50 protein-coding genes, 7 tRNA genes and 6 pseudogenes (2 of these 63 only partly in view) are annotated in these 57,671 nt (G+C 24.5%); 26 read left to right on the forward strand and 37 right to left on the reverse strand.

Annotation, left to right across the window (positions count from 1 at the left end; genetic code table 11):
• Both BUSG_RS02745 and BUSG_RS02750 read right to left on the reverse strand, forming a co-directional pair.
• A protein-coding gene (locus tag BUSG_RS02745; RefSeq protein WP_011054031.1) for a phosphopentomutase crosses the window boundary here: on the reverse strand, positions 1-666 show its 5' portion. Its footprint begins 564 nt before the window's first position; only the first 666 of its 1,230 coding nucleotides appear in the window; it begins with the start codon at positions 664-666; its stop codon lies off the left edge, out of view.
• 29 nt (positions 667-695) lie between these two features.
• Positions 696-2,285, reverse strand: a complete 1,590-nt coding sequence (locus tag BUSG_RS02750; protein ID WP_011054032.1) for a peptide chain release factor 3 — start codon at positions 2,283-2,285, stop codon at positions 696-698.
• Between the two features lie 238 nt (positions 2,286-2,523).
• Between BUSG_RS02750 and ansA the strand changes: the two are divergent.
• Positions 2,524-3,538, forward strand: a pseudogene (gene ansA, locus BUSG_RS02755) (asparaginase).
• Positions 3,539-3,587: 49 nt separating this feature from the next.
• On the opposite strand, the gene BUSG_RS02760 reads toward ansA, so the two are convergent.
• The gene (locus BUSG_RS02760; protein ID WP_011054033.1) at positions 3,588-4,166 is read right to left on the reverse strand and encodes an NfuA family Fe-S biogenesis protein; all 579 of its coding nucleotides are present in this window, start codon (positions 4,164-4,166) and stop codon (positions 3,588-3,590) included.
• A gap of 132 nt (positions 4,167-4,298) precedes the next feature.
• On the opposite strand from BUSG_RS02760, the gene BUSG_RS03205 reads away from it, so the two are divergent.
• Complete coding sequence (locus BUSG_RS03205) at positions 4,299-4,709, forward strand: alpha/beta fold hydrolase (protein WP_050702899.1); 411 nt, start codon at positions 4,299-4,301, stop codon at positions 4,707-4,709.
• A complete protein-coding gene (locus tag BUSG_RS03210) occupies positions 4,669-5,067 on the forward strand; it encodes a hypothetical protein (protein WP_050702900.1) in 399 nt (132 codons plus the stop codon). Before BUSG_RS03205 ends, BUSG_RS03210 begins: the two co-directional genes overlap by 41 nt.
• Positions 5,068-5,118: 51 nt before the next feature.
• Here BUSG_RS03210 and ssb read toward each other — a convergent pair whose 3' ends face one another.
• On the reverse strand, positions 5,119-5,607 hold the full coding sequence (ssb, locus tag BUSG_RS02770; RefSeq protein ID WP_044006063.1) for a single-stranded DNA-binding protein: 489 nt from the start codon (positions 5,605-5,607) through the stop codon (positions 5,119-5,121).
• Positions 5,608-6,470: 863 nt separating this feature from the next.
• Between ssb and dnaB the strand changes: the two genes are divergently transcribed.
• The 5 genes from dnaB (at position 6,471) to hemW (ending at position 11,297) form a co-directional block, all read left to right on the forward strand.
• Positions 6,471-7,868, forward strand: coding sequence for a replicative DNA helicase (gene dnaB / locus BUSG_RS02775; protein ID WP_011054035.1), 1,398 nt, complete (start codon positions 6,471-6,473; stop codon positions 7,866-7,868).
• A gap of 162 nt (positions 7,869-8,030) precedes the next feature.
• The gene (gene gshB, locus BUSG_RS02780; protein WP_011054036.1) at positions 8,031-8,993 is read left to right on the forward strand and encodes a glutathione synthase; all 963 of its coding nucleotides are present in this window, start codon (positions 8,031-8,033) and stop codon (positions 8,991-8,993) included.
• 10 nt (positions 8,994-9,003) lie between these two features.
• The gene (ruvX, locus tag BUSG_RS02785; RefSeq protein ID WP_044006098.1) at positions 9,004-9,417 is read left to right on the forward strand and encodes a Holliday junction resolvase RuvX; all 414 of its coding nucleotides are present in this window, start codon (positions 9,004-9,006) and stop codon (positions 9,415-9,417) included.
• Between the two features lie 31 nt (positions 9,418-9,448).
• Entirely contained in the window at positions 9,449-10,138 is a 690-nt protein-coding gene (locus tag BUSG_RS02790; protein ID WP_011054038.1) for a YggS family pyridoxal phosphate-dependent enzyme, read from the forward strand.
• Between the two features lie 28 nt (positions 10,139-10,166).
• On the forward strand, positions 10,167-11,297 hold the full coding sequence (hemW, locus tag BUSG_RS02795) for a radical SAM family heme chaperone HemW (RefSeq protein WP_011054039.1): 1,131 nt from the start codon (positions 10,167-10,169) through the stop codon (positions 11,295-11,297).
• Between the two features lie 6 nt (positions 11,298-11,303).
• On the opposite strand, the gene trmB is transcribed toward hemW, so the two are convergent.
• Positions 11,304-12,023, reverse strand: coding sequence for a tRNA (guanosine(46)-N7)-methyltransferase TrmB (gene trmB, locus BUSG_RS02800; protein WP_011054040.1), 720 nt, complete (start codon positions 12,021-12,023; stop codon positions 11,304-11,306).
• Between the two features lie 108 nt (positions 12,024-12,131).
• Here trmB and mutY point away from each other — a divergent pair, with 108 nt between their 5' ends.
• From mutY to murI, 3 genes are all read left to right on the forward strand, one after another.
• Entirely contained in the window at positions 12,132-13,175 is a 1,044-nt protein-coding gene (gene mutY, locus BUSG_RS02805; protein ID WP_011054041.1) for an A/G-specific adenine glycosylase, read from the forward strand.
• A gap of 25 nt (positions 13,176-13,200) precedes the next feature.
• Entirely contained in the window at positions 13,201-13,437 is a 237-nt protein-coding gene (locus BUSG_RS02810) for an oxidative damage protection protein (protein WP_011054042.1), read from the forward strand.
• A gap of 66 nt (positions 13,438-13,503) precedes the next feature.
• Positions 13,504-14,274: a glutamate racemase gene (gene murI, locus BUSG_RS02815; RefSeq protein ID WP_011054043.1), complete on the forward strand. Its 771-nt coding sequence runs from the start codon at positions 13,504-13,506 to the stop codon at positions 14,272-14,274.
• Here the strand turns inward: murI and sbcB are convergent.
• Positions 14,261-15,709, reverse strand: a complete 1,449-nt coding sequence (gene sbcB, locus BUSG_RS02820) for an exodeoxyribonuclease I (RefSeq protein ID WP_011054044.1) — start codon at positions 15,707-15,709, stop codon at positions 14,261-14,263. The genes murI and sbcB overlap by 14 nt on opposite strands.
• Before the next feature lie 94 nt (positions 15,710-15,803).
• Here sbcB and BUSG_RS02825 point away from each other — a divergent pair, with 94 nt between their 5' ends.
• Positions 15,804-16,112, forward strand: a complete 309-nt coding sequence (locus BUSG_RS02825; protein ID WP_044006065.1) for a DUF496 family protein — start codon at positions 15,804-15,806, stop codon at positions 16,110-16,112.
• Between the two features lie 14 nt (positions 16,113-16,126).
• Here the strand turns inward: BUSG_RS02825 and BUSG_RS02830 are convergent.
• Positions 16,127-16,199: transfer RNA gene (locus BUSG_RS02830), tRNA-Asn, on the reverse strand.
• A 133-nt stretch (positions 16,200-16,332) separates the two neighbouring features.
• On the opposite strand from BUSG_RS02830, the gene BUSG_RS02835 reads away from it, so the two are divergent.
• Together BUSG_RS02835 and pyrE are read left to right on the forward strand one after the other, a co-directional pair.
• Positions 16,333-16,405 (forward strand) — tRNA-Ile (locus BUSG_RS02835).
• A gap of 59 nt (positions 16,406-16,464) precedes the next feature.
• Positions 16,465-17,120 (forward strand): annotated as a pseudogene (gene pyrE / locus BUSG_RS02840) (orotate phosphoribosyltransferase).
• A 19-nt stretch (positions 17,121-17,139) separates the two neighbouring features.
• On the opposite strand, the gene dut reads toward pyrE, so the two are convergent.
• The 14 genes and pseudogenes from dut to pgi form a co-directional block, all read right to left on the reverse strand.
• Positions 17,140-17,619 (reverse strand): dUTP diphosphatase, encoded by a 480-nt coding sequence (gene dut / locus BUSG_RS02845; RefSeq protein WP_011054046.1) that lies wholly within the window; start codon positions 17,617-17,619, stop codon positions 17,140-17,142.
• A gap of 29 nt (positions 17,620-17,648) precedes the next feature.
• A pseudogene (cysQ, locus tag BUSG_RS02850) lies at positions 17,649-18,407 on the reverse strand (3'(2'),5'-bisphosphate nucleotidase CysQ).
• Between the two features lie 41 nt (positions 18,408-18,448).
• Complete coding sequence (gene rplI / locus BUSG_RS02855) at positions 18,449-18,901, reverse strand: 50S ribosomal protein L9 (RefSeq protein ID WP_011054047.1); 453 nt, start codon at positions 18,899-18,901, stop codon at positions 18,449-18,451.
• 56 nt (positions 18,902-18,957) lie between these two features.
• Positions 18,958-19,185, reverse strand: coding sequence for a 30S ribosomal protein S18 (rpsR, locus tag BUSG_RS02860; protein WP_011054048.1), 228 nt, complete (start codon positions 19,183-19,185; stop codon positions 18,958-18,960).
• 63 nt (positions 19,186-19,248) lie between these two features.
• Positions 19,249-19,590 carry a 30S ribosomal protein S6 gene (rpsF, locus tag BUSG_RS02865; protein WP_011054049.1) on the reverse strand — a complete coding sequence of 114 codons (342 nt, stop codon included), beginning with the start codon at positions 19,588-19,590 and terminating at the stop codon, positions 19,249-19,251.
• Between the two features lie 172 nt (positions 19,591-19,762).
• Positions 19,763-21,943, reverse strand: coding sequence for a ribonuclease R (rnr, locus tag BUSG_RS02870; protein WP_011054050.1), 2,181 nt, complete (start codon positions 21,941-21,943; stop codon positions 19,763-19,765).
• Positions 21,944-22,090: 147 nt separating this feature from the next.
• A complete protein-coding gene (locus BUSG_RS02875) occupies positions 22,091-23,383 on the reverse strand; it encodes an adenylosuccinate synthase (protein ID WP_011054051.1) in 1,293 nt (430 codons plus the stop codon).
• Positions 23,384-23,423: 40 nt separating this feature from the next.
• Entirely contained in the window at positions 23,424-24,347 is a 924-nt protein-coding gene (gene hflC / locus BUSG_RS02880) for a protease modulator HflC (RefSeq protein ID WP_011054052.1), read from the reverse strand.
• 5 nt (positions 24,348-24,352) lie between these two features.
• Complete coding sequence (gene hflK / locus BUSG_RS02885) at positions 24,353-25,588, reverse strand: FtsH protease activity modulator HflK (RefSeq protein WP_011054053.1); 1,236 nt, start codon at positions 25,586-25,588, stop codon at positions 24,353-24,355.
• 207 nt (positions 25,589-25,795) lie between these two features.
• A pseudogene (gene miaA, locus BUSG_RS02895) lies at positions 25,796-26,724 on the reverse strand (tRNA (adenosine(37)-N6)-dimethylallyltransferase MiaA).
• Positions 26,725-26,762: 38 nt separating this feature from the next.
• On the reverse strand, positions 26,763-28,511 hold the full coding sequence (gene mutL / locus BUSG_RS02900; protein WP_011054054.1) for a DNA mismatch repair endonuclease MutL: 1,749 nt from the start codon (positions 28,509-28,511) through the stop codon (positions 26,763-26,765).
• A gap of 46 nt (positions 28,512-28,557) precedes the next feature.
• Positions 28,558-29,724, reverse strand: a complete 1,167-nt coding sequence (locus BUSG_RS02905; protein WP_011054055.1) for a mannitol-1-phosphate 5-dehydrogenase — start codon at positions 29,722-29,724, stop codon at positions 28,558-28,560.
• Between the two features lie 19 nt (positions 29,725-29,743).
• Positions 29,744-31,693, reverse strand: a complete 1,950-nt coding sequence (locus BUSG_RS02910; protein ID WP_011054056.1) for a PTS mannitol transporter subunit IICBA — start codon at positions 31,691-31,693, stop codon at positions 29,744-29,746.
• A 163-nt stretch (positions 31,694-31,856) separates the two neighbouring features.
• The gene (pgi, locus tag BUSG_RS02915) at positions 31,857-33,524 is read right to left on the reverse strand and encodes a glucose-6-phosphate isomerase (protein WP_011054057.1); all 1,668 of its coding nucleotides are present in this window, start codon (positions 33,522-33,524) and stop codon (positions 31,857-31,859) included.
• Between the two features lie 130 nt (positions 33,525-33,654).
• On the opposite strand from pgi, the gene orn reads away from it, so the two are divergent.
• The 3 genes from orn to BUSG_RS02930 all read left to right on the forward strand — a co-directional run bounded on the left by orn (position 33,655) and on the right by BUSG_RS02930 (position 35,364).
• Entirely contained in the window at positions 33,655-34,209 is a 555-nt protein-coding gene (gene orn / locus BUSG_RS02920; RefSeq protein WP_011054058.1) for an oligoribonuclease, read from the forward strand.
• Between the two features lie 129 nt (positions 34,210-34,338).
• Positions 34,339-34,414 (forward strand) — tRNA-Gly (locus tag BUSG_RS02925).
• A 248-nt stretch (positions 34,415-34,662) separates the two neighbouring features.
• Entirely contained in the window at positions 34,663-35,364 is a 702-nt protein-coding gene (locus tag BUSG_RS02930) for an N-acetylmuramoyl-L-alanine amidase (protein WP_011054059.1), read from the forward strand.
• Between the two features lie 89 nt (positions 35,365-35,453).
• Here the strand turns inward: BUSG_RS02930 and rpmE are convergent, their stop codons facing one another.
• The gene (gene rpmE / locus BUSG_RS02935; RefSeq protein ID WP_011054060.1) at positions 35,454-35,672 is read right to left on the reverse strand and encodes a 50S ribosomal protein L31; all 219 of its coding nucleotides are present in this window, start codon (positions 35,670-35,672) and stop codon (positions 35,454-35,456) included.
• 560 nt (positions 35,673-36,232) lie between these two features.
• On the opposite strand from rpmE, the gene hslV reads away from it, so the two are divergent.
• From hslV to BUSG_RS02955, 4 genes are all read left to right on the forward strand, one after another.
• Positions 36,233-36,763: an ATP-dependent protease subunit HslV gene (gene hslV / locus BUSG_RS02940; RefSeq protein WP_011054061.1), complete on the forward strand. Its 531-nt coding sequence runs from the start codon at positions 36,233-36,235 to the stop codon at positions 36,761-36,763.
• An 11-nt stretch (positions 36,764-36,774) separates the two neighbouring features.
• Positions 36,775-38,106 carry an HslU--HslV peptidase ATPase subunit gene (gene hslU / locus BUSG_RS02945; RefSeq protein ID WP_011054062.1) on the forward strand — a complete coding sequence of 444 codons (1,332 nt, stop codon included), beginning with the start codon at positions 36,775-36,777 and terminating at the stop codon, positions 38,104-38,106.
• Positions 38,107-38,316: 210 nt separating this feature from the next.
• A complete protein-coding gene (locus BUSG_RS02950; RefSeq protein WP_044006067.1) occupies positions 38,317-38,802 on the forward strand; it encodes an Hsp20 family protein in 486 nt (161 codons plus the stop codon).
• 102 nt (positions 38,803-38,904) lie between these two features.
• Entirely contained in the window at positions 38,905-39,678 is a 774-nt protein-coding gene (locus BUSG_RS02955; protein ID WP_011054064.1) for a ferredoxin--NADP(+) reductase, read from the forward strand.
• A 4-nt stretch (positions 39,679-39,682) separates the two neighbouring features.
• Here the strand turns inward: BUSG_RS02955 and epmA are convergent.
• Positions 39,683-40,656, reverse strand: a pseudogene (epmA, locus tag BUSG_RS02960) (elongation factor P--(R)-beta-lysine ligase).
• A 99-nt stretch (positions 40,657-40,755) separates the two neighbouring features.
• On the opposite strand from epmA, the gene coaD reads away from it, so the two are divergent.
• Positions 40,756-41,253, forward strand: coding sequence for a pantetheine-phosphate adenylyltransferase (gene coaD / locus BUSG_RS02965; protein WP_011054065.1), 498 nt, complete (start codon positions 40,756-40,758; stop codon positions 41,251-41,253).
• A gap of 75 nt (positions 41,254-41,328) precedes the next feature.
• On the opposite strand, the gene BUSG_RS02970 is transcribed toward coaD, so the two are convergent.
• Together BUSG_RS02970 and BUSG_RS02975 are read right to left on the reverse strand one after the other, a co-directional pair.
• Entirely contained in the window at positions 41,329-42,180 is an 852-nt protein-coding gene (locus tag BUSG_RS02970) for a hypothetical protein (RefSeq protein WP_050702902.1), read from the reverse strand.
• 236 nt (positions 42,181-42,416) lie between these two features.
• Positions 42,417-42,755: a hypothetical protein gene (locus tag BUSG_RS02975; protein ID WP_011054066.1), complete on the reverse strand. Its 339-nt coding sequence runs from the start codon at positions 42,753-42,755 to the stop codon at positions 42,417-42,419.
• 238 nt (positions 42,756-42,993) lie between these two features.
• Here BUSG_RS02975 and BUSG_RS02980 point away from each other — a divergent pair, with 238 nt between their 5' ends.
• On the forward strand, positions 42,994-43,743 hold the full coding sequence (locus BUSG_RS02980) for a class I SAM-dependent methyltransferase (protein WP_011054067.1): 750 nt from the start codon (positions 42,994-42,996) through the stop codon (positions 43,741-43,743).
• Positions 43,744-43,793: 50 nt separating this feature from the next.
• Here BUSG_RS02980 and BUSG_RS02985 read toward each other — a convergent pair whose 3' ends face one another.
• The 3 genes from BUSG_RS02985 to dapF form a co-directional block, all read right to left on the reverse strand.
• Positions 43,794-45,275, reverse strand: coding sequence for an inorganic phosphate transporter (locus tag BUSG_RS02985; RefSeq protein ID WP_011054068.1), 1,482 nt, complete (start codon positions 45,273-45,275; stop codon positions 43,794-43,796).
• An 88-nt stretch (positions 45,276-45,363) separates the two neighbouring features.
• Entirely contained in the window at positions 45,364-46,605 is a 1,242-nt protein-coding gene (locus tag BUSG_RS02990; RefSeq protein WP_011054069.1) for an MFS transporter, read from the reverse strand.
• Entirely contained in the window at positions 46,586-47,410 is an 825-nt protein-coding gene (gene dapF, locus BUSG_RS02995) for a diaminopimelate epimerase (RefSeq protein ID WP_209440382.1), read from the reverse strand. The genes BUSG_RS02990 and dapF overlap by 20 nt, the downstream gene beginning before the upstream one ends.
• 149 nt (positions 47,411-47,559) lie before the next feature.
• Between dapF and cyaY the strand changes: the two genes are divergently transcribed.
• From cyaY to BUSG_RS03010, 3 genes and pseudogenes are all read left to right on the forward strand, one after another.
• Positions 47,560-47,925 carry an iron donor protein CyaY gene (gene cyaY / locus BUSG_RS03000; protein ID WP_011054071.1) on the forward strand — a complete coding sequence of 122 codons (366 nt, stop codon included), beginning with the start codon at positions 47,560-47,562 and terminating at the stop codon, positions 47,923-47,925.
• Positions 47,926-47,996: 71 nt separating this feature from the next.
• Positions 47,997-48,905, forward strand: a pseudogene (gene hemC, locus BUSG_RS03005) (hydroxymethylbilane synthase); the annotation flags it as partial.
• A gap of 411 nt (positions 48,906-49,316) precedes the next feature.
• Positions 49,317-49,691, forward strand: coding sequence for a uroporphyrinogen-III synthase (locus tag BUSG_RS03010; RefSeq protein WP_108926811.1), 375 nt, complete (start codon positions 49,317-49,319; stop codon positions 49,689-49,691).
• 4 nt (positions 49,692-49,695) lie between these two features.
• Here the strand turns inward: BUSG_RS03010 and BUSG_RS03015 are convergent.
• The 9 genes from BUSG_RS03015 to BUSG_RS03055 form a co-directional block, all read right to left on the reverse strand.
• Positions 49,696-49,772 (reverse strand) — tRNA-Pro (locus tag BUSG_RS03015).
• A 33-nt stretch (positions 49,773-49,805) separates the two neighbouring features.
• Positions 49,806-49,878 (reverse strand) — tRNA-His (locus BUSG_RS03020).
• A gap of 39 nt (positions 49,879-49,917) precedes the next feature.
• Positions 49,918-49,992, reverse strand: a tRNA-Arg gene (locus tag BUSG_RS03025).
• A gap of 100 nt (positions 49,993-50,092) precedes the next feature.
• Positions 50,093-51,352 carry a transcription termination factor Rho gene (rho, locus tag BUSG_RS03030; protein WP_011054072.1) on the reverse strand — a complete coding sequence of 420 codons (1,260 nt, stop codon included), beginning with the start codon at positions 51,350-51,352 and terminating at the stop codon, positions 50,093-50,095.
• Between the two features lie 145 nt (positions 51,353-51,497).
• On the reverse strand, positions 51,498-51,824 hold the full coding sequence (trxA, locus tag BUSG_RS03035) for a thioredoxin TrxA (RefSeq protein ID WP_011054073.1): 327 nt from the start codon (positions 51,822-51,824) through the stop codon (positions 51,498-51,500).
• A 158-nt stretch (positions 51,825-51,982) separates the two neighbouring features.
• Positions 51,983-53,959, reverse strand: coding sequence for a DNA helicase Rep (gene rep / locus BUSG_RS03040; protein ID WP_011054074.1), 1,977 nt, complete (start codon positions 53,957-53,959; stop codon positions 51,983-51,985).
• An 82-nt stretch (positions 53,960-54,041) separates the two neighbouring features.
• Positions 54,042-55,517 carry a ketol-acid reductoisomerase gene (ilvC, locus tag BUSG_RS03045; RefSeq protein ID WP_011054075.1) on the reverse strand — a complete coding sequence of 492 codons (1,476 nt, stop codon included), beginning with the start codon at positions 55,515-55,517 and terminating at the stop codon, positions 54,042-54,044.
• Between the two features lie 68 nt (positions 55,518-55,585).
• A complete protein-coding gene (gene ilvD, locus BUSG_RS03050; protein WP_011054076.1) occupies positions 55,586-57,439 on the reverse strand; it encodes a dihydroxy-acid dehydratase in 1,854 nt (617 codons plus the stop codon).
• 198 nt (positions 57,440-57,637) lie between these two features.
• Positions 57,638-57,671, reverse strand: a tRNA-Trp gene (locus BUSG_RS03055); it runs 43 nt beyond the window's last position.

A 57,671-nucleotide genomic window follows, 5' to 3' on the forward strand; every position in this document is an offset into this window, starting at 1 on the left:
ATTAGTTCCAATAAAAGGTCTAGCTATAACACGCGCTACTTGATATTTATTTTGATCAAGTATTTCACGAATATTTTCACAAATTTTGTATAAATTTGATAAACCGAATTTAATTTCATGGCATGCGATTTGAAATACAGAATCACATGAGGTATAAAAAATAGGTTTGCCTGTTTTAATATGTTCTTCACCTAAAATTTTTATTATTTCTGTACCTGATGCATGACAATTTCCAAGAATACCAGGTAATTTTAATTTTGTTATTATCTTATTAATTAATGATGAAGGAAAGGAATTATCTTTCTCTTTAAAGTAATACCAATCCTTTAAAAAAGGGGCTCCAGCAATTTCCCAATGTCCAGAAGTAGTATCTTTTCCAGAAGAAAGTTCGCTAGCGTAACCATAACTAGCAATAATATTAGCATCTTCTTTTTGATTGAACCCTAATAAATATTTTCCTGTAGAAGATTGATATGATTTGACTATTCCTAATTTAATCAAATTAGGAATATATAAAGAACCTCTTCGTTGTACATTTGCTTCATTGAAAAAGCATTTTTCTGCTATATGTCCTAAGGTATCTGCACCGGAATCATTAAATTTACAAGCATCAACACTTGAACCTATTCCTAAAGAATCTAAAATCATCAAAAAAACACGTTTCATTATAAATACCTAAAATTAATAAAATATATTTATTGTTCTCTTGTTTTTTCAAAAAAAATATTATTATAAATATTTTTTATTACAGCTAAATTAGCTTTATTTGGCGCTAAATATATTAGTTGATTAGAAATATCTAACGCTAAATAAGATTTATTTTTATTTATAAAATCAGAAATAATTTTTTTATTTTTCGATCTAATCCAACGTGCAAGAGAGATATTTACTCTTTCATAAATTGCATCTATTTTGTATTCAATCTTTAAACGTTCAATAACAACATCAAATTGCAGTATTCCAATAGCACCTAAAATTAAACTATTATTAATCATAGGACGAAAAACTTGTATTGCACCTTCTTCTGACAATTGTGATAAACCCTTTTTTAATTTCTTTTGTTGTAATGGATTTTTTAAAAAAATACGACGAAATACTTCTGGAGCAAAGCTTGGAATCCCAACAAATTTGATTTCTTCTCCTTCTGTAAAGGTATCGCCAATTTTTATTGTTCCATGATTATGTATTCCTATTACATCTCCAGGATATGCATGTTCTATAGAAAATCTATCTCCAGCTAAAAAAGAAAATGCATCAGAAACAATAATATCTTTTTTCATGCGTACATGTCTTAATTTTATACCTTTTTTATATTTTCCAGAAACAATTCTCATAAAAGCTATACGATCACGATGTTTTAAATCCATATTAGCCTGAATTTTAAATACAAAACCTGTAAATTTTTTTTCTTCAGGTTCTACTTTTCGTGTTTTAGTAACACGATAAATAGGAGAAGGAGCCCATTTTATTAAACTTTCTAGTATATGATCAATACCGAAATTGTTTAACGCACTACCAAAAAGAACAGGGGTAATATCACCTTTTAAAAATTTTTTTTTACTAAATTTTGGATACACATAGGCAGCTAATTTTAATTCTTCATGCAATTGTGTATATAGATCTGCACCAAGATACTCTTTTAAGGAATGTTCATTTAAAAAAGAAGAAAAAGAGTTAAAATTAATTTTTTTAACGATATTTTTTTGATATAAGTTAACTATTTTATCATGGATATGACAAATACCTTTAAAGTTTTTTCCACAACTGATAGGCCAAGTTATTGGAATGCAGTCTAAACTTAATTCTTTTTCTATTTCATCTAGAATCTCTATTGCTTCACGACTATCACGATCTAATTTATTAATAAAAGTAATTACAGGAGTATTATGTAAACGACTAACATTAATTAATTTTTTTGTTCTATCTTCTATTCCTTTAGCAGCATCGATAATTAATAAACAACAATCAACTGCAGTAAGAATTCGATATGTATCTTCTGAAAAATCTTCATGACCGGGGGTATCTAGCAAATTCATTAAAGTATTCTTATATGTAAATTGCATAACTGAGGTAGTAATAGAAATTCCACGCTTTTTTTCAATGTTCATCCAGTCTGATTTAGCATATTTTCCGTTTCCTCTGGCTTTAATAGTTCCAGAAGTACGAATTACTTTTCCAAGTAATAACATTTTTTCTGTCACAGTTGTTTTACCGGCGTCAGGATGAGAAATAATAGCAAAGGTACGCCTTTTACTTAACTCCAATTGATGATTAATATTAAACATATATACTCATTTAAATTATTTTTCATTATTAAAATTTTAATCAAAATTTTAAGTAGTAAAAATAAAAATTATTTGTTAAAAACAAATATTCAAATATTTTTTTAAAAGTCCACATTAGTAATCTTGATTTATTTAAAAAAAATAGTAATATTACACTAAATGTAATAAAAATGAATTAAATTGTATGTAATAATACAAATATTTATATATTGCATGGTAAAAAAAAAGAGTTTCTGCAATGAAAAAAAAATTTATATATATTGCATACACAGGTGGTACTATTGGGATGCAAAAATCAAAATATGGATATATTCCTATTTCTGGATATCTTCAAAAACAATTAATTAACATGCCAGAATTTCATAGTTCAGAGATTCCAAATTTTACTATTAAAGAATACAATCCGTTAATTGACTCATCTAATATGACTCCAATAGAATGGCAAAAAATTGCAGACGATATTAAAAATAATTATCATAAGTATGATGGATTTATTATTCTGCACGGAACAGATACCATGGCATATACTGCATCAGCTTTGTCGTTTATATTAGAAAATTTAGAAAAACCAGTGATAATAACAGGATCTCAAATTCCGCTATCAGAAATCCGATCAGATGGACGACAAAATTTATTAAACGCATTGTTAATGGCTGCAAATTATCCTATTAACGAAGTTACTCTGTTTTTTAATCATAGATTATATAGAGGAAATAGAACAACTAAATCACATGCTGATGGATTTGACGCTTTTTCTTCACCTAATTTAGGACCTTTGTTAGAAGTAGGAATCAATATTCAATCTTTTTACAAAGAGAAATTTAAAAAAAAAGTAAAAAAACTCAAGGTATATAAAATAAAACCACAACCTATCAGCATACTTACAATATATCCAGGCATATCTAAAGAAGTAATACAAAACTTTTTATCCAATCCAGTAAAAGCGTTGATTTTATGTACCTATGGAATAGGAAACGCTCCGCAGAATACAGATTTTTTAAAAGAGTTAGATATTGCCAAAAAAAAAAAATATTATCGTAATAAATTTAACACAATGTGCATCTGGATGCGTTAATATGAATAATTATGCAACTGGTAATTCACTCATAAAAGTTGGTGTTATTAGCGGATATGATTTAACAATAGAAGCGGCATTAACTAAGTTGCATTTTCTATTAAGTCAAAATCTTTCGATTGAAAAAATTCGTATTCAAATGCAAAACAACTTACGGGGCGAATTAACTTTAAATTAAGTAATTTTCATATGTTTTTTAAAAAATATTAGATATTGATTTAAAAAATTCAATAAAAAGAATGATTACCATGAAGATGGTCAGTCTGATCAATTACTTTTTTTATTTCGGGGAAAAAAGATAATATCTTTTTCTCAACTATTTCTTTTAAAGTAGTTCCAATCATTGAACATCCATTACATCCTCCAGTAAATTTTATTAAAGCTGTATTATTTTGAGAAATCTGAATTAAATGAACTTTCCCTCCATGCATTGATAATTGGGGATTGATATTATTGTTTAAAAAGTTTTCTATCCTTTCTTTTAAAGAAGATGCAGTATTTTTTGAATAATTTTGCTTAGCATAAGGCGCTTTAAAAGTTAATTGTGAACCTACATTATCAACTATAAGATCAATCTCAGAATTTTTTAAAAAAGAAATGATAGATCGATCAACATAAACAAAAAAATGATTATAATTTAATTTAATATCATGATTTTCTACGTCATCTTCAGTACAGTATGCTACGCCGCATTCTGCATTTTGTGTACCTGGATTTATAATAAATACACGTATTTGAGTACCGATAGGTTCTTTTGATAAAAGTGATATAAAATGATTTTGAGCCTTATCAGAAATATTAATCATAAATGTTAATTTAGTAAAATTTTAATTATGATTAATTTTACTAATTTATTATAATAAATACAAGAATATTCTGTTCATAATAGAATGATCTTATATGAAAACAATAAAAAAATTTTTATTTAGGAAAAATAAATGAAAAATTTTTACTGGAAAACAATAGGCCATGGAAAAATTAATCTTATTGTGTTAAATGGGTGGGGATTCAATTCAAAAATTTGGTTTATTATTATTAATCAACTTAATAATATATTTAAATTTTATTTAATTGATTTACCTGGAATAGGAATTAACAAACATTTACTACCAGTTAAAATCGATGAAATAAGTGAAATTTTATATTATTATATGCCTAAAAATTCTATTTGGTTAGGATGGTCTATGGGTGGATTAATTACTAATCGATTTGCTTCATTATATCCACAAAACATCTTAGGAGTAATAAATGTTACTTCTTCTCCATGTTTTATAAAAAAAAAAATGGCCCGGAGTAGAAGAAAAAACAATGCATCGTTTTTACAAAAATTTAAAAAAAAATTATTATGATACAATAAATAATTTTTTATCTTTACAAGTATCAGGATCAAAAGAAAATTTACAAGATCTAAAAAAATTAAAAAAAATAATATCTTATGAAGATAAACCAGATAAAAAAATGTTAAAAAATGGATTAGAAATACTTCTTTCAACGGATTTACGGTTAGAAAAAAATATTCTTAAAATTCCTTTATTACGTATATATGGTGCTTTAGATAGTTTAGTTCCAAAAAAAATATCTAAAATACTTGATAAAAAATGGCCTGAAAGCATTTCTATTATTATAGAAAAAGCAGCTCATATACCTTTTATTTCACATAAAGAACAATTTTGTCATATTTTACTAAAATTTATAAAAAATCTTTGATTTAAAAAAATATATAGCCCCTAAAAAATTGGGGCCATGGATTTTATTTTTCTAAAAAGGAATTTCATCATCAAAATCTATTTCTGAAGAATCAATTTTTTCTATTTTTTTAGGAGAATTATTTATTTCTATTTTTTTTGTTTTTACAATATTATTATTTTCATTTAATGTGACATTATGAGAATTTGAATTACGATTTCCTAACATTTGCATCGTACCGCCAATGTTAACTATAACTTCTGTTGTATAACGTTCAAGACCATTTTGGTCTTGCCATTTTCTAGTTTGAAGAGATCCTTCAATATAAACTTGAGAACCTTTTCTTAAATATTCTCCAGCAATTTCGGCTAATTTTCCAAATAATACTATTCTATGCCATTCTGTTTTCTCTTTGTTTTCACCAGTATTTTTATCTTTCCAATTTTCTGAAGTTGCAAGTGTCATATTTACTACTGCGTTACCGTTCGGCATGTAACGAACTTCAGGATCTTGACCCAAATGACCAATTAATATTACTTTATTTACACCTCTACTTGCCATAATCAAAACTCCATTTTCTAACTTTAAAAAAATTAAGTACATTTTTAAATAGAATTTTTAATTATTTGTAATACAAATACATCATGAATACCTAATTTAATATAACCAAAATTATAAAAAACGATATATTAAAATAATTAAGATATTAGAAATAATAAAAATTTTTTAATAGTTGTTTTTATAAAAATTTTTTTTAAAAAATAAAAATTTATATCTTTTTTTAATTAAAAAAAACTATTAAAAAAATTATAAACTATAATTTTATATATTTTTAAAAATTAAATAATATTTTTTATATTAATGTATTATTTTAAATAATTACAAGTTTTTGAAAAATTTAAAAAACGTAATTAATTTTTTTAAGTTTTAAAAAAAAATTCTTTTTAAATAAATTCCAACATCATAGATTTTATCTTAAATAAAACATTGTTATAGTAATTTTGTTTCTGAGAATATAAAAAAAATTGAATTATATTTTCATAAATTTTTATAAATAATCTCAAAAAAGTAAAACTGATTTGATAAAAAATAAATAAAATTAAATTTTTTATTATATATATTCTTATTAAAATCTATCAAAATAAAGTGAAAAATTAATTTTAACATTATTTAGTATATCAAAAAATATTCCCTTAAAAATATATTCCCTTAATAAAATAAGAATATACTTTTCAGAAAAATTAATAAAATATCTTATTATATATTTTTTTGACATGATCAATCGAATACTTAAAGATAAAAATAAAAAATTTTTTTTAGATAATCGATTTCTTAAAATAAGATAAAAAACTAAATTGGATTAGTGAATAAATAGTCTACTATTTAAAATACTATAATATAATTTTACAATGATTCACTAAATAATGGTATATCCAATATATATGGCAAAAAATAAATCATATTTACATCAAATTAATAGATTAAAAATTCCACCACATTCATTAGAAGCAGAACAATCAGTATTAGGTGGATTAATGTTAGATAATGAACAATGGGATTCTGTTTCAGAACACGTAGTAGCTGATGATTTTTTTAGTAAACCACATCGTTTAATATTTCAAGAGATGCAACAATTATTAGATTTAGGACATCCTATTGATTTAATTACATTATCAGAATCGTTAGAACAAAAGGGAAAATTAGAAAGTGTAGGTAGATTTTCTTATTTAGCAGAATTATCAAAAAACACTCCTAGCACAGCAAATATTATAGCATATGCTGATATAATACGCGAAAGAGCAATAGTAAGGGAAATGATATTAGTAGCCAACAAAATAGCAAATGCTGGATATGATACTCAAGGGAGAAAAAGCGAAGAATTATTAGATTATGCAGAATCTAGTGTATTTAAAATTGCCGAAAAACGTTTTAAAAAAGATTCAGGTCCCAAAAATATTGAACAAATTCTCGATGAAACTGTTACTAGTATTGAAAAATTATTTTTATCTCCTAATGATGGAGTAACAGGAATAAATACAGGATATCAAGATTTAAATAAAAAAACATCAGGTTTGCAGCCTTCAGAGCTTATTATTATTGCAGCAAGACCTTCAATGGGTAAAACAACTTTTGCAATGAACTTATGTGAAAATGCTGCTATGCTATATGATAAACCAGTATTAATTTTTAGTTTAGAAATGCCTGGAGAGCAAATCATGATGCGTATGTTAGCATCTTTATCCAGAGTTAATCAGGCACGTATTCGAACAGGACAATTAAATGATGAAGATTGGTCTCGCATGTCTGGTACTATCAATGTTTTACTTAAAAAAAAGAATATTTATATAGATGATTCTTCAGCTCTTACTCCTAGTGAAGTTCGTTCTAGAGCACGTCGTATTTATCGTGAAAATAAGGGATTAACTTTAATAATGGTTGATTATTTACAACTAATGAGAGTTCCATCTCTTTCTGATAACAGAACTCTTGAAATTGCTGAAATTTCAAGAACTTTAAAAGCATTGGCAAAAGAATTACAAGTACCAGTTATAGCATTATCACAATTGAATCGTTCTTTAGAACAAAGATCAGATAAAAGACCAGTAAATTCAGATTTACGCGAATCTGGTTCTCTAGAACAAGATGCAGATTTAATAATGTTTATATATCGCGACGAAATATATCACGAAAACAGTGATTTTAAAGGTGTGGCAGAGATTATAATAGGGAAACAAAGAAATGGACCAATTGGGACAATATGCTTAACATTTAACGGACACTGGTCTAGATTTGATAATTATTGTGGTCCTAAATATGATTGAATAATACAATAATTTTAGATTAAGATACCAATCTTATTCAAATTAATTTTTATTTTTAAAATTTAACAACTAATTTTAATTAAGAAAATTGTAATTTTAAAAAAATGCGTTTTGTATTATATTTACAACACATAATTTAATTTAGTATTGAGTTATAAACATATGAGAAAAAAAAAGAATTTAAAAATCGGAATAGTAATGGATTCTATTACATTAATTAACATCAAAAAAGACTCAAGTTTTGCTATATTATTAGAAGCTCAAAAAAGACAACATGAAATTTATTATATGGAAATGAATGATCTCTATTTAAGGAAAGGTCAATCGTATGCAACAACAAAATCAATAGAAATTCAAAAAAATCAAAATAATTATTTTAAATTTATTCAAAAAAAAGATATTTCATTAAATGAGTTAGATGCTATTTTAATGCGAAAAGATCCTCCATTTAATACTGAATTTATTTACGCAACATATATTCTCGAACGTGCAGAAGAAAAAGGTGTATTAGTAATTAACAAACCCAAAAGTTTAAGAGACTGCAACGAAAAAATATTTATATCATGGTTTTCTAGATTTACTACAGACACGTTAGTTACAAGAAAATTATCTAAAATACATAATTTTTGGAAAGAAAAAAACGACATAATATTAAAACCCTTAGATGCAATGGGTGGGAAAGGTGTCTTTCGTATTAAGAAAGATGACCCTAATTTTTCTGTTATTGTAGAAACACTTACAAATTACGAAAAGAAATATTGTATGATTCAAACTTATTTACCAGAAGTACAATTCGGTGACAAAAGAATTTTAATTGTAAATGGAAAACCTATACCTTGGTCTTTAACACGTATTCCTAAACATGGAGAAACAAGAGCAAATTTGGCTGTTGGAGGAGAAGGAAGGGTACAGAAACTAAACGATAAAGATTGGGAAATAGCTAATTATTTGGCTCCAATTTTAAAAAAAAGAGGATTAATTCTTGTTGGATTAGATGTAATAGGTGATAAATTAACAGAAATAAATGTTACAAGTCCAACATGTATTTGTGAAATTGAAGAAAAGAAAAATATTTCTATTACAGGTATTTTAATCGATTATATTGAAGATAAAATATATAAATAGAGATCAAAAAATGATAGTAATAGCTTTTGATTTTGGTTTAAAGAATATTGGAGTAGCAGTCGGAGAAAATATCCTTAAAAAAGGCAGAGCTTTAAATAAATTATCTGCAAAAAACGGATCTCCAGATTGGAATAATATAAAAAATTTATTAAAAATATGGCAACCCAAATTTTTGGTTGTAGGACTACCATTAAATATAGATGGTACTAGGCAAGATATAACGAAAAAAGCAGAAAAATTTGCTTTTTTATTAAAATATAAATTTAATATTTTTGTTTATTTACATGATGAACGTTTAAGTACTAAAGAAGCTAAATCATTAATATTTAAGAAAAATGGTTTTAAAGTATTAAAAAAAGAAAAAATACATTCTGTTGCTGCTGTAATTATATTAGAAAGTTGGTTTAATCAAAATTTATATTAATTCTTTAATACATTCAAATTAATGATAAAACATGAACAATATTAATATCAATATTAAAATTATTAAAAAAAAAATTCAATATTTTTTAAAGAAAAATAACTATCCTTTAAAAAAAATAAAAATAATCGCAGTGAGCAAAAACCAAGGAATTGATAAAATAAAATTAGCAATATCATCTGGAATACACGAATTTGGAGAAAATTACGTTCAAGAAGGAATTGATAAAATTCAAAAATTAAAAAAATATCAAAATATTATTTGGCATTTTATTGGAAAAGTTCAATCAAATAAAACAAAAATTATTGCAGAAAATTTCGATTGGTGTCAAACTATAGACCGCGAAAAAATCGCAATTCTACTTAATAAATATAGAGAAAAAAAATCATTTCCAATGAATGTCTTAATGCAAATAAACATCTCTAATGAAGTAACTAAAAATGGCATATGCATAAAAAATTATAAAAAATTAGCAAAAACTATTTCTTTAATGCCTAATTTAAATTTTCGAGGAATTATGATGATGCCTGAAGTAGAAAAAAAAATGATAAAACAAAATGATAATTATAAAAATGGAAACTTTATTTTTAATGAATTAAAAAAAGAATACCAGTCAATTGATACTTTATCATTAGGTACAAGTTTTGATATAGAAAATGCTTTACTTTTTCACAGTAATATGATTAGAATTGGACGTTTTATTTTTAAAAATCAAGTTAGATAATATGTTAAATATTTATTAAAATACTACTATGTTTAAACTTCCACCTATTAGCTTATATATCCATATTCCTTGGTGTATAAAAAAATGTGGATATTGTGATTTTTATTCGTACGTTAACAAAAGTTTTATTCCAGAAAAAGAATATATCGATCATTTATTAAAAGATTTAGAAAAAGATTTAAGCTTGATAAAAGAAAGAGAAATAAACAGTATTTTTATCGGTGGTGGAACACCTAGTTTACTTAAAAGTAGTTCAATAAAAAAAATGATGAGGGAAATAAAAAAAAGAATAAATATTTCTAATACAGCAGAGATTACCATAGAAGCAAATCCAACAACATTAGAATACAAACGTTTTTTTAATTATAAAAAATCAGGTATCAATCGTTTTTCTATAGGTGTTCAAACGTTTAACTCAGATTTATTAAAAAAAATAGAACGTACATATAATAAAAGAGAAGCAATTCTAGCAGTAGAAGAAATAAAAAAAATCAATAAAAATTTTAATCTAGATATTATGTATGGACTACCTAATCAATCTTTAAAAGATGTATTGTTGGATTTACAATACGCTGTTAAATATAATCCAACACATATATCATGGTATCAATTAACTTTAGAACCTAATACTCCTTTTTATGTAAAAAAATTAAATTTACCCAACGAGAACAATATTTTTAAAATGTTAGTAGAAGGAGAGAAATTTTTAAAACAATCAGGATATAAAAAATATGAGATATCTTCATATGCAAAATTAAACTATGAATGTCAACATAATCTTAATTACTGGAATTTTGGAGATTATATAGGAATAGGTTGTAGTGCTCATGGTAAAATAACTCAAATTAATGGAGATATTATTAGAACTATAAAAAATAAGAATATAAACGATTTTATGAATGGTAAATATTTGAAACACAAAAATTTTGTGTTAAAAAAAGATAAACCTTTTGAATACTTTATGAATATCTTTAGACTTTACAAACCTGTCTTAAAAAGACAATTTGAAGAAAGAACAAATATTAATCAAAATTATATAAAAGAAAAAATAAAAAAAGCAATAGAAAAAGGATACCTAAAAAATAAAATTGATTTTTGGGATACAACAAAAAAAGGAAAAATGTTTCTTAATTCATTATTAAAGATTTTTTTAGATTAAAAAATTCTATTTTTTTAATTTAAATATTAAATCGAATATTTTATTGCCTGATAATTTTGCTTTTTTTTCAAAGTTAGTTACTAAACGATATTTAAAATGTTCAAAACACATTCTTTTTTTTGATAAATTTATATAATTATCAATGTTTTGTATTAAGTTTAATATAAAAAAATTATATTCTTTTGAATCAGTAACAATATGTAAAATACCATCATTATTTAATTTTTTTAAAATTTTTATTAGAAAAAAATCTTGTATCATTCTTCTTTTATGATGTCTTTTTTTATTCCATGGATCTGGAAAAAAAATTTGTACTTTTGATAAAGTATGATCTAAAATCATCTGATCAATTACTTCAATTGCATCATGATAAATAATTTTTAAATTATTAATTCCAGAATAATGAGCTAAACGTAAACAAGATCCTATTCCTGATTTATAAACTTCTATTCCTAAAAAGTTTTTGTTTGGAAAATTAGCAGCAGTTTTAACTAAAGACTCACCTGATCCAAAACCAATTTCCAAAATAACAGGAGCACTATTTTTAAAAACAGATGTAAAATCTAACGGTTCTAATTTAAAATCAATACCAATTGACAACCAATATTTTTCAATTGCCTGTAATTGAGATTTAGTAATTCGACCTTTTCGACAAACAAAACTACGATTTTTACGTAAAAAAGTACCATTGCAATTATATTGAGGTGTGATAATATTATTTTTCATATTTAATCATACTTTTTTTAATCAAGTAAAAAATATTGAAGTCAATTACATTAAGATAATTTATATCTCATATTTTTTAAAATTTTTAAAATTAAAAAATTCTATAAAATGACAATATATGTTTTTTCGCAATTAATTCTTAATTGGTATCATATAAATGGAAGAAAAAATCTTCCATGGAAAAAAGATAAAACTTTATATAAAGTTTGGATATCAGAAATAATGTTACAGCAAACAACTGTAAAAACAGCAATTCCTTATTTTAAAAATTTTATATCAAGATTTCCAAATATACAATCTTTAAATCAAAGTAAATTAGACGATATTTTATGTTTATGGAGTGGACTTGGATATTATAAAAGAGCAGAAAATATTTATAAAACAGTGAAAATTATTAAAGAAGAATTCCAAGAAAAATTTCCAACAGGATTTTCAGACCTAATTAAATTACCAGGAATTGGAAGATCTACAGCAGGTGCTATTTTATCGTTATCATTAGATTATTTTTTTCCTATTTTAGAAGGAAATGTAAAAAGAATTTTAATGAGATATTACGGTATAATTGGATATGTAACAGAAAAAAAAATAGAACAAAAATTATGGTATTTAATCGAATTAATTACTCCAATTCATAATACTGGTAGCTTTAATCAGGGTATAATGGATATAGGTGCATTAATTTGTACTCCTAAAAATCCAAAATGTAATTTATGCCCATTAATACAAAAATGCATAGCTTACAAAGAAAAAAATTGGATTAAATATCCATTAAAAAAAAAGAAAAAGATAATACTAGAAAAAAAATCTTGGTTTGTTGTTATCAAATATCAAAATCAATTTTGGATTGAAAAAAATACAGAAAAAAAAATTTGGAAAAATTTATTTTGTTTTCCAAATTTTGATACTAAAATTAAAACCATAGAATGGTTAAAAAAAAATAAAATCAATATAGATAAAAAACATAAAAAAATTCAATCTTTTTATCATAAATTTAGTCATTTTACACTTCATATTATTCCAATTCTAGTAAATTTATCTTTTTTTAAAAATTTTCAGAATAGTAAAAAAACAGGAATTTGGTATGATTTGAAAAACACACACGACATAGGTCTTCCTAAACCAGTTCAAAAAATACTAGAAATATTTAAATAGTTTTTAATAAAAAAGGTTAAAAAAAATGAATCGTATAATTTTTTGTACATTTTTACAAAAAAAATCTGAAGGTCAAGATTATCCTCCTTATCCAGGAAAATTAGGAGAAAAAATATATAATCAAATATCTAAAATTGCTTGGAAGGAATGGAAATTACAGCAAACTAAATTAATTAATGAAGAAAAACTAAATATGTTTAATCAAAATGATAGAAAAAAAATAGAAAAATATATGAAATTATTTCTATTTAATAACGAATAGACACATTTTTCTATATAAATTTAAATTATTAATATAATTTCTTAAAATTATTAGCGTATTAAAAAAGTGCTTATAATCGATTCTGGTATAGGTGGGCTATCTATATTAGATAATATTAAAAAAAAATTTCCCCATATAAATTATATTTATATGCTAGATAACGAAGCTTTTCCTTATGGAAAAAAAAAAGAAAAATTTCTTATAGAAAGAAGCATAAAAATAATTAATGCAATAAAGAAAATTTATCCTATTAAGATGGTAATAATAGCTTGTAATACAGCAAGTACAATATCTTTACCTACTTTAAAAAAAACTTTTAGTATTCCTATTATTGGAGTGTTACCTGTATTTAAACCTGCTATTAAAATAACAAAAAATAAAATTATCGGTTTAATAGCAACTCGATCAACTATTAATAGTTTATATATAAAAAAAACAATATATAAATATTCTCTTGAAAATACTATAAAAATAATAGCTACAAATGAACTAGCGGTAATAGCTGAAAAAAAAGTTAGAAAACTATCTATTTCAAATATAAAATTAAAAAAAATCTTTCAATCGTGGATCATTCTTTCAATAAAACCTGATACTATCATCCTTGGATGTACTCATTTTTCTTTTCTAAAAAAAGAGATTCAGCAGATATTTCATAAACCTATTAATTTTATAGACCCAGGAGATACCATTGTTAATAAAATTGAAAAATATTTTTATCAAAAAAAAATAAAAAAAAATATTTTATTATGTTCGAAATATAATAAACAAATAAAACAACTAGTATTTTTTTTAAAAAAATATAAATTTAAAAAAATTCAAGAAATTAACTTAAATTAATATTTTTATAAAACACTTTTTTATATTTTTTAAAAACATACTTTAATAAATCAGATAATAAATTATTTTTTTTTACATCATAAGAATAAATTTTTAAAAGACTTTCAATTTTATCTATATATCCTGTTAAAAAAAAAGAATTTAAAGTTTTTAAACAATAATTAATCCATTCCTTTTTTTCATCATTTTTTAGTATATTAAAAAAATTACGTGCTTTATAACGAAAAAATAACTCTTTTAAACGAGGATCTTTAAAATCTAACTTCATCTTTTTTAAATCACTCGATTTAGTTAGACTTATTTTTTTTATTAAATTTTTATCATGAAAATTAAAAAAAGAATCATATATTTGTAGATCTACATTTAAAGAATTTTTATTTTCATTTTTTTTTAATAAAACATTTTTAACTAAATCTATTAAAAAATAATTTTTTTTCACTAGATTTATTTTCTTATAGTAAAAATACTTTTTAAAGTTTAATCGATTAGTATCTTCTTTTCTAATCACTTTTATTGGTGCCAAAATAGGACAGCGATTCAAATATACTAATACTATTCCTAGATCAAATAAATCTTTAATTGAAATATTACTAATAGATACTGTCTTGCAAAAAACAATTAGTTTGTCAATATCTTTAAATAAATCAATTGAAATTAATATGTTTTTATTATGTAGGTCCCATGACAAAGGTAATATACAACTCATATTCTGACGTAAAGCTCCAAAATAACTAGAAACATATATAATTGGGGTAAATTTTTCTATATCAATTAACCTACATAATTCATTTTTTTTTCTGTATTTGAAAAAAAAATCAAATAATTTTGGTTGTTTTCTTTTTATTAGTTTGGCTAATTCAATAGTAGCATATACATCTGATGTAGCATCATGAGCATTATAATGTGATATATTATTTTTTTGAGTTAAATCTGAAAGTTTAAAAACAGGTAGTCCAAATTCATTTTTAGGCCATTGTATACCACTTGGTCTTAAAGCATAACATGCTCTTACAACGTTTAATAAATCCCAACGAGAATTATTATTTTTCCAACTCCATTCATAAGGATCTAAAAAATTGCGATAAAATATATTTCTTGTAATTTCATCATCAAAATTAATATTATTATAACCTATAATACAAGTATTTGGTTTTAACAGAACATCATGTATTTTTTTAGAAAATTTGTATTCATTAAAACCATGTTTTTCTGTATATTCAGGAGTAATTCCTGTAATTAAAATTGAAGAAGGATCAGGTAAGTAATCATCTGATGGAAAACAATAAAAACACTTTGGTTCTTCCATAATATTAAAATTTTTATCTGTTCTAATTGAAGAAAATTGAGCTGGTTTATCTAGAGATGTATGTATTCCAAAAGTTTCATAATCATAAAATAAAAAGTTTACTTCATTTTTTTTTAAAATATTTTTCATATTGTTTTTCATTTTTAGTTTTAATGAATAAAAACTGTTAAACTCTAAAATATTATTAAAAATATTCACTATAACTGAAAAAGGTTTTTTAAATATAATGAATACAAAAAAAACATTTAAAAGCGCATTAGAGTTTGTACATAAATTCAGAAGAAAAAATAAAATAAAGAGAGAGATATCCGACATTGAAAAAAAAATTAGAGATAATCAAAAAAGAATATTATTACTTGATAATCTTAATCAATATATTACACCAGACATGAACTATGAAGAAATTAAAAAAATAATTTTTATGATGAAAAATGATTATGAAGATAGAATAGATGATTATATTGTAAAAAATGCTGAGCTTTCAAAGGAAAAAAGAAGTTTATCAAAAGAGTTAAAATTAATTGTTGATTGAAAAAAAAGTTTTTTCTCCCCTGACTGGGCTCGAACCAGTGACATACGGATTAACAGTCCGCCGTTCTACCAACTGAACTACAGAGGAATATAAATATATATATCAAAAAATTACACATATGTCAAATAGATATAAAACAAAAAAAAATTAAATTTAAAAAAATAAAAAGAAGTGTAGATTATTAGAAGAAATTGATTTATAGTATAATATAAAATTTTATGGCCCTTTAGCTCAGTGGTCAGAGCAGGCGACTCATAATCGCTTGGTCGCTGGTTCAAATCCAGCAAGGGCCATTAAAATAAAATTTTTAATATTAATTAAAACTTTTCACTAAAAATAAGGATCAAACTTTATGAAGTGGAAAAAAGAATTCATTAAATTTCTTTTAAAAAAAAAGTCTTCAATTTTGGAAATTTTATACTAAAATCTGGAAAAACAAGTCCCTATTTCTTCAACTCAGGTCTATTATCTAAGGGAGAAGATATTGCTAAGATTGGTTGTTTTTACGCACAAGCTATAATTAATTTAAATATTAAATTTGATATCTTATTTGGTACTGCTTATAAAGGTATCCCAATTGTAGTCGCCACCTCTATAGCATTAAAAAATCAATATAATTTAGACGTTCCATATTCTTTTAACAGAAAAGAAGAAAAAAAATATGGAGAAAAAGGATCCTTTGTAGGAGCAAATATAAAAAATAAAAAAATTATTATTTTAGACGACGTGATTACGTCAGGAATTTCAATCAATCATGCAGCTAAAATAATAAAACAAGAAAAAGCTGAAATATCTTCAATTTTTGTTTTATTAGATAGAAAAGAAAAACAAGAAAATTACTTAGATATAATAATTAACTCACAAGATAAAAAAAAATGTAAAATCAATTCAATTATTACAATTGATGACTTTATATCTTATCTTTTAGAAGAAAAAAAATTAAAAAAATATGCATATAAATTAATCGAATATCGTAAAAAATTAGCAATAATAAGAAGTAATAGGTAAAATATTACATTTTTATTTATTATTGAACACCTGAATGACCAAATCCTTTTCCAAAACGTACGGTTTCTTCAAAATCATCAACAATAGAAAATGTAGGTCTGATAATTGGAACAAATATCATCTGAGCAATTCTATCATAGGGATTAATAAAAAAAATATTTTTACTACGATTCCAAAGCGATATCATTAATTCACCTTGATAATCTGAATCAATTAAACCAATCAAATTACCTAAGATAATCCCATTTTTATGACCTAATCCAGAACGAGGTAAAACTAAAGCTGTAATATAAGGATTATCAATATGTATTGCTATTCCAGTTGGAACTAAAATAACTTCTTTAGAAGGTAAAGATATTTTTTTCTTTATACTTGCTCTAAGATCTAAACCGGAAGATCCAGGAGTTGCATATTGGGGTAAAAAAAAACTACTATTTTTTTTTATATTAGAATCTAGAATTCTGATTTTAATATTATTATTAATCAAATGTTTTTGCATAAATATTTTATTAATGAATTATAAATTTTCTAATTAGAGGCTAAAAAACCTGGATTTATTAAAGATGAAATATTATGATAAGAAGATAAAGAATAATTTAATTCTCCTCCATTCCATGTTTGTACCTTGCCACCTACTGCAATAACAATAGCATGACCTGCTTGCAGTATCCCAGATGCATGTACTTCCAAATCGTGGATAAATTTGTGCTTTTCCTTCTGCAACATAACAAAATTTTAATGAAGAACCTAATTTTTTTATTTTATAATTGCTATTATTTGTGTAATTTAAAAAATTATCTAATTCTTTTTCAGGATGTGAACGACTTGTGACTAATAATGGTGTTTTTGATGATGCAACAAATATTTTTTTATATCCTTCTTTTTTGTTTTCTTTCCAAGCCTCTTTATTAAAAGAATAATACAAAACATTGAAAAAAGGAGCATATATCAAACTTAAAACAGGTATACCTTTTTTAATTAAACTAACATTTACTGTAAATTCACCATTTTTTTTAAAAATTCTTTAGTTCCATCTAATGGGTCAATTAACCAATAAGTATGCCAATTCTTATAATCTTTAAAATTATGTAATCCTTCTTCAGATAAAATTGGAATTTTTGAACAAATTGAAAACAATCCTTTTTTAAGAATATGGTTTGCTTCATAATCAACATTAGTTATAGGAGTATTATCTGATTTATATTAAATGTTTACTGATTTTTTAGAAAAAAAATTCATTATAGCAGAACCTGCAATTTGTGCTAGTTCACAAATTTTTTTTAACATTTAACACCATTTATGTATATTAAATTTATTTTAAAAAATATTTATTTTTTTGAAATAATATTAACTATAAAATATTCACATACTTCATTATGTGGTTGAAATATGACTTTGTGTTCTCCTACTTGACGTAATACTCCGTTTGGTAATTTAATTTCTTTTTTATTAACTTTGATACCCAATAAATTCATTTCTTTTATAATATTCCTAATTCCTATCGAACCAAATATTTTACCCTCTTTACCAACTTTAGATGGAATAGTTATAGATTTTATTGTCTTTATTTTTTCGGCTCGAGATTGAGCAATAAGTAATTTACTAATGTTTTCTTTTTCTAACTCAACACGCTGAGCTTCAAAAGATTCAATATTTTTTTTACTAGCTAAAATTGCCTTACCTTTTGGAATTAAAAAATTTCTTGCATAGCCAGATTTAACATGAACAATTGCACCAGAATCACCTAGTTTTTTTATTTTTGATAAAAGAATTACTTCCATTGTTGATTGTTCTCTCTTTTTTTTCTACTTTGTTTAATAATTAAATAAAATTTATCTTAATGGTGTTGATCAGTATATGGAAGTAAAGCAAGATAGCGTGCTTTTTTAATAGCCCTAGATAATTGACGCTGAAATTTAGCTCTGGTGCCAGTGATACGACTAGGAACAATTTTACCATTTTCTGTAATATAATTTTTTAACATTGCAATATCTTTATAATCTATTTCTTGAATGCCTTCTGCAGTAAAACGACAGAATTTTCGACGACGAAAGTAACGTGCCATTATTTAAGTATCCTTTAAAATAAATATTTTATTTTTTAATAAAGTTTATGTCTTTACAACTACTTATTTTTTATCTTTTTTTTCTTCTTTTAACTTTATTACTGGAGAAGGTTCATTGATTGCTTTTTTTACAGATATAATGATATTTCTAATAACTGCATTATTAAAACGAAAATCTGTCTCTAAAAGACTGATAGTTTTAGGAAAAGTTTCTATATTCAAAAGAATATAATGTGCTTTATGTAATTTATTAATAGGATAAGCTAGCTGTCGTCTACCCCAATCTTCTAAACGATGTATAATACCAGAATTATGATGAATGATTTTTTTATATTTTTCGATTATTACAGAAACTTTTTCACTATAGTCTGGATGAATCATAAAAATTATTTCATAATGACGCATGTAAAATGCTCCTTGTGGATTTTTTTAGCTTTCTTATTGTTTATAGCTATTTTCCAAGAAAGCAAGGAACGTTTGTAAAAAGATTATAGCTAATTATATATATGGTATTTTAATTTAAAAAAAAAATCAATAAAATTTCATTTTTAAAAAAATATTCTTTCTAAATTAAAAATCAACGAGACATATATAGGGATAATTCTATCTTACGCTCATTTAAATTAACAGAAATAACCTTTACTTTTAAGGTATCACCAAGACAATAAGTATTTTTACTTGACTTACCAATAAGTTTTAATCCAATAGAATCAAAATAATAGTAATCATCAATTAAAGTTGCTATATGCACTAATCCATCAATGAAAAATTGATTTAAACGCACAAAAAAACCAAACGAAGTAACATTAGAAATAACTCCTGTTAATACGTCTCCTATTTTTTTTTGCATAAAATCGCATTTTAACCAATCTAATACATCTCTAGTAGCTTCATCTGCACGTCTTTCTGTCATTGAACAATGAAGACCTATTTTTGTTACTTCATTAAGATTATATAAATGATATTTAGATAGATTTTTTTCTTTTAATAGTAAGTTTTTAATAACTCTGTGAACTAAAAGATCAGGATAGCGCCTAATAGGAGAAGTAAAGTGAACATAGCTTGATAAAGATAAACCAAAGTGGCCACGATTATCTGGAGAGTATACAGCTTGTTTCATAGAACGCAATAATATAGTTTGAATCATTTCATAATCAGGGCGAGTAGAAATTTTTTTTAATAATTCTGAATAATCCGTAGATTCTGGTATTTCTCCTCCTAACAAAGACAATCCTAATTTTTTTAAAACTGATCGAAAATTAATAATACTATCTTTATCAGGACGATCATGATTGCGAAACAAAACTGGAGACTTATGCTTTTTAACAAATTCAGCTGAAGCTATATTCGCTAATATCATACATGATTCAATAAATTTATGCGCATCATTTCGAATGTTTTGGGAAATATTTTTAATTCGATAATTAGAATCTAATATAAATTTAGCTTCTATATTTTCAAAATAAATACCTCTTTTAGAAACATTGTATTTCTTTAAAATTTTTTGTAAAGACGATAAATTTTGAATGTATTTTAATAATTTTTTATATTTAAAACAAAGTTCAATATCGCCATTCCAAATTTTAAATATTTCATTATATGTAAAACGTCCATGAGAACATATGACTGCTTCATAATGTTTATATGTGATTAATTCTCCTTTATTTGATAAATTCATTTCGCATATTAAAGATAAACGTTCTGCATTTGGATTTAAAGAGCACACATCTATAGATATTTTTTCTGGTAACATAGGTATAACTAAAGAGGGAAAATAAATAGATGTACCTCTTTTTGAAGCAGCTTTGTCTAAAGCAGTATCAGGCTGGATATAGTAACTTACATCAGAAATTGCTACCCATAGTTTCCATCCTTTTTCTCCATTAGTTTTTTTTTTACAAAAAATAGCATCGTCAAAATCACGAGCATCTTCTTCATCAATTGTAAAAAATGGGAGATGTCTTAAATCTATACGATTTTTAAAATCTTTTTCATTGATTTTACTCTTTATTCCACATAATTGGTATTCAACTTCTTTTGACCATAAATAGGGGATACAATGAGTACGTAATGCTATTTTTATAGCTAAATTTGTTCCCATTTCTTTTCCAAGAACTTCTACTATAGTTCCTTGTATCTTACTTTTTTTCGTGGCATTTTCTCGTAATTTTACTACCACAATTGTTCCTATAGAAATATTTTCATTAGAAATAAGTGAATCTAAAATAAATATTTTAAAATTAAATCGAGTATCGTTTGGGATAACAAATTTTTTTTTATTATCGACGCAATATCGACCTACAATCAAAACATCATTTGGTCGCAATATTTTTAATACTTTTGCCGAATTTCTTCCTTTTCTATCAGATTTGACAATATGTGCTAAAATAACATCACCATGAATACATAATTTCATTTGTTCTATTGAAAGCCAGAGATCATCTTTAAATGTTTCTGTTCTAAGAAAACCATAGCCATCTCTGTGACCTATAACTTTACCTGTAACTATTTTTAAATTTTCTGGAGTAATATAACAACGATTTCGAGTGTATATAATTTGACCATCTCGTTCCATTGCTCTTAATCTCCGACGTAGTGCTTTTTTTTGTTCTTGACTATTGATACTAAATTTTTTTTCTAATTTTTTTTGACTTATTAGGTCTTTATCAGTTTTTAACAAAAATAAAATTTGTTCTCGACGTGGGATAAAATTTCTATATTTCTTAGTCTCTTTTTTTTGGTAGGAATCTACTACCATATTTACTTCTCCAATTATATTATTCTATAATATATGTTTTATTAAAAATAATTTATCATCAATTAATAATCGTCAAATTTATTTAAAAATCTTATTTTTTTAGCATATTTTATAAAAAATTTAAAAATGATGATTAAAAATCATAATTTAAAAAAATAGACTTTTTAACAAAATAGTATCAGAACGATCTGGACCGGTAGAAATTATATCAATAGGAACTTGTGCTATTTCTTCAATACGATTTATATAATTACAAGCTGCTTTAGGTAAATCTTCTATTTTCTTTATACCTGATGTTTTTTTCATCCATCCTGGATGAACTTCATATACTGGAGTGACATCTTCTAAATTAAAAATAGGAAAATCTTTATAAATTTTTTTAGTATTGACATCTTTATAAGATGTACAAATTTTTATTTCTTTTAAATCATCTAAAACATCTAACTTTGTTATGCATAATGCAGATAAAGAATTAATTTTAACGGAATAGCGTAAAGCTACACCATCAAGCCATCCAGTACGTCTTTTTCGACCAGTTGTAGATCCGAATTCTTGTCCTTTTTTAGAAAGATAACTATCTATATCATCAAACAATTCAGTTGGAAATGGTCCTTTTCCAACTCTTGTTGTATATGCTTTAGTTATTCCTAATATATAACCTAAATTTTTAGGCCCAACTCCTGTACCAGTAATTATACCACCTGTAGTACTATTAGAAGACGTAACATATGGATATGTACCGTGATCAATATCTAAAAGAGTACCTTGAGCACCTTCAAAAATAATTCTTTTTTTATCTTCAATTGCTTTATGTAAAATAGCAGAAGTATCTTTAATCATATTGTAGATTAGATCTTTTACTTTTAATAAATCTTTTAAGATCTCTTTATAAGAGATTGGATTTTGTTTGTAAAATGATACCAATTGATGATTATAATAATCAACTATTACTTTTAATTTTGTAGATAATTTTTGTGTGTTTTTTAAATCTCCTACTCGTAAAGCGCGACGTGCTACTTTATCTTCATATGCAGGACCAATACCACGACCCGTCGTACCAATTGCATTGATTCCTAATTGTTTTTCACGAGCTAAGTCTATTGCAATATGATAGGGTAATATTAAAGGAGCTGATTCAGAAATAAAAAGACGTTCATTAATAAAATGGTTGTTTTTCTCTAGCATTCTTATTTCTTTAACTAACTCAAATGGAGAAATTACTACTCCATTTGAAATAATTCCAATGACATTAGGATATAGTAATCCTGATGGAATTAAATGAAGAATAATTTTTTTTCCATTAACTACTAAGGTATGACCAGCGTTATGTCCTCCATGATATCTTACTACATAAGAACTATTTGAAGACAAAAAATCAACTATTTTTCCTTTACCTTCATCACCCCATTGAGTACCTAATATTACAATGTTTGTATTCATATTTTTAATACCTATTTTATCAATTTTTTGAAATGTACTTTTAATTTTTGATTTCTGTATTCATATATTTAAAAAACTCGTTATCTGAATTAATTAACATTATGTTATTACTGTTTTTAAAACTGTTTTCGTAAGCATGTAAGCTACGAATAAAAAAATAAAAAGAAGATTCTTGACCAAAATTTTCTAAAAATAATTTAGCCACTTCAGCTTCTCCTTGACCTTTTATCATTAAAGCTTTTTTTTGTGCTTCTGCCAAAATAAGAGAAACTCTATAATCTGCTGTTGCGCGTAATTTTTCTGCTTTTTCTTGTCCTTGAGACCGTTGACTTCTAGCTACTGATTCCCTTTCTGCTCTCATCCTATTATATATAGCATCAGATACTTCTAGAGGTAAATTAATTTGTTTAATACGCACATCTACCACTTCAATTCCTAAAGCATTCATACTATTTACATTGATTAGTGATGTGCTGTCTAAATTGATTGTTCCCTTATTCAAAGAGTAAAGAACGTCTGTTGTTAATCTACCTCTTGAATCTGTAACAATTTCTTTTACATTAAGACGTCCTATTTCAGAACGTAATCGATCGCTAAACTTTCTTTTTAATAAAACTTCAGCTTGAAAAAAATCCCCTCCTCCAGTAGCTAGGTAATAACGACTAAAATCACTAATACGCCATTTAATATAGGAGTCAACAATAAGATCTTTTTTTTCTTTTGTAACAAAACGATCTGCTTGATTATCCATAGTATGAATACGTGAATCTAAAATTTTAACATTTTCAAAAAAAGGTATTTTAAAATGTAGTCCAGGTGTATAAACTAAAGTTTTCTGTTTATTATTTCTTAAAACTTTTCCAAACTGAAGTATAATTCCACGTTCTCCTTCTTTAACAATAAAAAAAGAAGATGAGAAAATAAGAAGAAAAAAACTTAGTATACAAATAACTATTTTATTCATATTTTTCATTCTCTTTCTATATTTTTAATATTAGTACGTATAGATTCTATACGACGTTTTTTAAAAAAATCACTAGGAGGTAACGAAGAAACATCATTTATTTCTTTATTTTTTTGAAAAGAACAAGAATGGTTTTTACTTAAATTAATTGGATTATTAAAAAGATCCTGTTTATTAAATTTATCTTGATGAAAAAAATTATTTAAAGAGAGAAATAGTTTTGAATGATTTTTTTTATCAATAAAAATTTTCTTAGTCTTACTTAATAATTTTTCCATTGATTCTATGTAAAGACGTTTTAAAGTCATTTCTTTATTCTTTCTATATTCAGGAAGAATTTTTAAAAAACGAACTACTTCTCCTTGAGCTTCTAATATTCTTCGTGAAGAATACGCTTTAGCTTCTTCTAAAATTCTCTGCGCTTTTCCATGTGCTTTTGGCTGAACCTCATTTGAATAAGCTTCAGCTTCACGTATATATTGTTCACGATTCTCACGCGCTGCAATAGCATCGTCAAAAGCTTCTTTAACTTCTTCTGGAGGTCTAGCGGTCTGAAAATTTACATCTAATATAGTTATTCCTAATTTGTAAGGTTTAATTGTTTCTTCAATTTCTTTTTGAGTATCACTTCGAATTAAAGTACGTCCTTCAGTTAATACACGATCCATATTTGAATGTCCAATAACTCCACGCAATGCACTATCAGTAGCTTGACGTAAACTATCATCTGGATAAGCAACAGAAAAAAGATAATCAGCAGGATCAGTAATTTTATATTGTACGTTCATTTCTACACGTACTACATTTTCGTCTGAAGTTAACATGACACCTGATGTTGCCAATTCTCGTACAGTTTCAACATTGACAGCTTTTACTTCATTAATAAAAACTGGTCTCCAATTTAATCCTGGTGCAACTAAATGACTGAATTTTCCAAAAGTAGTAACTACTCCACGTTCAGCTTCTTTAATAGTATAAAAACCACTGAAACACCAAACAAAAAAAGACACAAAAGCTATTATTAAAAATGGGTTAATTTTATTTTTTGATAAATTTTGAGAATTATTTGTTTTATTAAATATATTATTAATGTTATATAAAAATTTCTTAAAGTCTAATGTAATTATTTTTTCATGATTTTTTCGATCATCTTTATTTTTTGAACCATTTTTTTCTTGACTATTTTTTTTCCCCCACGGATCAAGCTCTGGTTCACTATTATTAAATTTATTCCAGGCCATTTTATGCCTCATTTTATTAGTTTTAATACTTATTAATTTTTAAAAAAATATAAATAGAAATAATATATCCTATATTGTACAGTATGAAAACTGTATTTTTTTTATAAATTTTTGAAAAAAATTGAATAAAATTAGTTAAAAGATAAAAATATTTTTTTAAAAATACTAATAAATTTCTTTTAAATTTTTTTAAAAGATATAATCTTATCAAAAAATTTGATCATGAAATGTTAAATTTGTATTCTTTTTAAGAATATCCAACATCTGTAAAAAAAGAGAATTTAGACTATCAGCATGTAAATAATACACGTTTTTCCATTTTTTTAACCATGTTATTTGATGTTTTGCTAATTTTCTTGTTGCAAAAACAATTTTTTTAAACATTTCTTCATAACTAATTTGATATTCAAGATATTCCCACATTTGACGATAACCTATACATCGAATAGATGGTAAATTTTTATGTATATCTTTTCTAAAAAACAAGTTTTCTACTTCTTTTTGAAAACCTAATTGCATCATTTTTTGTACACGTAATTCAATTTTTTTATATAGCCATTTTTTATTTTTTGGTGTAATAGAAAATTGAATAATATTATATGGCAATAAATCAGAATTTTTTATTTCTTTTAAAGATGTTAACGTTTTTCCAGATATATAAAAAACTTCTAATGCTCTTAGCAATCTTTGAGAATCATTCTTATGAATACGATTAGCAGATATGGGGTCTATTGAATTTAATTTTTCGTATAAAAATTTTCTGTTATTTTTTTTTTATTTAACAAATATTTCCGAATTTTAATATTAGATGCAGGTAAATTAGATATTCCATATAACAATGTTTGATAATAAAACATTGTACCTCCAACAAGTAAGGGTATTTTACCTATTTTTAAAATGCTAGAAATTTCTTTTAAAGCGTCTCTTCTAAATTCTGCAGCAGAATAAATTTCATTCGGATCCTTAATGTTTAACAAGCGATGAGGATGATTTTTTAAATCTATAGGATGTGGCTTATCCGTACCAATATTCATATCTCTATAAATTAATGCTGAATCAACACTAATTATTTCTATTGGTAAATATTTTCTCAGAAAAATAGCGAATTTACTTTTTCCGCATCCAGTTGGTCCCATTAAAAAAAAAATAATAGGTTTTTTCTCTTTATCAGAACTTATACTTTTAATATACATAATACTTCATCAACATTTATTTTTTGCAATAGTTTTAATGGAGGTTTTTTAAATATAGAAGGACAAAAATACTCTATTTCTAATAATATTGAAATTCCGTCTTCATAATTCCAAGAATTTTTTTCTATTAATATAGTAGTATCAAACCATTTAATTATATCTTTAATATATATTTTTTTTTTAAAAAAAATAAATGAAAAAAAACTAGATAACAACACATCAAGATTTTGATTTTTTAAAAAAATAGGAATAGTTTTTAAAAAAAAATATTTTTCTTTCAAAATAAGATTAAAACCAAATTTTAATAATAATTTTAAATTATTAGATAATATTTTATTCTGTTTAAAAGTTATAAAATACAAAAAATTATATGAAAAAATTTCAGGTATCATATTATTTTTAATAGCGCTTCGTAATTTATATTGTTCAACTATCTTTTTTGCTAGGGGAAAAGAAATCAATGAAAAGGTATTTGAATAATACATTAATCCATAATATTTTTGAAAAACAATTAATAATTTTCCAAAAGAAAAAAAGTATTCTTTTAAAAATCTTTGAGAATTGATTTTAAACAAATCAGTTGATATTACATCTTTATATAAATCTTTTTTTTCGTATTTAGAATGAATTTGAGATACTAACTTAGTATTTAAAGAATCAGAATTATTATTTTTACATTTATTAGAATGAGTTTTTAAAAAAAAATTATTTGAAATATATTTAATTTTACATTTTTTTAAACTAGATAAAATAGATTGATATACAAAAAAATAAATAATGTTAGATTTATGAAATTTAATTTCATTTTTAGTAGGATGAATATTAATATCTATTTCATTAGAAGGCAATGTAAGATATAAAATAAACGATGTACTTCTTTTATTCCCTATTATTTCATAAAATGAATTAAAAACAGCACTCTTTATAAGATTGTTATAAACAAATCGATTGTTAACATAGCAATATTGTATTTTTTTAAAAGTACTTGAAAGAGATGAAGGAAAAATTAACCATCCAAACAATGTAATATTGTGCATTTTTTCTTTAATTTCTAAAACATAATTTAGGTCGATTTGATTAAATACTGTTTTTAATCGATGAATTTTATTGTTATTTTTTGTTATTGCTTTATATGATACAAATAATTTTTTATCTTTTTTAAAAAAAATATTGATACCAAAATTAGATAAAGCAATCTTTTTTATTGTTTCATCAATTTTTAGAAATTCTGATCTTTCATTTTTTATAAATTTAAGACGAACAGGGATATTATAAAATAAATTATCTACTATTATACTCGTTCCAATTGGATGAGCAATCGGTTGCAATAAAGTATGATTAGAAAATCCTTCTGAATATATACTCCATGCTATATTACTATTTTGAGAACATGAAATTAATTTCATCCTTGAAACAGCACGAATACTTGCTAACGCTTCTCCTCTAAAACCAAATGTATTGATATTATCTAAATCTGAAAGTCTATTAATTTTACTAGTGGCATGACGTGAAATCGCAAGTAATAATTGGTCTTTTTCAATGCCAAAACCATCATCTTTTACTGTTATAGAATTAAGTCCACTTCTTTCGACACTGATATCAATGTTTTTTGCTTGCGCATCAATACTGTTTTCTAAAAGCTCTTTAATAACAGATGATGGTCTTTCAATTACTTCTCCAGCTGAAATTTGACTGGATAAACTAGATGATAACATACGAATAGGTTGCATTTGACCTTATTCTCTAAAATTATAAGAAATGATTTTTAGTATAAATTTATAAAAAATCTTTTATTATAGAATGATATTCTGAAATAATTATCCTAATTTCATTACTATTTGCATTTAATTTACATACCTTAACTAAAGTTTCTTCAAGTCCCTCTTCTTTGATTAAGGAAGATAATTTAATTGATTGTATATCGTTTATATTTCGATAATGCAATGCTGCTGCAATACCCTTAACTAAATTAAAATATGGTAAATTATATTTCATGGCTTCTACAAAAGGCTGAATTAAACGTTCATCCTTACTTAATTTTTGTAATGGATTTCGTGCAATACGTTCAAGTTTATCTAAGATAAAGGGATTCTTAAAACGAACAAAAATTTTATCAATATAAGATAGATGATCTTTTTTATTGAAATTATAGCGTTTAATTAATACCAATCCGCTTTCGTACATAGCATCTTTTACAATTCTTTGTATACTAAAATCTGACATTGCTTCACATATGTTTTTATAATTTTTCATCAGACCTAAGTATGCTGCAATAGCATGACCTGTATTAAGAGTTAAAATTTTTCTATCTATAAAAGATGTTAAATTATCACTTAGTGTCATATCGATAATTTTAGGTACCATTCCTTTAAATTGATTTACATCAACAATCCATTCTTTGAAATTTTCAGCAATGACAAACAAACTATTTTCTTCTTTAAACGAAGAAAATGTCGGGACGATGGTATCAATAGTACAATCTACAAAACCAATATATTCATCAAAATAATCATGATATTTAAGAGGAATTTTATCAAAAATAATTTTTTTTAAAAAAGAAGTTGCTTTAATTTTATTTTCACAGGCAATTATATTCAACGGTTTTTTACACTTTAAGTTAATTCTTAAAATAATTCCCTCTATGAGAATAGAAGCTATTTTATAAAGAGCATTAACTCCAGCTGCTGTTGTAATTAAATCTACATGAGAAATGACATTTAAAACATTTGGATCATAAGAATTTATAGCACTGATATTGTTAATATTTATAATTTTTTCGAAACTATTATCTATTAATTTAATTTTGTATTTTTTATAATTATTAATAGCATTTATTATATTCTGATCAACATCTGAAAATATCAAATTAAAATCAGATTTTAATAATACTCGTGCGATAAAACCTCGTCCAATATTTCCTGCTCCAAAATGTAAAGCTCTCATAAAATTATTCCAATTTAAATTAGTTTTTTTTAACATTTACATTTAAATATGATAAAACTTCTTTTACACTTTTTGTTTTTGATAATTTACTAATAACATCTTTATCATCTAATGCATTAGTAATATTGCTAACTACCATAATATGTTCATTATTCTTTGCAGCGATACCAATAACAAGATAAGCAATATCATCGATTGTTTCTCCAAAATGAACACCTTTAGGAAATTGGCAAAAAATTACTCCAGTTTTTAAAATAGAATCTTTAGATTTTATAGTACCATGAGGTAAAGCTACAGATTCGCCTAACCAAGTTGAAGCAATTTTTTCTCGATCAAGCATTGCATCAATATAATCTTTTTTAACATATCCTTGTGCTACCAAATGTTTACCAACAATTTTGATAGCTTCTTTTTTGTTTTCAGCATATTGATTAAGAAAAATATTCTTATCACTTATTTGAAAAAAACACTTTGATTGAATTTCTTTATGAGAATCAATATTTATTTGAGTAATACGATCTTTTTTATCCTGAATATTATTTTTTTTAAAAAAATCTTTATTTAAGTCTAATTGTTTTACTAAGCTGGTATAAAAATTACTATCAAGAAAATTTGTTAATGATATATGTTGAGCATCAGGAGCGCGTTTTTTAGCAAGGTAAGTTAATTTTTCATGTGTAATAACTAAATCTGCATTTTTAGGTAGCAAATTAATGGCAATATTAGATACATAAATATGTGTTAAATTATTACTTTTTATTTTTTTGCGCAGAATACTTGCGCCCATAGCACTAGATCCCATACCAGCATCACAAGCAATTATAATGTTCTTAATTTTTTGAAAATTTTTAATTTTTTTAATAAAATCATATTTTTCATCACCTATTTTCTTTATAGGAAATAAGTTATTTTTAAATAATTGTATAGAACTTTTATCATTTTTTATTTTTTGACCTAAATTAATTTTGAAAAACAACATTGCACTCAAAAAAGAAATTAAAAAAGAAGAAAATATAGAAATTAAATTTGCAAAATATAAACCTTTTTTTGTCATCGCCAAAATAGATAAAATAGAACCTGGTGATACAGCAGCAATTAAACCTCCCTTAAAAAAAACCAGCATAAAAATACTTGTCATACTTCCTAAAATTAAAGAAATCATTAATATTGGTTTTATCAATACATAACTAAAATAAATTTCATGAATTCCTCCTAAAAATTGAACAATTGCAGCTGTTCCTGAAGATTTATACGATTTTTCTTTTCCGAAAAAAAAGCAAGCTATTAATATGCCTAATCCTGGACCAGGATTTGATTCTATTAAAAAAAATAAAGAACTTTTATTCTCTGATATTTCTTGAATTCCTAATGGAGAAAATATACCATGATTAATTGCATTATTTAAAAAAAATACCTTAGCTGGTTCAATAATAAATGCAATAAGGGGTAACAAATTAAAATCTATTATTATTTTTATTAGACATCCTAAAAATTTAGATACCCCCTCAATGAAGGGACCAATAAAAAAAAATGAAAAAATTGTTAAAAATATTCCAATTATTGCAATTGAAAAATTATTAACTAACATTTCAAAACCACTTTTAATTCTGTTTTTAATTATTTGATCAAAACCTTTTATTATCCATCCTCCTAATGGACCAGCAACCATTCCTCCTAAAAACATAGGCATATCTGTACTTGTTATCATTCCTATAGTAGTTATACTTCCTAATAAACCTCCTCTTTGACCAGCAATTAAACTTCCTCCAGTATATCCAATAAGAATAGGCAAAAGATAAAATATTATAGGTGATATTAATTGAGCAAATATTTTATTATATTGCCAATCTAAAGAAAGAAACAAAGAGTTCATGATGCCCCACGTAATAAATATACTTATATTAGGCATAATCATATTACTTAAAAATTGACCAAAATTTTGTATTTTTAATGTTATTAATCTAAACATAAATATTCACTCAAACTTGAAAAATAGCAGTAAAAAACATTTTTAATTCTATAGATAAAAAAAGCTTATTTAAGTTAAAAATTTTTTAAAATACTTTATAAAATATCATTAAAAGACTGATATCGTATTTTTAAAAAATAGAAAAAATTTTAATTAATTGAAATTAAAGATAATTTTGTTTATTTTTAAAAAAATTATAAAAATCAATAAGCCCTTGTGTTGAAGAATCATAAGATTTACTATTCTTTGTTTTTTCATTAATATTTTTATAAATACTTTGTGCTACTTCCTTTCCTATTTCAACACCCCATTGATCAAAACTAAAAATATTTAATATATGACCTTGAACAAAAATTTTGTGTTCATACAACGCAATTAACATTCCTAATGTATAAGGTGTTATTTTCCGTAATAAAATAGAATTTGTTGGTTTATTTCCTTCGCATATTTTAAAAGGTAAAATTCTATTAAATTCATCTTCTTCTTTTTTAAAAGAAGTAGATTCTTTTAAAAAAGAATTTTTAGATTTTCCAAAAGCAAGTACTTGAGTTTGAGCTAAAAAATTAGATATTAATTTAAGATGATGATCATTTAAATTATTATGAGAAACAGTTGGTACGATAAAATCACTTGGGATTAATTTAGTGCCTTGATGAATCAACTGAAAAAATGCATGCTGACCATTGGTACCTGGTTCACCCCAAATAATAGGTCCAGTTTGATAACATACCTTATTTCCATTTTTGTCAATTGATTTTCCATTAGATTCCATATTAGATTGTTGAAAATATGCAGAAAAACGATGCATATATTGATCATATGGAAATATAGCTTCTGTTTCAGAATTAAAAAAGTTAGTATACCAAATACTAATCAGAGCTAGTAAAATAGGAATATTTTTATCATATTCAGTATGATAAAAATGATTATCCATAACATGTGCTCCCTGTAAAAATTTTTCGAAATTATTAAATCCAATAGATAGAACAATAGATAATCCAGCAGAAGACCATAATGAAAAACGACCTCCTACCCAGTCCCAAAATTGAAAAATATTTTTTATATTAATTCCAAAATTCACAGCATTGTTTATATTGGCTGACAAAGCAAAAAAATGTTTATCTAAAGTTTCTTTCGTTTTTGAATGTTTTAAAAACCAAAATTTTGCACTATTAGCATTAGTTATAGTTTCATCGGTAGTAAATGTTTTAGAAGCTATTAAAAAAATTGTTGTTTCAGGATTGATCTTTTTTAAAATCTCAGAAAGATGAGTACCATCTATGTTAGAAACATAGTGTATATTTAAATGATTTTTATATGGACGCAATGCTTCTGTAACCATATAAGGTCCTAAATCTGATCCTCCAATACCTATATTAACAACATCAGAAATAGATTTTCCACTGTAACCTTTCCATGTTCCATCAATAACTAATTCCGAAAAATTTTTCATTTTTTTAAGTACATCATTAACTTCTGACATAATATCAGAATTATTTAGTAAAATTGGAAAATTACTTCTATTGCGTAAAGCAATATGCAATACAGACCTATTTTCAGTTTGATTAATTTTAGATCCAGAAAACATTAATTTAATAGCAGACTTAACATTCATTTCTTTTGCTAAATTTAATAAAAGTATTAAAGTTTTTTCAGTAATACGATTTTTTGAAAAATCAATTAATATTTCATTTTCAAAAAAAATTGAAAACTTTTTAAATCTATTGAAATCAGATAAAAAAAGATCTTTTAAATGGATATTTTTAACTTCCTTAAAATGATTTTTTAAATCTTTCCAAGATTTAGTTTCAATAAGATTAATATTTTTCATCTGATTTACCTGTGTTTAATTTTTATTAATATATTAAAAACATTTATTTTTTATTGAGTTTTTATTATACTATATTCATTAATTTTTAACTAAAAAAATAGAATTAAAAAAAATTTATTTATAAAAAATTATGACTATTAATAATGAAAATCTTATTTGGATTGATTTGGAAATGACTGGATTGAATTCTGAAATACATCGAATTATTGAGATTGCTACAGTAATTACAGATACAAAATTAAATATAATTTCAGAAGGTCCAGTTATTGCTATTCATCAAAAAGAAGAACATATAGTAATAATGGATGAATGGAATACTAAAATACATAAAAAAAATGGATTAATAAAACGAGTACAAAAAAGTATATATAATGAATCAAAAGCTGAATCTAAAACTATATTCTTTTTAAAAAAATGGGTTCCTATTCAATCATCACCTATCTGTGGTAACAGTGTCTATCAAGATAGAAAGTTTTTAGCTCGATATATGCCAAATTTAGAAAACTATTTTCACTATCGATGTATAGATGTTAGTACTATTAAAGAATTAGTAAATCGTTGGTGTCCTTCATTTAAAAAAATAAAAAAACAAAATCATACAGCATTAGAAGATATTCATGAATCTATAATAGAATTAAATTTTTATAAAAAAATTTTTTTTGATACTATAAAATATAGTAAATAACATTCTATTCTAATTAAAGTTATTTAAAGAATTTTTAAATAAAATCAATATTTTTTAAAAGAAAGCTTGATAAATATATCTTATATATATAATATAAATAAATATAATAAGCATAAAATTATAAATTTTGCGGGAATAGCTCAGTTGGTAGAGCACAACCTTGCCAAGGTTGGGGTCGCGAGTTCGAATCTCGTTTCCCGCTCCATTTATATCATCAATCTAAAAATTAAATTATAGATAAGGAAAATTTATGATTTTTTGTCCTTTTTATAAATGGATAATATTTGCCGTTTTATTATTTACCTTTCAAACACAATCTGCAGATAAACTAAATAAAATTAATTTCAAAAAAGATAATTTTAAAAAAAATAAATATGATTTTTTTTTAAAAATATAAAAAAAAATCAAAAGAACAAGAACAATACAAAAAACCCATTAAAAAAATTTATTATAGTGATTGATCCAGGACATGGAGGACAAGATCCAGGAGCAATAAATAGTTTAGGATTACAAGAAAAAAAAATAACTTTAAAGATTGGTATAAAACTTAAAAATTTATTACAAAATAGTGATTTATTTTATCCAGTTTTAACGCGAAATGATGATTCTTATGTATCATTAAAAAAAAGAAGAGATTTTCTAAAAAATAATCACGTAAGTTTTTTAATATCTATCCATGCAGACTCTTCTAAAAAAAGATATGTATCAGGTGCATCAATCTGGATTACTACTAATGATAGAATGCATCGTGAAATTAATAATTTTATAAAAAATAGAGAAGAAAACATATATTTTCCTAAAAACATTCAAAATTTAATTCAAAAAAATAAACATGATTTTTTTTTAAAAAAAACTGTTCTCGATTTACAATTTAATAATTTTCAAAAAATGGAAATTAATTTATCTAGATATATATTTCAACAACTTAAAAAAATTATAAAATTAGATAAAATAAATCTAAACTATGCCAGTTTAGGAATACTGAGCTCTATAAATACACCTTCTATGTTAATAGAAACAGGGTTTATCACAAATTTTTTAGAAGAAAAAAAATTAAGAACTAACAAATACCAAAATAAAATTGCAAATGCTATCTATATTGCTTTAAAAAATTATTTTCAAGATAGATTGCTCTCTAACTTGAGAAATACATAAAAAATTTGAAAAATAATTCTTAAAATTATTTTAAGCATCTAATTTATTGTAAGATGCTTAAAATTAAAAATTATAAATTAAAATATCATTTATACCGTATCTTTCTTAATCAGTTTAAAACGTTTTTTAAATCTTTCAACTCGTCCTCCAGTATCAATAATTCTTTGTTTTCCAGTATAAAATGGATGACATTTTGCACATATATCTAAATTTAGATTGACATTAACGGTTGAGAAAATTTCAATTATATTTCCACATGAGCAAGTAGCTATTATTTGAGAATAAGCTGGATGTATTTTTTTTTTCATAAAAGTTTTCCTAAAATATATATAACAATATCTATTCTATTATACGATTATTAGTGTACTAATAATCAATATTTTTCAATTTAAATAAAATATATAACAAAATATGTACAACGATAAAAATAAAATTAATTCAGTGTATTTTAAAAAAAAAAAAAAAAAATAAAAAAAAAAGAAAATAAATTTAAATAAATATCATATTCTCATTATTATAATAGTTATTATTTTACTTTTTTGCTTTTTAAACATGTTTTTTAAAAAATCAAAAAATATAGAAAAAAAAATTTTTATAGATAAAAAAATAAGTGATGACTTATTACCTCCCAAACCTAAACAAAAATGGAAATATATTCAAAGATTAGAAAATTTGTAATTTTTAAAATTTCTTTCAAAAATTTAATAAAATTAAATTTTTTGTCCATAATTAATAGTTTTTTTTATTAACAATTTTACTCAAATAATTCATATAAATTAAAGTTATAACGCTCAATTTGTTTTATTATAAATTTTATTTTTTATATAATTAAAAAAATAAACACATTATTTTTTAAGAGGTTTTTCTTGTGACCACAATACTCAGTGTAAGATTAAAAAATAAAGTAGTAATTGGAGGTGATGGACAAGCTACTTTAGGCAATACTATTATGAAAAGTAATGTTAAAAAAATCAGAACACTTTATCATGAAAAGGTGATTGCTGGTTTTGCAGGTGGAACTGCAGATGCTTTCACTTTATTTGAAATGTTTGAAAAAAAATTAGCTATGTATCAGGGTCAATTGCCACGTGCTGCTATTGAATTAGCAAAAGATTGGAGATCTGATAGAATGTTACGTAAATTAGAAGCTTTGTTAGCAGTTGCTGATAAAGACACTTCATTAATTATTACTGGAAATGGCGATGTGATACAGCCTGAAGATGATTTAATTGCAATAGGTTCTGGTGGATCTTATGCTCAATCTGCAGCACGTGCATTAATTAATAATACTACACTCAACGCTGATGAAATCGTAGAAAAATCATTAAATATTGCAGCAAATATTTGTATATATACCAATCATAGTTTTACTATAAAAGAACTATTTTCAGAAAAATAAGGATTATTTATATGTCTGAAATGACACCCCCTCAAATTGTTTCTGAACTTAATAAATTTATTATTGGTCAAGAACAAGCAAAAAAAGCTGTTGCTATTGCATTAAGAAATCGTTGGAGGAGAATGCAATTAAATAACGAGTTACGTCATGAAATTACTCCTAAAAATATCTTGATGATTGGTCCTACTGGAGTAGGAAAAACAGAAATTGCTAGAAGATTGGCAAAATTAGCAAATTCACCTTTTATAAAAGTAGAAGCAACTAAATTTACTGAAGTTGGATACGTTGGAAAAGAAGTAGACTCAATTATTCGAGATTTAACCGATGCAGCTATTAAAATGATTCGAGTAAAAAACATTGAAAAAAACAAACTTCGAGTCGAAGAAATAGTTGAAGAAAGAATACTAGACGTTCTAGTACCTAGACCGAAAAATAACTGGACAGAAAATGAAAAAAATGAAAGTTTATTAAATACATTGCAAGTATTTCGAAAAAAATTAAGAGAAGGAATTCTCGACGAAAAAGAAATTGAAATTAATGTATTAGCTAGCACTATGGGAGTTGAAATAATGGCGCCTCCTGGTATGGAAGAGTTAACAAGTCAATTGCAATCTCTTTTTCAAAATTTAGGAGGGCATAAAAAAAATACAAGAAGACTAAAAATAAAAGATGCAGTTTTGTTATTAAAAGAAGAAGAAGCTGCTAAATTAATAAATCAAGAAGAAATTAAAAAAGAAGCAATTAATGCAGTAGAACAAAATGGTATAGTATTTGTTGATGAAATTGATAAAATATGTAAAAGACGTGATTCTTCTGGTCCAGATGTTTCTAGAGAAGGTGTGCAAAGAGATTTACTCCCTTTAGTTGAAGGTTGCACTGTATCAACTAAGTATGGCATGGTTAAAACAGATCATATTTTATTTATTGCATCAGGTGCTTTTCAAACATCAACACCTTCTGATTTGATTCCCGAGTTACAAGGACGTCTTCCGATCAAAGTAGAATTACAACCATTAACAATTAATGATTTTGAAAAAATTCTAACTGAACCAACTGCATCTATTACAGCACAATATAAAGCTCTTATGAAAACAGAAGGTGTATGCATCAATTTTACAAAAGAAGGAATACGAAATATTGCAGAAGCAGCTTGGAAAGTTAATGAATCTATGGAAAATATTGGAGCACGTCGTTTACATACAATATTAGAAAAACTTATGGAAGATATTTCTTTTAATGCTTGTGATAACGTTGGTAAAACTATTGAAATTAACTCAGAATATGTTGGAAAACATTTAGATCAACTAATATCTAACGAAGATTTAGGTAGATTTATTTTATAATTTTTAAAATTCTAATCTATTTTTTAATAAATTAAAACAGATGAATGTTTTTTAAAAAAATATAAATATTTTTATTATTTATTACAAATAGTTGTTGAAAAAAAAAAATAAAACCTTATATCGAATTAAGAAACTTTTTTTAGTTCCAATATTGATTGTAAGAGTATAAAACTAAAATAAATATAAATCTATAATATGAAAGGAGGTTTTATGTCTTATCGTTCATTTTCTTTTTTACCAAATATTGATCAAAATAGTGTTTTTTCAAATAGATTCAATCAAATTGATAAAATTTTCAGTACATTAACAGGAGAAAAACCTTTATCAGATACACCAGCTTATAATTTATTTCAAATTGACGAACATAAATATGAATTAATATTAAGTATTCCTGGATATGAAGAAAAAGAATTAGATATTTCTGTACATAATAGTCAACTAACAGTACAGGGAAAAAAACAAAATCAAGAAAATGATGATAAAAAAATAAAAAAATATTTACATAAAGGGATTATATTTAATGATTTTTCTTTAAATTTTAACTTTGATCATAAAATTCAAGTAAAAAAGGCAGAACTATTTTCAGGATTATTAAAAATTAATTTTGAATGTAGAGTTCCAGATGAAGAAAAACCTAAAAAAATATTTATTAATATTCCAAACAAAGTGAAAGAAATTGAAAAAAATAAAATATAAAAATTTTTAATAAAAATGAATATTTTTTTAAATCAATCATTGTACTTGTTCCAAAATAAGTACAATGATTTAAAAATTAAAAAAAGGTAGGAAATTAGATTAATGAATCCATGGATTAATGCTAATGTTTTAAAAGTTCACAAGTGGACTCAAAATTTGTTCAGTCTTATTTTAAACGCAGAGATTGCTCCTTTTCAAGCAGGACAATTTACAAAATTAGCTTTAAATGAAGAAAACATAAATTTTTCTAATAATGTTAAAAAGAAAAAAATTCAAAGAGCATATTCGTTTGTTAATGCTCCAAGTAATAAAAATTTGGAAATTTATATTGTTCGAATACTTAATGGTAAATTAAGTAATCTTTTATATAATTTAAAATCTGGAGATAATTTATTTATTAAAGAAAAATCATTTGGTTTTTTTACTTTAGATGAAATACCTAATTGTAAAACATTATGGATGTTTGCTACTGGTACTGGAATAGGTCCTTATTGTTCTATACTACAAGAATATAAAAATATTAATAGATTTAAAAATATCATATTAATACATGCTGTAAGATATCAAAACGAATTAACCTATCTTCCTTTAATGAAGCAACTTTATAAAAGTTATAATGGAAAATTAAAGATTGAAACAATAGTAAGTAGAGAAAAAAATCATAATTCATTATATGGAAGAATCCCTCTTTTATTACAAAATCAAATTTTAGAAAAAAAAATTGGTTTAAAAATTAATCGCAATGATTCACATGTTATGTTGTGTGGAAATCCAGCTATGGTAAAAGATACATATCTTTTCTTACAAAAAGATCGATGTATGCAAAAAAATTTACGACGTAAACATGGTCATATTACAATGGAAAATTATTGGTAATATTTTAAGAACGTTCAAATGAAAAAGACATAACTTGATCAATGCTATTTTTATTTAAAGCTATCATAATTAAACGATCTAACCCTATAGCGACCCCTGAACAAGTCGGCAGACCATGATGGATTGCATCTAAAAAATAGTCATCTATTTTTTGTTCAGGAAGGTTCATATCACAGCGTTTTCTATTATCTTTAATAAAACGTTTTCTTTGTTCAAAATAATCCGTTAATTCATGAAAACCATTTCCTAATTCAATTCCTTTAAAAAAAATCTCAAATCTTTCTGAAACACGACTGTCTTTTTTATTTATAGAAGCAAGACAAGCTTGTTCTGAAGGAAAATGATAGACGAAAAGTGGTTTTTCTTTGCCAAGAAAAGGCTGTATTTGTAATGTAAATATATTTTCTATTAATTGATTTAAATCATTTTCAAGATAAATTAAATTTTTTAAGTTAAATTTTTTATAACATTGAAACAGTTCAGATAAACTAGTAGATAAAGGATCTATTTTTAAAAATTTCATGAATACTTCTTGATAAGAAATTTTATCTGCTTTATTAAAATTTAATATTTTTTGAAAAAAAAAGTCTATTTCTTCAATCATTTTTTCCATAGAACAAGAAAGTTGATACCATTCAAGCATAGTAAACTCTGGATTGTGATATTGACCAAATTCTTGGTTTCTAAAACTACGGCAAATTTGATATATAGATCCGCTTCCTGCAGATAATAAACGTTTCATATGATATTCTGGACTAGTTATTAACCATAATTTTTTTTTTTAATATTGTCATTAAAAGAAAAATAATTAGTTATAAACGGCATCAAATTTACATCTGTTACTCCTGATTGAGATAATATTGGAGTTTCTACTTCCATAATATTTTTTTTTAAAAAAAAAGAGCGAATATCAGCGATAATTTTTGATCTTTTCATTAAATCTTTAATAGAAGCACTAGGTTTCCATTTTTTTTTCATATATTGCCTTTAAAAAAATAAGAATATTAATTCTTAAAAAATATTATATATTTAATAAATAACTTTAACATAATTGATTTATAGATAAAAAAATAAAAAATGAAAAAAATTGCAATATATCCAGGTACGTTTGATCCAATTACATACGGACATTTAGATGTTATAACACGTGCAACAAAAATTTTTGATAATATCATTATTGCCATTTCAAATAACGTACATAAAAAAACTATTTTTAATTTAAAAGAACGAATAAAATTAACTAAACTAGCTACATTTCATCTTAAAAATATAAAAAAAGTAATTGGATTTAATGGTTTGCTCGCTAATTTAGCAAAAAGGGAAAAAAGTAATATTTTAATTAGAGGAGTACGAACAATATTTGATTTTGATTATGAAATAAAATTAGCAGCTATAAATAAACAAATTTATCCTGATTTAGATAGTATTTTTTTTCTTTCTTCTAAAGAAGTATCATTTATATCTTCATCTTTTGTAAAAGAAATAGCGAAATATCAAGGTAACATTAAACCGTATCTTCCTAAAGAAATACATTTCGCTTTAATAAAAAAATTTAAAGATATTCCTCAAAAATAAATATTATTTTTTAAAAAATAGGGTATATAAAATATACCCTATTATATTTTTCAAAACATATTTACGTTAAAAAAATCAATGAACAAATTTTGAAAATTTTACTCTTGGTGAATTCGCAGCAGAAAGAATTATACTCGTACGTATTTTAAAAGAATAATTTGGCTGAATAGAATTTTTGTCTTTTGCACGTAAATTAGACACATGAGTAACAACTAACTTTATTTGATTATTATCTATATGTGTAATTGTATAAACGTTTCTTGAATTTACAGTTTGATATTTATTTATTTCTGGATGTTCAGAAAGCAAATGAAGGTAAGACTGACTTAAAATTTTTGGATGTGCATATGCAGAAATTAATTGTTGATCTGTAATATTTGGAACTATTTTTTTAAACTTTTCTATCATATCTTCTTTATTTGTAGAGGGAATTAAATGTCCATCGATAACAAAAATAGCTGAATGAAAATCTTTCATAAAGTCTTTATTTAATTCTTCAGAAGAAGATTTTAACTTTTCATATATTTTTTGAAAGCCTCTTATCATAGAAAAGACATTTGCAGGTGATAAATCGAATTTATCTGAAAACTTCCAAATATTGTTGTCTGTAAAATATTTATAATGAGATTTTTCAATAGCTTTATTCATTCTATCTCTAAATTTTTTATCAACTCGTAAGGTACCTTCTCTTACTTCTATATCAAAATTTTCGTCTAAATTAGATGGATACCATTGATTTAAATTTTCTTTTTTGGGAACTGCAACATTAAGATCAGGGAATGAACTTTCATATTCAGGATGACGTGGATTTTTATTTAGTTTATTAACTACTTTTAATCTTCCTTCTTCTTTAACTTTTTCGATTATAGTATCTATAAAAAATTTTGAAGATTCAATTGTTTTATTTAATTCTTCAACTTGTTTCACTAAATTATCAATTTTTTCACTTGTTTCTTTAGTTGATTCTGTTGGTTGTGAAAATAATTCGCATCCGGCATTAAAAATTTTTAAAAAAGTTGTACCATTAAAAAGATTTATAGTTTCGTTTTTAATTTTCTCGTAAGCACTGAGTATGCTATCTTTTATTGTATTAAAAGATTCTATTATTTTTTTTTTTAAATTAATATCTTTAATTGTTGTTTCAATTTTTTCTTGAATTCGTTCTAATATATCGAGTGGATTGTAGGAAGTACTTTCAGCAGAGGACTCAGAAGAGGATTCAGAAAAAGTTTTTTTTTCATTATAAAATCATTAAATTTTAATAAATATTTTTTATAAAAATTTTCTAAATTAATTAAATTGTTTTTATTTTCGTTTTCGTTTTCAATATAATTAATAGAAACTTTAGTACTGCTAATAGGATGTTTTTTTTCTTCTATTAAAATTTTTGAAGTATTTTTAAGATTTTTTAGTGATTTATGGCATATTTCATCAATTTTAACTTTTAATTCTTTATGACGTATTGGATTTAATTTATCAACTAGAGTAACATTAGATGACATAATTTTTTTTCCTTTTTTTAATTTACTATTTTATTTAGTTTTATTGAATATTTTTTTGAAAATGTAAATTAAATTTTTTAAAAATAAAAAATTGGATTATTAGTTACAATCTAAAATCGTTATAACTATACGAAAAAAATTAAATTTTTTAGATTTGATAAAAATAAAAAATTTAATTTTAATTGTAAATTGTATTTTTGGAAAAGTCAATTAATTAATATTAAAAAATAAAAATATTATGAATATATATTTGATTATAAATCACGAAAATCAAAGAATACAAAATTTAATTGATAAATATCATTTAAAACATGATGAAAATTCTTCTATGGCTTTAATAATGAATTCTAATTCTTTAGAATTATATGATCGTTCAAAACCTCGTAATAAATCTATAAAAGTCAATTTTAGTTCAAAAAAAAATAATTATAGGTGTTTAAATTTTAAAAAAAAAAATGAAATTCTTTATAAAGCTATAGGAATTAAAAAAAATTATTTCCCTTCTGTTTTAGATGCAACAGCAGGATTAGGACAAGATTCATTTTTAATTTCTTTTTTAGGATGTTATGTTATTATGATGGAATATCATCCTGTCATTGCAGCATTATTGACAGATGGTTTAGAAAGAGGTTATAAAGATGAAAAAATTGGTTTTTGGTTAAAAAAGAGATTACATTTAATTTACGATAATAGCTTAAATATACTTAATATACCTATTTCACAACCTGATGTCATTTATTTAGATCCTATGTATCCAATTAATAAAAAAAAATCTCTTCCTAAAAAAAATATGCAATTTTTAAGAAAATTGGCAAATAAAGATGATCAATCTAAAAATTTGCTAAAGGTGGCTAGAAAATTTGCGAAAAAAAGAGTTGTTGTAAAGAGACCTTCTTATGCTAATCCTATATCTGATGAAAAGGTAGATTTTATTATTAGTAATAAATATCATCGTTTTGATATATATCTACCTTTTAAAAAAAAATAGGAGTACATTTTTTTAAAACGTACTCCTATAATTAAAATGTCATAAATCTTTTAAAAATTTTTTATAAATAAAAGAGTAATCCAATAAAAAAAACCAGACAATAAAATTGAAACAGGTAAAGTTAATATCCAAGCAAGAGCAATATTTTTTATTGTACTAATTTGAATACCATCTCCATCACTTAACATTGCTCCAGCTACAGAAGAAGACAAAATATGTGTTGTAGATACAGGTATTCCTGTATAGCTTGCTATACCAATTGATAAAGAAGCAGTTATCTGCGCCGACATGGCTTGTGCATATGTCATTCTTTTTTTTCCTATCTTTTCACCAATAGTTACTACTATACGTTTCCAACCAATCATTGTACCTACAGATAAAGAAAGTGCGATAATTAGTATTATCCACATTGGTGCATATTCAATCGTTTTAAGTATATCTTTTTTACTTTTTTTTAAAAAATCTTTTTCTTTTTTAACGATATTTGAAAAATGTATTGTTTGATCTATATTTTCAGAAAGAAAAAGTAAAAAATGACGTAATTTAAATCTTTGTTTTATATTTAATTGATTAAAATCATATATATTTTGTAATAAAAATTTAGTTTTTTTTATATTTTTTATAATTTCAAAATAATTATAATTTTTTATTGAAAAATCAATTTTTTTTTGATTTTTAGTATTTTTAATTATTTTGACTTTATTTTTTGAATAGTATTCATATAGATGATCAATTGTATTTTTTGTGTAAATAATTTCTTTTTTAGATGCATTTAAATTAACTAAAAAACCACATGGTGCAATTCCGATAAGGACAAGCATTAACAAACCAATTCCTTTTTGACCATCGTTTGCACCATGTGCATAACTTACTCCAATAGATGATAAGATCAAAGCGATTTTAATTAAAAAAGGTGGTTTTTTTTTGCCTTCTTTTTGTTCTCTTTCTAATGGAGTCATATGAATACGATAATGATTCTTTTTCTTTTTTAAAAAAAAACGTAACAAAAATATTAAACTACCCGAAATTATTAATCCTACAATCGGTGAAAAAATAAGAGATAAAAATACATTTGTCATTTTAGGAACATTTAAAGCATGTAATAAAGAAGAATCAGTAATTATCGCGTTAGTTAAACCAATTCCAATTATTGCTCCAATAAGCGAATGCGAACTTGAAGCTGGTAAACAAAAATACCAAGTAGATAAATTCCATAGTATAGCTGCTAATAACATAGAAAAAACCATAGCAAGAGCATTTTTTGAATTACTATTTAATAGTAAATCATTTGGCAATAAATGAACAATTGCATACGCAACTGTTAAACCTCCCAACAAGACACCAAGAAAATTAAATAGACCTGACATTATAACTGCAAAATGAGCTGAAGTTGCACGTGTATAAATCAATGTTGACACAGCATTTGCTGTATCATGAAATCCATTAATAGCTTCGTAACACAATACAAAAAATAAAGCTAGTAAAATAAATAAACTATGATTCAAATCAGAATAAGAAAATAAATATAGCATAACCTTTAAGCCATTTTGATGAATTGAACTAAGTTTATTATCTGTGAGAAACCTTGTTAGAGGAAAGTAATTATTTTAAAAAACTATATTATTTTTTTAATTTTAAAGATAATAAAATTGCGAAAATTAAAATTATAATAATAAAGGATGAAATACCTATCCATTTTAAATAAAACCAAAAAAATCCTCCGAATGTGCCAAAAATACTTGATCCTAAATAATAGAAAAACAAATATAAAGAAGTTGCTTGAACTTTAGCGATTTTTGCATGGAAACCAATCCAACTGCTTGCAATAGAATGAGATGCAAAAAAACCACTTGAAAATATCACTAATCCTAAAATGATTATGAAAATTTCATTATATTGTGTCATTAATAAACCTAAAATCATCAGTAATAATGCTATTCTTAATATACTGCTACGATTATATTGATTTATTAAAATTCCAGCTTTAGGAGAACTGTAAACTCCGGTCAAATAAATAATAGATAAAAATCCTATATTTGAAGAAGACAAAAAAAATGGTGATAACATTAATCGATAGCTAATATAATTAAAAATTGTAATAAAACTACCCATTAACATAAATCCTATTGCAAATAAGATTAACAATGTTGGATTTTTTAAATGCAAATAAAAATTTTTTAAAAATTTATTAAAATCTATAGAAATAGGATAAAAATTTTTTGAAGATGGTAAAAAATATAAAAAAAGACAAGATGACATTAAAGAAAAAAAACCAATAACTATAAATGCAATATGCCAAGAAAAATATTCTGCTAAAATACTACTTAATATTCTTCCAGAGCATCCTCCTATCGTATTTCCGCTGATATACAATCCCATGCAAAATGATACAGAATTTGGATGTACTTCTTCAACAATATAAGTCATGGCAACTGCGACAACACCACTTAGAGCTAGTCCAGTTAGGGCACGAAGAAAGACAATAACTGTCCAATTATTGCTAATAGAACATATAATAGTGAGTACTGCTGCTATTAATAAAGAAGAAGACATAATTGACTTTCTACCAATTCTATCTGATAAGGGTCCAATAAATAGTGTCCCAATTGACATTGTAGCTGTTGCTGCTGATAAAGATAAACTACTCTCTGTTGCAGTTAAACAAAATTGTTTAGAAAATACTGGTAAAATAGACTGAACACAATATAAAATAGAAAAACTAGAAAAACCGCCTAAAAAAAGAGATAAAACAATTTGATTAAATTTTTTTGTATTTTTTTTTTTAATAACATTTTTTATTTTCCAAAAGTATAAAAAACATTTTTTAAATAAAATATGTTTTTTATATGTATATATATCCATCGTAAATATGACAAGCTGTCCCTATCATATAAAGAGGATAATTAAAACCTTTCCATTTAATTATTAAATTACCACCTAATAAATCTACCTTAACATTATCACAAAGAAGATTTTTGGCTATACCAACTGCAACTGCTGCACACGCGCCACTACCGCAAGATTGAGTTTCACCTACATCACGTTCATACACTCTTAATTGAATGTGATTTTTGTTTATAACTTTCATAAAACCTACGTTTATTCCTTGAGGAAAAATTGAATTTTTTTCTAAAAGTTCACCAATTTTTTTTACAGGTGCATTATTTATAGATTCTACTTTAATAACACAATGAGGATTTCCAATAGATACTAAACTACATTTTAAATTTTTATTTATAAGTTTGACAGAAAAATTATTTAATACAATTTTTTTTGAAATAGATATTTCTTCTAATTTAAAACTAGGTTCATTCATATTAACTTGTATATTGTTATCAGACATAAATTTAATAGATATATTTTTTTTATTAGTACTTAACATAATTTTTCGTTTGTTGATTAAACCTTTTAAAAAAAGAAATAAACCTACACATCGAGCACCATTTCCACATTGTTCAACTTCATTTCCATTGGCGTTAAAAATACGATAATGAAAATCAAATTTAAAGTTATTAGATTTTTCAATTAATAATAATTGATCAAAACCAACTCCAGTATTTCGATTAGATAAGTTTTCAATAATTGATTTAGTTAAAATAAAATCTTGTTTAATCGATTCAATGACCATAAAGTCGTTGCCTAAACCATGCATCTTAGAAAAATAAATTTTTTTCTTTTTTTTGTAATTTGAAAACATTTTTATTCCTGATAGTTATTTATTCTTTTTACATTCTTAAAAATAAAACAATGTATAATTTATTAAAAAAAATATTTTTAACTTAATATAATAAAATTTATTATTCAAGGATATAAAAAATGAAAAAAAATACAAATTTTACTCAAATAAATAACAATTTTTATCGGTTAGTAGATGATTTGTTTCTAAAGATAGAAGATAATTTAAATTTTTACGATGATAAAATTGATATCGACTATGAAGTACAAGATTACGTTATGACTATTACTTTTTTAAATAAAAGTATAATTGTAGTTAACAAACAAGAATCGTTGCGCCAAATATGGTTAGCTACAAAATTTAATGCATATCACTTTAATTATAAAATAGATAAATGGATTTGCAATCGCAGTAACAAAGATTTTTGGGAAATATTTGAAAAATCATGCTCTATTCAATCAAATGAAAATTTGATTTTTACTGCTTTTAAAAGAATTAAAAAATAAAAATTAATTTTTTATTTCTTTAAAAAATTTAACATATTAAATAACATTTCTATCCTGATATGAATCGTAATATGCGAAAAAAAATATTAAGAATTGCTACTAGAAAAAGCCCTTTAGCTTTACAACAAACTAAATATGTATAAAAAAAACTATTATCTTTATATCCAGATTTAAATATAAAGATCATACCTATTGTTACTCATGGAGATAATATTTTAAATAAATCTCTTTCTAAAATAGGAGGAAAAGGTTTGTTTATAAAAGAATTAGAATTTGCTCTTCTTGAAAATAAAGAAGATATTGCAATACATTCAATGAAGAATCTTCCTGTTCATATTACGAAAGAATTGCGTTTAATTAGTATATGTAAAAGAGGAAATCCATTAGATTCCTTAGTATCTAATCATTATCAATCTATTAATCATTTACCAAAAGGGGCAGTAGTTGGCACATCTAGTTTAAGAAGACAATGTCAATTAATCACTTATCGTCCAGATTTAATTATTTTACCTTTAAGAGGTAATGTAGAAACAAGAATAGCTAGATTAGATGAGGGTAAATATGATGCAATTATTTTAGCTACTGAGGGGTTAAAAAGGTTAAATTTAAAACATAGAATTACTCAAGTTATACCAGCTGAATTATCACTTCCTCCATGTGGTCAAGGGGTTATCGGTATATAATCTAGATTACATGATAAGAAAATATTGTTTTTTTTGTCGAGTTTAAATCATTTTAATACTTTTATTGAAATAAATGCAGAAAGAGCATTTTGCAAAAAATTAAAATCTGGATGTCATATTCCAATTGGAAGTTATGCTGTTCTTAAAAAGAAAAAAATTTGGCTTAGAGGATTAGTTGGTTCACCAGATGGTGAAATAATATTGAAAGGTGAAAGATTTGGTTGGTATAACATTGCAGAAGAAATGGGTTATTCTTTAGCAAAAGAATTACTTAATAACGGAGCAAAAAGAATTTTAGGTCGTTTTTATACAAAAAAAATTAAATTATACATGAAAATATTAGTTACAAGACCCTCTCCAGAGGGAGAAGAACTAGTAAATAATTTAAACAATGTAGGTATATTTTCTTCTCATATTTCTTTATTTGATTTTTATCCAAGTGAAGGAAAAAATAGTATACCAAAAAAAGTTTATGCATTATATAAATCGGATATAATTGTGATTTTTTCTAAAAAATCTATTTATTACATTAATACATATTTAAAAAAAATAATTTAATGTGACCTATATATCCAAAATATTATGCTATTAGTAAAAATATTTCTCTTATTTTACAGAAATATGTTAAAAAAAATTTTTTTCCTAAAAAAAAAGAAAATAGTGAAAATTTATTAAATATTTTATGTAAAAAAAGTCTTTTAAAAAAAAATTGTTTTATTACAGGGAGAAAATAGAGGAAAATTAATAAAAGAATATTTAATTAAAAAGGGTTTTGATATATGTGTTGTTGAATGTTATAAAAGAATTTTTAAAATTATAGATATTTTTTCAGAGGTAAAAAATTGGCGTAATTCAAAAATAAATACACTTGTAGTAACAAGTGGCGAAATATTATATCGATTAGATAAAATAATTTCTATCATTGATAAAACTGAATGGTTGTTTAAATGCAAAATATTTTTTGTTGGAAATAGATTAGCAGATATAGCAAAAAAAATTGGTTGGAGCGATATAATTATTTTTGATTATGCAGATAATAATAATTTATTTAAATTAATTAATAGAGTTAATAATAGAAATTAATTTTTGGTCGGCGAAAGAGGATTTGAACCCCTGACCCACTGGTCCCAAACCAGTTGCGCTACCAAGCTGCGCTATTCGCCGTAAAAATATTTGACTACAATTATTTATTTTTTGGGTGGCTAATGGGATTTGAACCCATGACCACTGGAATCACAATCCAGAACTCTACCAACTGAGCTATAGCCACCAAAATTTTGTTATTTTTTATTATTTTTTTATAAAATAATGCGCTCGACAGGATTTGAACCTGATACCTCTACCTTCGGAAGATAGCGCTCTATCCAAAATGAGCTACGAGCGCATTTAAAATAAAACTAGATTACAATAGTTTAAGATTAATAATCTTCATTGTCCAGTTTTTTTTTAAATTTACAAATAAAATAAAAAAATATTTTAAATATTTATGATCTTTTCATCATATCAAAAAATTCATCGTTTGTTTTTGTCATAGATAATTTATTTAACAAAAATTCCATTGCATCTATTTCACTCATAGGATGAATAATTTTTCTTAAAATCCACATTTTTTGTAACTCATCTGGTAAAGTTAATAGTTCTTCTTTTCTAGTACCAGATCTATTATAATCAATAGCAGGAAAAACACGTTTTTCTGCTATTTTCCTAGATAATGGAAGTTCCATGTTTCCTGTTCCTTTAAATTCTTCGTAAATCACTTCATCCATTTTCGATCCTGTATCAACTAATGCTGTAGCAATAATTGTTAAACTGCCTCCTTCTTCTACATTGCGAGCAGCACCAAAAAATCTTTTAGGTCGATGTAAAGCGTTAGCATCTACCCCCCCTGTTAAAACCTTTCCTGATGCCGGAACAACGGTATTATAAGCACGTGCTAAGCGGGTAATTGAATCAAGTAATATAATTACGTCTTTTTTATGTTCTACTAGTCTTTTTGCTTTTTCAATAACCATTTCAGCCACTTGAACATGTCTTGATGCAGGTTCATCGAAAGTAGATGCAACTACTTCTCCTTTCACTAATCTTTGCATTTCAGTTACTTCTTCCGGTCTTTCATCAATTAATAAAACCATCAGTACGCAATCTGGATGATTGTAAGCTATGCTCTGTGCAATATTTTGTAATAAAATTGTTTTTCCTGCTTTTGGCGGTGCTACAATTAAACCTCTTTGACCTCGTCCAATAGGTGAAGCTAAATCTAGAACTCTTGCTGTTAGGTCTTCTGTTGAACCATTTCCTCTTTCCATTCTTAATCTGGAATTGGCGTGTAAGGGTGTTAAATTTTCAAATAGAATTTTGCTTCTAGCATTTTCAGGCTTATCGTAATTTACTGCATTAACTTTAAGTAGAGCGAAATATCTTTCACCTTCTTTTGGTGGTCTTATTTTTCCAGAAATAGTATCACCAGTACGTAAATTAAATCTACGAATTTGACTTGGTGAAACATATATATCATCAGGACCAGCTAAATAAGAACTATCAGCGGAACGTAAAAAACCAAATCCATCTTGTAATATTTCTAAAACACCATCTCCAAATATATCTTCTCCACTTTTTGCATGTTGTTTAAGGATGGCAAAAATAATATCTTGTTTACGCATACGCGCTAAATTTTCCAACCCCATTTTTTCACCAAGAGTAATTAATTCAGAAACTGGCATATTTTTAAGTGCGGTAAGATTCATAATGGTGGGTTCTTAGTAAAATCGGGGTAAATCTCGAAATGATAACTGTGATATCAATTATAAATTTTTTTATTGTCATTAATAAATTTTTCATAAAATTGAATTTAATTTTTTGAGTTAAAGTTAATTAACTATATATAAATATTTATTTAATATTCTCATCTAAAAAATCTTTGAGTTGTAATTTAGAAATTGCTCCAACTTTAGTAGCAAGAACTTCTCTTCCATGAAATAATAGTAATGCTGGAATTCCTCGAATAGAGTAAATAGGAGCAGTATTTGGATTTTTTTCGATATTTAATTTACCAACTTTAATTTTATTAAAATATTCTTGTGCTATTTCTTCTAAAATAGGAGCTAATATTTTACATGGATTACACCATTCAGCCCAGAAATCAACTAATACAAAACTTTTATGTTCTAATACTTCTTTTTCAAAATTTTGATCAGTAAGTTCGATTATTTTATTCATTTTTTATGATACTCTATATTTAATAATAAAAAATTTTCTTAATTAATTCTATTATAATATCATTTTTGGGAATTGATTTAAACTAAAATTAAATAATTTTAACTATCTGAAATTAGATATTTTTTTATTTTTTAAGATTTTTTTTAAGTTTTCTATTTTTATATTTTTTTTTCTTTTGTATGAAAAGCATCTAAATAATCATCTTTTTCCCATTGTAAATCTTCTTGGGGTAATTCAAATAAAAATCTACTAGGTGCTGTATATAATTTTTGTCCATATTGAATTCTAGTTTGACAATATGTAAAAAATAGTTCTTTTCGTGCTCTTGTCATTCCTACATAAGTTAATCTTCTTTCTTCCTCTATGTTATCATTATTAATGCTCTTTATATTGGGTAAAATTCCCTCATTCATACCAATTATAAAAACTGAAGAAAATTCCAATCCTTTAGATGAATGCAAAGTCATCAATTGTACTCGATTTTTTGGGATTTCATTTATTTGTATTTTTTTTTCTAAAATATCTCGTAATGTCATTTTTTTAACAATTTGTAATAAATTCATTGGTTTTTCAAATTCATTTCCCCTTAACATTTCTTTTAACCAATTTGATAACGTGTAAATATTATTTATGCTTGTTTTAATTTTTTTCGGTTCTTTTAAAATTTTAGTTAACCATAGTTCATATTTAATATCATTAATAATTTTATCTAAAATGATATCTTCTTTAAGAAGTGATAATTTGATTATTTTTTTAATCCAATAAATAAAATCTTTAATTTTTTTTACTGTTCTTTCTCTTAAAATTTTTTTTATTTCTATATCGTTACTAATTTGAAAAAGACTTTTATTTTTTTTAGAAGCTAATTCTTCTAATTTATTTAGTGTAGTTAATCCTATTTGGCGATGAGGAATATTTAAAATTCTTATAAATGCATGATTATCGTCTGGATTTACAATTAAACGAAGATAACTTAATAAATCTTTTATTTCAGGACGAGAAAAAAATGATGAATTTGTAGAGATATCATAAGGAATATTTTTTTTTAAGAAAGTTTTTTCAAGAATTTGAGATTGGTAATTCCCTCGATATAATATAGCATAATCTTTGTATTGCATTATATCGTTAGAACATTCATGAATTATTTTATCTGCTATTTTTTCTGCTTCATTTTTTTCATTTTTTCCAATTATAACTTTTATTTTGTTACCGTATTCTAAATTAGAAAATAATTTTTTTTTAAAATAATGTAAATTGTTTGAGATTAATTTATTTGCTGCTTTAAGTATTCTTCCGTAAGAGCGATAATTTTGTTCCATTTTTATAATTTTTAAGTTGGGAAAATCTTTTTTTATTAAAAAAAGATTTTGTGGTTTTGCTCCTCTCCATGAATATATAGATTGATCATCATCTCCTACTAAAGTAAAATTTGAATTTACATTAGTAAGCATTTTAATTAGTTCATATTGACTATTATTTGTATCTTGATATTCGTCTACTAATAGATAAGAAATTTTTTTTTGCCAACGATTTTGTATAATTTGATTATTTTTTAATAAACTTGTTGGTATACAAATTAAATCATCAAAATCTAATATGTTTGATTTTCGTAAATGAAAAGTGTATTGCTTATAAAAAAATGCGAAATCTTTTTCTAAATTTGATTGTGCTGATAATTGAACTTGTAATGGAGTGAGAAATTTATTTTTCCAAAAAGAAATCATAAAAACTAATTTTTTTAACAATTTTGTATCATTTTTTATACTTTTACTGCATATTTTTTTTAACAACATCATTTGATCTCTTTCATCAAATAAAGAAAAATTAGAGTTAAATTTTAATGTATTAATTTCTTTTTTAATGATTTCTAATCCAAGAGAATGAAAAGTTGAAATAATCATTTTTTTTATTTGCAATAAATTTAAATGTTTTGCAAGACGAACTTTTATTTCATGAGCAGCTTTATTAGTGAAAGTAACAGCAATAATGTTTCCAGGTTTATATTGACAATTATTGATTAAGTAAATAATTTTATTAATAATAACTTTTGTTTTTCCTGAACCAGCCCCTGCTAATATTAAGCAGGGACCATTAATGAGTTCTATAGCATTTTTTTGATTAAAATTAAGAGACATAAAATAATAATTTCAGATTGATTAGAAAATTAATTTTTAAAAATTCTTAAAAAATTAAGGTAAAATTTAGAGAATTTATTGTTTATTTTGCAACACAAATTGATTTCATTTCTTTCATATGTTTTCTTAATTTTTTCCCAACAATTTCAATTGGATGATTACGAATTTCTTCATTAATTTTATATAATTCAATATTATCTATTTTTGTATTTGGTAATGACAATCCTAAAACATTTTTTTCAAGACTCATAATAAAATCTTTTAAAATAGGATATGCTGCTTCAGAAAAAAGATAGCTTCCATATTCTGCTGTATCTGAAATGACTATATTCATTTCATATAATTTCTTTCTTGCAATTGTATTAGCAATTAATGGTAATTCATGTAAAGATTCGTAATAGGCTGACTCATTTATGATACCTGTGTTGATCATCGTTTCAAAAGCTAATTCAATGCCTGATTTTAATATAGATACCATTAGTGTTCCATGATCGTAATATTCTTGTTCTGATATTTTTTCAGAGTAAGAAAGAATATTTTTTTCAAAAGGTGTTTTTTTTGTATCTTCTCGCCAATTTAATAATTTTTTATCGTTATTATGCCAATCTATCATCATTTCTTTAGAAAAAGAACCTGAAATAATATCGTCCATATGTTTTTTAAAGAGAGGTGATAATATTTTTTTTATTTTTTTAGATATTTTAAATGCTTTGATTTTTGATGGATTAGAAAGTCTATCCATCATGAGTGTGATACCCCCATGCTTAAGAGATTCTGTGATTGTTTCCCAACCATATTGTATTAACTTTGCTGCATAAGAAGGATTATGTTTATCTTTAATTAATTTTTCATAACATATTAGAGAAGCTGTTTGTAATAATCCACATAAAATTGTTTGTTCTCCCATTAAATCTGATTTTACTTCAGCTATAAATGAAGATTCTAAAACTCCTGCACGATGCCCACCTGTTGAGAAAGCCCATGCTTTTGCAATTTCTAATCCTATTTTTTTAGGATCATTTTCAGTATGAACCGCAATTAACGTAGGTACCCCAAATCCTCTTTTGAATTCTTCTCTCACTTCTGTTCCAGGACATTTTGGTGCCACCATAACGACTGTTATATCTTTTCGTATAATTTCACCACATTCTACAATATTAAAACCATGTGAATAACCTAAACATGAATTTTTTTTCATCAGTTTTTGTAGTTCTTTCACAACATTTTCATGTTGTTTATCTGGTGTTAAATTGATAACTAAATCAGCATTTGGTATTAATGATTCATAGTCATTAACTTCAAAATTATTTTTAGTTGCGTTTAACCAAGAAGAGTTTTTTCTTAAAATACTGTTTTTTTTAAGTGCAAAGGAGATATTTAATCCAGAATCTCTCATATTTAAAGCTTGATTTAAACCTTGTGACCCACAACCTACAATAACTATTTTTTTATTTTTTAAAATTTTATTTTCATTTTTAAATTCGTTTTCTTTCATAAAGCGACATTTTTTGATTTCATTAATTCTTTTACGAAAACATAATTTATTAAAATAATTCATTTTTAGTAATTCCTGAATAATTTAAAATTGATTTAATATTTATTGTTATTGATGATAAATTTTATTTTTTAAAAATTAAATAGTTTCTTTTTATTTCTTATTGCACCTTTATCTGCACTCAAAGCAAAATGTGCATAGGCACGAAGGGCAAAAGAAATATTTCTTTTGCGATTAAGAGGTTTATATGCTTTTAAACCTTTTGCATTTTCTTTAATGATACGAAGATTTAGTTCTTTTTCTGTAATATTTAAATGAATTGTCTTGTTTACAATATTAATTTGAATATCATCACCATTTTCTACTAAAGCGATAATACCCTTATTTGCTGCTTCAGGCGAAATATGACCTATAGATAAACCAGATGTTCCTCCAGAAAAACGTCCGTCGGTGATTAATGCACATTGTTTATCTAAATTTATAGATTTTAAATATGTTGTTGGATATAGCATTTCTTGCATTCCGGGCCCACCCTTGGGACCTTCATATCGAATAACGATAACATCACCAGCAATAATTTTACCTGATAAAATAGCACTAACAGCTTCTTCTTGACTTTCATAAACCTTAGCAGGTCCAGAAAAAATATAATGTTTTTTATCTATGCTAGCTGTTTTTATTATACATCCATTTTTTGCTAAATTTCCATACAAAACAGATAATCCACCATTTTTACTATAGGCATTTTCATGTGAACGAATACATCCATTAACGCGATCTTTGTCTAATTTATTCCATCTATAATTTTGAGAAAAAGGTTTAATTGTACGATTACCACCTGGACCTGCATGAAACATCTTTATTACATTTTTATTTTTTGTAGACAAAATATCATATTTTTTTAATGTTTTTTCTAAATTCAATCCTAATATGTTTTCTGTTTTTTTATTTAATAAATTAGAACGATTTAATTCTCCTAAAATTCTCATTACACCACCTGCTCGATGTACATCTTCTACATGATACAAATTAGTACTCGGAGCTACTTTGCAAATATGAGGAATTTTTTTTGAAAGGTTGTTAATATCTGACATTTTAAAATCAACTTTTCCCTCGTATGCTGCAGCTAATAAATGCAAAATAGTATTAGTTGATCCTCCCATGGCAATATCTAAAGCCATAGCATTTTCGAAAGATTCTTTATTTGCTATATTGCGTGGTAAAACGTTTTTATTGTTATTAAGGTAATAATCTTTCGTAATTTTAACGATATTTCGTGCAGATTTTTTAAATAATTTTTTACGATCAATATGAGTTGCTAATAGTGTTCCGTTTCCAGGTAAACTTAAACCTATAGCTTCTATTAAACAATTCATAGAATTTGCTGTAAACATACCTGAACAGGAACCGCAAGTAGGGCAAGCTGAAAGTTCAATTTCTCTTATAAAATCATCGGATTTATTAGAATCACCTCCATGTATTATGGCATCAACTAAATCAATTTTTTTTGTTTTATCTTTTGTTTTTATTTTACCTGCTTCCATTGGTCCTCCTGAAACAAAGACTGATGGTATATTTAAACGTAAAGATGCCATAAACATAGCTGGAGTTATTTTATCGCAATTTGAAACACAGATCATTGAATCGACACAATGAGCATTAATTACGTATTCTATAGAATCTGCAATTAATTCACGAGACGGTAGAGAATATAACATTCCTGAATGTCCCATTGCTATTCCATCATCTATTGCAATAGTATTAAATTCTTTTGGAACGCCACCATATTTTTTTATTTCTTTAGAGATTATTTTTCCAACTTCTTGTAAATGAATATGTCCTGGTACAAATTGAGAAAATGAATTTACTATTGCAATAATAGGTTTTTTAAAGTCTTCATCTGTCATTCCTGTAGCACGCCACAGGGATCTCGCTCCAGACATATTTCTACCATGTGTAGTTGTAAATGAACGATATTTAGGCATTTTAAAAATTACTCCAAGAAATATTTTTTATTATTTTTAGAAATTTTTAAAAATAAGTATGTGTTTTTTAGTTTAAAGACTTTTTTTTATTTTTTTTAATAGTAGGAATTATATATTATAAATATATAAATTAATTGATATTGTTTCTTTTATTTTTAAATAAAAGTCATTCTTTATAAGAAACAATAAGTGAAATTTTGGCAGGGGTGGAAGGACTTGAACCTACAACTTT

Origin of the sequence: Buchnera aphidicola str. Sg (Schizaphis graminum), from assembly GCF_000007365.1 — a bacterium.
In the GTDB taxonomy this organism is placed as follows: Bacteria; Pseudomonadota; Gammaproteobacteria; order Enterobacterales; family Enterobacteriaceae; genus Buchnera; species Buchnera aphidicola.

Bases quoted from the DNA above. Each gene is read 5' to 3' on its own strand.
- BUSG_RS02905 (WP_011054055.1), bottom strand. From the start codon at position 29,724: ATGAGAGCTTTACATTTTGGAGCAGGAAATATTGGACGAGGTTTTATC.
- ssb (WP_044006063.1), bottom strand. From the start codon at position 5,607: ATGGCAAGTAGAGGTGTAAATAAAGTAATATTAATTGGTCATTTGGGT.
- trmB (WP_011054040.1), bottom strand. From the start codon at position 12,023: ATGAAAAATAATATTATCACACCTCAATATAATTGCAATGGTACTTTT.
- rep (WP_011054074.1), bottom strand. From the start codon at position 53,959: ATGTCTCTTAATTTTAATCAAAAAAATGCTATAGAACTCATTAATGGT.
- BUSG_RS02990 (WP_011054069.1), bottom strand. From the start codon at position 46,605: ATGGATATATATACATATAAAAAACATATTTTATTTAAAAAATGTTTT.
- cyaY (WP_011054071.1), top strand. From the start codon at position 47,560: ATGAAAAAAAATACAAATTTTACTCAAATAAATAACAATTTTTATCGG.
- mutY (WP_011054041.1), top strand. From the start codon at position 12,132: ATGACAATATATGTTTTTTCGCAATTAATTCTTAATTGGTATCATATA.
- BUSG_RS02790 (WP_011054038.1), top strand. From the start codon at position 9,449: ATGAACAATATTAATATCAATATTAAAATTATTAAAAAAAAAATTCAA.
- BUSG_RS03210 (WP_050702900.1), top strand. From the start codon at position 4,669: ATGCATCGTTTTTACAAAAATTTAAAAAAAAATTATTATGATACAATA.
- rplI (WP_011054047.1), bottom strand. From the start codon at position 18,901: ATGGAAGTAATTCTTTTATCAAAAATAAAAAAACTAGGTGATTCTGGT.
- ilvC (WP_011054075.1), bottom strand. From the start codon at position 55,517: ATGAATTATTTTAATAAATTATGTTTTCGTAAAAGAATTAATGAAATC.
- BUSG_RS02760 (WP_011054033.1), bottom strand. From the start codon at position 4,166: ATGATTAATATTTCTGATAAGGCTCAAAATCATTTTATATCACTTTTA.
- pgi (WP_011054057.1), bottom strand. From the start codon at position 33,524: ATGAAAAATATTAATCTTATTGAAACTAAATCTTGGAAAGATTTAAAA.
- gshB (WP_011054036.1), top strand. From the start codon at position 8,031: ATGAGAAAAAAAAAGAATTTAAAAATCGGAATAGTAATGGATTCTATT.
- rnr (WP_011054050.1), bottom strand. From the start codon at position 21,943: ATGGTAGTAGATTCCTACCAAAAAAAAGAGACTAAGAAATATAGAAAT.
- orn (WP_011054058.1), top strand. From the start codon at position 33,655: ATGACTATTAATAATGAAAATCTTATTTGGATTGATTTGGAAATGACT.
- BUSG_RS02875 (WP_011054051.1), bottom strand. From the start codon at position 23,383: ATGAATACAAACATTGTAATATTAGGTACTCAATGGGGTGATGAAGGT.
- ilvD (WP_011054076.1), bottom strand. From the start codon at position 57,439: ATGCCTAAATATCGTTCATTTACAACTACACATGGTAGAAATATGTCT.
- coaD (WP_011054065.1), top strand. From the start codon at position 40,756: ATGAAAAAAATTGCAATATATCCAGGTACGTTTGATCCAATTACATAC.
- BUSG_RS02980 (WP_011054067.1), top strand. From the start codon at position 42,994: ATGAATATATATTTGATTATAAATCACGAAAATCAAAGAATACAAAAT.
- BUSG_RS03205 (WP_050702899.1), top strand. From the start codon at position 4,299: ATGAAAAATTTTTACTGGAAAACAATAGGCCATGGAAAAATTAATCTT.
- rho (WP_011054072.1), bottom strand. From the start codon at position 51,352: ATGAATCTTACCGCACTTAAAAATATGCCAGTTTCTGAATTAATTACT.
- rpsF (WP_011054049.1), bottom strand. From the start codon at position 19,590: ATGCGTCATTATGAAATAATTTTTATGATTCATCCAGACTATAGTGAA.
- hemW (WP_011054039.1), top strand. From the start codon at position 10,167: ATGTTTAAACTTCCACCTATTAGCTTATATATCCATATTCCTTGGTGT.
- hflK (WP_011054053.1), bottom strand. From the start codon at position 25,588: ATGGCCTGGAATAAATTTAATAATAGTGAACCAGAGCTTGATCCGTGG.
- rpmE (WP_011054060.1), bottom strand. From the start codon at position 35,672: ATGAAAAAAAAAATACATCCAGCTTATTCTCAAATAATAGCTACTTGC.
- hflC (WP_011054052.1), bottom strand. From the start codon at position 24,347: ATGAATAAAATAGTTATTTGTATACTAAGTTTTTTTCTTCTTATTTTC.
- BUSG_RS02950 (WP_044006067.1), top strand. From the start codon at position 38,317: ATGTCTTATCGTTCATTTTCTTTTTTACCAAATATTGATCAAAATAGT.
- sbcB (WP_011054044.1), bottom strand. From the start codon at position 15,709: ATGAAAAATATTTTAAAAAAAAATGAAGTAAACTTTTTATTTTATGAT.
- BUSG_RS02910 (WP_011054056.1), bottom strand. From the start codon at position 31,693: ATGTTTAGATTAATAACATTAAAAATACAAAATTTTGGTCAATTTTTA.
- ruvX (WP_044006098.1), top strand. From the start codon at position 9,004: ATGATAGTAATAGCTTTTGATTTTGGTTTAAAGAATATTGGAGTAGCA.
- BUSG_RS02985 (WP_011054068.1), bottom strand. From the start codon at position 45,275: ATGCTATATTTATTTTCTTATTCTGATTTGAATCATAGTTTATTTATT.
- BUSG_RS02975 (WP_011054066.1), bottom strand. From the start codon at position 42,755: ATGTCATCTAATGTTACTCTAGTTGATAAATTAAATCCAATACGTCAT.
- BUSG_RS02955 (WP_011054064.1), top strand. From the start codon at position 38,905: ATGAATCCATGGATTAATGCTAATGTTTTAAAAGTTCACAAGTGGACT.
- dut (WP_011054046.1), bottom strand. From the start codon at position 17,619: ATGCAAAAACATTTGATTAATAATAATATTAAAATCAGAATTCTAGAT.
- rpsR (WP_011054048.1), bottom strand. From the start codon at position 19,185: ATGGCACGTTACTTTCGTCGTCGAAAATTCTGTCGTTTTACTGCAGAA.
- dnaB (WP_011054035.1), top strand. From the start codon at position 6,471: ATGGTATATCCAATATATATGGCAAAAAATAAATCATATTTACATCAA.
- BUSG_RS02750 (WP_011054032.1), bottom strand. From the start codon at position 2,285: ATGTTTAATATTAATCATCAATTGGAGTTAAGTAAAAGGCGTACCTTT.
- hslU (WP_011054062.1), top strand. From the start codon at position 36,775: ATGTCTGAAATGACACCCCCTCAAATTGTTTCTGAACTTAATAAATTT.
- mutL (WP_011054054.1), bottom strand. From the start codon at position 28,511: ATGCAACCTATTCGTATGTTATCATCTAGTTTATCCAGTCAAATTTCA.
- trxA (WP_011054073.1), bottom strand. From the start codon at position 51,824: ATGAATAAAATAATCGAACTTACTGATCAAAATTTTGAAAAAGAAGTA.
- BUSG_RS02810 (WP_011054042.1), top strand. From the start codon at position 13,201: ATGAATCGTATAATTTTTTGTACATTTTTACAAAAAAAATCTGAAGGT.